This window comes from Klebsiella sp. H-Nf2 (assembly GCF_002806645.1).
GTDB classification, from domain to species: domain Bacteria; phylum Pseudomonadota; class Gammaproteobacteria; order Enterobacterales; family Enterobacteriaceae; genus Klebsiella; species Klebsiella variicola.
On record NZ_PIBL01000001.1, the window covers coordinates 1 to 57671 of the forward strand.

At 53.7% G+C, this 57671-nt stretch carries 58 protein-coding genes and 1 pseudogene (1 of these 59 running past the window's edge); 46 read left to right on the top strand and 13 right to left on the bottom strand.

Annotated elements, in window-relative coordinates; all coding sequences use genetic code 11:
* The 32 genes and pseudogenes from CWM58_RS28990 to CWM58_RS00170 all read left to right on the top strand — a co-directional run.
* On the top strand, positions 1-209 hold a 209-nt coding region (locus CWM58_RS28990; protein WP_206056613.1), incomplete at its 5' end, for a hypothetical protein.
* Complete coding sequence (locus CWM58_RS29095; RefSeq protein ID WP_413773484.1) at positions 109-468, top strand: hypothetical protein; 360 nt, start codon at positions 109-111, stop codon at positions 466-468. The genes CWM58_RS28990 and CWM58_RS29095, both read left to right, overlap by 101 nt.
* A gap of 208 nt (positions 469-676) precedes the next feature.
* Positions 677-1042: a hypothetical protein gene (locus CWM58_RS00015; RefSeq protein WP_086512199.1), complete on the top strand. Its 366-nt coding sequence runs from the start codon at positions 677-679 to the stop codon at positions 1040-1042.
* Positions 1043-1843: 801 nt separating this feature from the next.
* Positions 1844-2068, top strand: coding sequence for a DNA gyrase subunit B (locus tag CWM58_RS00025; RefSeq protein ID WP_225372771.1), 225 nt, complete (start codon positions 1844-1846; stop codon positions 2066-2068).
* Between the two features lie 143 nt (positions 2069-2211).
* Positions 2212-2574, top strand: a complete 363-nt coding sequence (locus CWM58_RS00030) for an HNH endonuclease (RefSeq protein WP_032440987.1) — start codon at positions 2212-2214, stop codon at positions 2572-2574.
* Positions 2526-2849 (top strand): hypothetical protein, encoded by a 324-nt coding sequence (locus tag CWM58_RS00035; protein WP_086512200.1) that lies wholly within the window; start codon positions 2526-2528, stop codon positions 2847-2849. The genes CWM58_RS00030 and CWM58_RS00035 overlap by 49 nt, the downstream gene beginning before the upstream one ends.
* The gene (locus CWM58_RS00040) at positions 2846-3277 is read left to right on the top strand and encodes a hypothetical protein (RefSeq protein ID WP_077269189.1); all 432 of its coding nucleotides are present in this window, start codon (positions 2846-2848) and stop codon (positions 3275-3277) included. The genes CWM58_RS00035 and CWM58_RS00040 overlap by 4 nt, the downstream gene beginning before the upstream one ends.
* Positions 3278-3525: 248 nt before the next feature.
* On the top strand, positions 3526-3960 hold the full coding sequence (locus CWM58_RS00045) for a phage terminase small subunit P27 family (protein WP_012542168.1): 435 nt from the start codon (positions 3526-3528) through the stop codon (positions 3958-3960).
* Complete coding sequence (locus CWM58_RS00050) at positions 3960-5681, top strand: terminase large subunit (protein WP_100679898.1); 1722 nt, start codon at positions 3960-3962, stop codon at positions 5679-5681. The genes CWM58_RS00045 and CWM58_RS00050 overlap by 1 nt, the downstream gene beginning before the upstream one ends.
* Positions 5675-5854: a hypothetical protein gene (locus CWM58_RS00055; protein WP_017898992.1), complete on the top strand. Its 180-nt coding sequence runs from the start codon at positions 5675-5677 to the stop codon at positions 5852-5854. The genes CWM58_RS00050 and CWM58_RS00055 overlap by 7 nt, the downstream gene beginning before the upstream one ends.
* On the top strand, positions 5854-7113 hold the full coding sequence (locus CWM58_RS00060) for a phage portal protein (protein ID WP_023279520.1): 1260 nt from the start codon (positions 5854-5856) through the stop codon (positions 7111-7113). Before CWM58_RS00055 ends, CWM58_RS00060 begins: the two co-directional genes overlap by 1 nt.
* Before the next feature lie 36 nt (positions 7114-7149).
* Positions 7150-8070 carry a S49 family peptidase gene (locus CWM58_RS00065; RefSeq protein ID WP_080895675.1) on the top strand — a complete coding sequence of 307 codons (921 nt, stop codon included), beginning with the start codon at positions 7150-7152 and terminating at the stop codon, positions 8068-8070.
* 77 nt (positions 8071-8147) lie between these two features.
* Positions 8148-9434, top strand: coding sequence for a phage major capsid protein (locus tag CWM58_RS00070; RefSeq protein WP_014228907.1), 1287 nt, complete (start codon positions 8148-8150; stop codon positions 9432-9434).
* A 58-nt stretch (positions 9435-9492) separates the two neighbouring features.
* Complete coding sequence (locus tag CWM58_RS00075; protein WP_100679899.1) at positions 9493-9753, top strand: hypothetical protein; 261 nt, start codon at positions 9493-9495, stop codon at positions 9751-9753.
* The gene (locus CWM58_RS00080; RefSeq protein WP_023339902.1) at positions 9734-10051 is read left to right on the top strand and encodes a head-tail connector protein; all 318 of its coding nucleotides are present in this window, start codon (positions 9734-9736) and stop codon (positions 10049-10051) included. Before CWM58_RS00075 ends, CWM58_RS00080 begins: the two co-directional genes overlap by 20 nt.
* The gene (locus tag CWM58_RS00085; protein WP_100679900.1) at positions 10048-10386 is read left to right on the top strand and encodes a head-tail adaptor protein; all 339 of its coding nucleotides are present in this window, start codon (positions 10048-10050) and stop codon (positions 10384-10386) included. The genes CWM58_RS00080 and CWM58_RS00085 overlap by 4 nt, the downstream gene beginning before the upstream one ends.
* Complete coding sequence (locus CWM58_RS00090; RefSeq protein ID WP_017880258.1) at positions 10367-10756, top strand: hypothetical protein; 390 nt, start codon at positions 10367-10369, stop codon at positions 10754-10756. Before CWM58_RS00085 ends, CWM58_RS00090 begins: the two co-directional genes overlap by 20 nt.
* A 5-nt stretch (positions 10757-10761) precedes the next feature.
* Positions 10762-11154 carry an HK97-gp10 family putative phage morphogenesis protein gene (locus CWM58_RS00095; protein ID WP_014907811.1) on the top strand — a complete coding sequence of 131 codons (393 nt, stop codon included), beginning with the start codon at positions 10762-10764 and terminating at the stop codon, positions 11152-11154.
* Between the two features lie 31 nt (positions 11155-11185).
* Positions 11186-11647 (top strand): hypothetical protein, encoded by a 462-nt coding sequence (locus CWM58_RS00100; RefSeq protein ID WP_023328090.1) that lies wholly within the window; start codon positions 11186-11188, stop codon positions 11645-11647.
* 57 nt (positions 11648-11704) lie between these two features.
* On the top strand, positions 11705-12070 hold the full coding sequence (locus CWM58_RS00105) for a phage tail protein (RefSeq protein WP_014228914.1): 366 nt from the start codon (positions 11705-11707) through the stop codon (positions 12068-12070).
* 232 nt (positions 12071-12302) lie between these two features.
* Positions 12303-15638, top strand: coding sequence for a phage tail tape measure protein (locus CWM58_RS00115; protein WP_100679901.1), 3336 nt, complete (start codon positions 12303-12305; stop codon positions 15636-15638).
* On the top strand, positions 15638-15976 hold the full coding sequence (locus CWM58_RS00120; RefSeq protein ID WP_017898999.1) for a phage tail protein: 339 nt from the start codon (positions 15638-15640) through the stop codon (positions 15974-15976). The genes CWM58_RS00115 and CWM58_RS00120 overlap by 1 nt, the downstream gene beginning before the upstream one ends.
* Complete coding sequence (locus CWM58_RS00125; protein WP_023289191.1) at positions 15973-16728, top strand: phage minor tail protein L; 756 nt, start codon at positions 15973-15975, stop codon at positions 16726-16728. Before CWM58_RS00120 ends, CWM58_RS00125 begins: the two co-directional genes overlap by 4 nt.
* A gap of 1 nt (position 16729) precedes the next feature.
* A complete protein-coding gene (locus CWM58_RS00130; protein WP_032439857.1) occupies positions 16730-17440 on the top strand; it encodes a C40 family peptidase in 711 nt (236 codons plus the stop codon).
* Between the two features lie 41 nt (positions 17441-17481).
* Positions 17482-17904, top strand: coding sequence for a hypothetical protein (locus tag CWM58_RS00135; RefSeq protein WP_033128545.1), 423 nt, complete (start codon positions 17482-17484; stop codon positions 17902-17904).
* A 26-nt stretch (positions 17905-17930) separates the two neighbouring features.
* Positions 17931-18524, top strand: coding sequence for a tail assembly protein (locus tag CWM58_RS00140; protein ID WP_032439859.1), 594 nt, complete (start codon positions 17931-17933; stop codon positions 18522-18524).
* 62 nt (positions 18525-18586) lie between these two features.
* Positions 18587-31174: a DUF1983 domain-containing protein gene (locus CWM58_RS00145; protein WP_100679902.1), complete on the top strand. Its 12588-nt coding sequence runs from the start codon at positions 18587-18589 to the stop codon at positions 31172-31174.
* A gap of 61 nt (positions 31175-31235) precedes the next feature.
* On the top strand, positions 31236-32645 hold the full coding sequence (locus CWM58_RS00150) for a tail fiber domain-containing protein (RefSeq protein WP_044522218.1): 1410 nt from the start codon (positions 31236-31238) through the stop codon (positions 32643-32645).
* Between the two features lie 422 nt (positions 32646-33067).
* Positions 33068-34126 (top strand): diguanylate cyclase, encoded by a 1059-nt coding sequence (locus tag CWM58_RS00155; protein WP_023322373.1) that lies wholly within the window; start codon positions 33068-33070, stop codon positions 34124-34126.
* 355 nt (positions 34127-34481) lie between these two features.
* Positions 34482-35174, top strand: coding sequence for an EAL domain-containing protein (locus tag CWM58_RS00160; RefSeq protein ID WP_100679903.1), 693 nt, complete (start codon positions 34482-34484; stop codon positions 35172-35174).
* 5 nt (positions 35175-35179) lie between these two features.
* On the top strand, positions 35180-35503 hold the full coding sequence (locus CWM58_RS28015; protein WP_123806412.1) for a hypothetical protein: 324 nt from the start codon (positions 35180-35182) through the stop codon (positions 35501-35503).
* Between the two features lie 317 nt (positions 35504-35820).
* A pseudogene (locus CWM58_RS00170) lies at positions 35821-35988 on the top strand (isocitrate/isopropylmalate family dehydrogenase); the annotation flags it as partial.
* A 274-nt stretch (positions 35989-36262) separates the two neighbouring features.
* Here CWM58_RS00170 and CWM58_RS29105 read toward each other — a convergent pair.
* Positions 36263-36484, bottom strand: coding sequence for a YnfU family zinc-binding protein (locus CWM58_RS29105; protein WP_319823385.1), 222 nt, complete (start codon positions 36482-36484; stop codon positions 36263-36265).
* 180 nt (positions 36485-36664) lie between these two features.
* Entirely contained in the window at positions 36665-37453 is a 789-nt protein-coding gene (locus CWM58_RS00180; RefSeq protein ID WP_061155036.1) for an arylamine N-acetyltransferase family protein, read from the bottom strand.
* A gap of 98 nt (positions 37454-37551) precedes the next feature.
* Between CWM58_RS00180 and CWM58_RS00185 the strand changes: the two genes are divergently transcribed.
* Both CWM58_RS00185 and CWM58_RS00190 read left to right on the top strand, forming a co-directional pair.
* Positions 37552-38985, top strand: a complete 1434-nt coding sequence (locus tag CWM58_RS00185) for a PLP-dependent aminotransferase family protein (protein WP_061155035.1) — start codon at positions 37552-37554, stop codon at positions 38983-38985.
* Positions 38986-39407: 422 nt separating this feature from the next.
* Entirely contained in the window at positions 39408-39848 is a 441-nt protein-coding gene (locus CWM58_RS00190; RefSeq protein ID WP_061155034.1) for a GNAT family N-acetyltransferase, read from the top strand.
* Between the two features lie 145 nt (positions 39849-39993).
* On the opposite strand, the gene CWM58_RS00195 is transcribed toward CWM58_RS00190, so the two are convergent.
* The 4 genes from CWM58_RS00195 to CWM58_RS00210 all read right to left on the bottom strand — a co-directional run bounded on the left by CWM58_RS00195 (position 39994) and on the right by CWM58_RS00210 (position 42022).
* Positions 39994-40707 carry an ArsR/SmtB family transcription factor gene (locus CWM58_RS00195; protein ID WP_100679904.1) on the bottom strand — a complete coding sequence of 238 codons (714 nt, stop codon included), beginning with the start codon at positions 40705-40707 and terminating at the stop codon, positions 39994-39996.
* The gene (locus CWM58_RS00200; protein ID WP_100679905.1) at positions 40704-41096 is read right to left on the bottom strand and encodes an amino acid-binding protein; all 393 of its coding nucleotides are present in this window, start codon (positions 41094-41096) and stop codon (positions 40704-40706) included. Before CWM58_RS00200 ends, CWM58_RS00195 begins: the two co-directional genes overlap by 4 nt.
* Positions 41089-41412 (bottom strand): antibiotic biosynthesis monooxygenase family protein, encoded by a 324-nt coding sequence (locus CWM58_RS00205; protein WP_012542151.1) that lies wholly within the window; start codon positions 41410-41412, stop codon positions 41089-41091. Before CWM58_RS00205 ends, CWM58_RS00200 begins: the two co-directional genes overlap by 8 nt.
* A gap of 136 nt (positions 41413-41548) precedes the next feature.
* Positions 41549-42022, bottom strand: coding sequence for an OsmC family protein (locus tag CWM58_RS00210; RefSeq protein WP_100679906.1), 474 nt, complete (start codon positions 42020-42022; stop codon positions 41549-41551).
* 171 nt (positions 42023-42193) lie between these two features.
* On the opposite strand from CWM58_RS00210, the gene CWM58_RS00215 reads away from it, so the two are divergent.
* Both CWM58_RS00215 and CWM58_RS00220 read left to right on the top strand, forming a co-directional pair.
* Positions 42194-42835 (top strand): GntR family transcriptional regulator, encoded by a 642-nt coding sequence (locus CWM58_RS00215; protein ID WP_100679907.1) that lies wholly within the window; start codon positions 42194-42196, stop codon positions 42833-42835.
* 290 nt (positions 42836-43125) lie between these two features.
* Positions 43126-43671: a cysteine hydrolase family protein gene (locus CWM58_RS00220; RefSeq protein ID WP_100679908.1), complete on the top strand. Its 546-nt coding sequence runs from the start codon at positions 43126-43128 to the stop codon at positions 43669-43671.
* A 54-nt stretch (positions 43672-43725) separates the two neighbouring features.
* Here the strand turns inward: CWM58_RS00220 and CWM58_RS00225 are convergent, their stop codons facing one another.
* Both CWM58_RS00225 and CWM58_RS00230 read right to left on the bottom strand, forming a co-directional pair.
* Complete coding sequence (locus tag CWM58_RS00225) at positions 43726-43953, bottom strand: DUF1272 domain-containing protein (RefSeq protein ID WP_012542149.1); 228 nt, start codon at positions 43951-43953, stop codon at positions 43726-43728.
* A gap of 107 nt (positions 43954-44060) precedes the next feature.
* Positions 44061-45254 (bottom strand): zinc-dependent alcohol dehydrogenase, encoded by a 1194-nt coding sequence (locus CWM58_RS00230; protein ID WP_074386279.1) that lies wholly within the window; start codon positions 45252-45254, stop codon positions 44061-44063.
* A gap of 608 nt (positions 45255-45862) precedes the next feature.
* On the opposite strand from CWM58_RS00230, the gene CWM58_RS00235 reads away from it, so the two are divergent.
* From CWM58_RS00235 to cydB, 6 genes are all read left to right on the top strand, one after another.
* Positions 45863-46048: a general stress protein gene (locus CWM58_RS00235; protein ID WP_004150795.1), complete on the top strand. Its 186-nt coding sequence runs from the start codon at positions 45863-45865 to the stop codon at positions 46046-46048.
* Positions 46049-46137: 89 nt separating this feature from the next.
* Positions 46138-46632 (top strand): ferritin-like domain-containing protein, encoded by a 495-nt coding sequence (locus tag CWM58_RS00240; RefSeq protein WP_100679909.1) that lies wholly within the window; start codon positions 46138-46140, stop codon positions 46630-46632.
* Between the two features lie 26 nt (positions 46633-46658).
* Positions 46659-47165 carry a ferritin-like domain-containing protein gene (locus CWM58_RS00245; protein ID WP_061155027.1) on the top strand — a complete coding sequence of 169 codons (507 nt, stop codon included), beginning with the start codon at positions 46659-46661 and terminating at the stop codon, positions 47163-47165.
* Positions 47166-47181: 16 nt separating this feature from the next.
* On the top strand, positions 47182-48069 hold the full coding sequence (locus CWM58_RS00250) for a manganese catalase family protein (protein ID WP_100679910.1): 888 nt from the start codon (positions 47182-47184) through the stop codon (positions 48067-48069).
* A gap of 55 nt (positions 48070-48124) precedes the next feature.
* On the top strand, positions 48125-49531 hold the full coding sequence (locus tag CWM58_RS00255; RefSeq protein ID WP_061155025.1) for a cytochrome ubiquinol oxidase subunit I: 1407 nt from the start codon (positions 48125-48127) through the stop codon (positions 49529-49531).
* Complete coding sequence (gene cydB / locus CWM58_RS00260) at positions 49528-50538, top strand: cytochrome d ubiquinol oxidase subunit II (RefSeq protein WP_100679911.1); 1011 nt, start codon at positions 49528-49530, stop codon at positions 50536-50538. Before CWM58_RS00255 ends, cydB begins: the two co-directional genes overlap by 4 nt.
* Here the strand turns inward: cydB and CWM58_RS00265 are convergent.
* The 3 genes from CWM58_RS00265 to CWM58_RS00275 are packed head-to-tail and all read right to left on the bottom strand — an operon-like array spanning position 50532 to position 53705.
* Complete coding sequence (locus CWM58_RS00265; protein WP_100679912.1) at positions 50532-51452, bottom strand: HlyD family secretion protein; 921 nt, start codon at positions 51450-51452, stop codon at positions 50532-50534. The genes cydB and CWM58_RS00265 overlap by 7 nt on opposite strands.
* Positions 51449-51661 (bottom strand): DUF1656 domain-containing protein, encoded by a 213-nt coding sequence (locus CWM58_RS00270; protein ID WP_100679913.1) that lies wholly within the window; start codon positions 51659-51661, stop codon positions 51449-51451. The genes CWM58_RS00265 and CWM58_RS00270 overlap by 4 nt, the downstream gene beginning before the upstream one ends.
* A complete protein-coding gene (locus tag CWM58_RS00275; RefSeq protein ID WP_100679914.1) occupies positions 51654-53705 on the bottom strand; it encodes an FUSC family protein in 2052 nt (683 codons plus the stop codon). Before CWM58_RS00275 ends, CWM58_RS00270 begins: the two co-directional genes overlap by 8 nt.
* Before the next feature lie 77 nt (positions 53706-53782).
* Here CWM58_RS00275 and CWM58_RS00280 point away from each other — a divergent pair, with 77 nt between their 5' ends.
* Entirely contained in the window at positions 53783-54577 is a 795-nt protein-coding gene (locus tag CWM58_RS00280; protein ID WP_100679915.1) for an AraC family transcriptional regulator, read from the top strand.
* 59 nt (positions 54578-54636) lie between these two features.
* Here CWM58_RS00280 and CWM58_RS00285 read toward each other — a convergent pair whose 3' ends face one another.
* On the bottom strand, positions 54637-54834 hold the full coding sequence (locus CWM58_RS00285) for a hypothetical protein (protein WP_061155019.1): 198 nt from the start codon (positions 54832-54834) through the stop codon (positions 54637-54639).
* Positions 54835-55407: 573 nt separating this feature from the next.
* Between CWM58_RS00285 and CWM58_RS00290 the strand changes: the two genes are divergently transcribed.
* Positions 55408-56040, top strand: coding sequence for a DNA-binding protein (locus tag CWM58_RS00290; protein WP_100679916.1), 633 nt, complete (start codon positions 55408-55410; stop codon positions 56038-56040).
* On the opposite strand, the gene CWM58_RS28020 is transcribed toward CWM58_RS00290, so the two are convergent.
* Positions 56019-56207: a hypothetical protein gene (locus CWM58_RS28020; protein ID WP_133122399.1), complete on the bottom strand. Its 189-nt coding sequence runs from the start codon at positions 56205-56207 to the stop codon at positions 56019-56021. The two genes, CWM58_RS00290 and CWM58_RS28020, sit on opposite strands and share 22 nt — an antisense overlap.
* A 466-nt stretch (positions 56208-56673) precedes the next feature.
* On the opposite strand from CWM58_RS28020, the gene CWM58_RS00295 reads away from it, so the two are divergent.
* Both CWM58_RS00295 and CWM58_RS00300 read left to right on the top strand, forming a co-directional pair.
* Positions 56674-57360 carry an EAL domain-containing protein gene (locus CWM58_RS00295; RefSeq protein ID WP_061155017.1) on the top strand — a complete coding sequence of 229 codons (687 nt, stop codon included), beginning with the start codon at positions 56674-56676 and terminating at the stop codon, positions 57358-57360.
* A 129-nt stretch (positions 57361-57489) separates the two neighbouring features.
* On the top strand, positions 57490-57671 hold the start of the coding sequence (locus CWM58_RS00300) for a Spy/CpxP family protein refolding chaperone (protein ID WP_100679917.1). The gene runs 229 nt beyond the window's last position; 182 of the gene's 411 nt are visible here — the first part of the coding sequence; its start codon is at positions 57490-57492; the stop codon falls past the right edge of the window.

Below are 57671 nucleotides of genomic sequence, written 5' to 3' on the forward strand. Positions count from 1 at the left end.
GCTTCGGCTTCGCGGAGAATACTGATGATCTGTTCGTCGGAAAAACGCTTCTTCATGGGGATGTCCTCATGTGGCTTATGAAGACATTACTAACATCGGGGTGTACTAATCAACGGGGAGCAGGTCATAACCGCTGTTATCATCGCTATAACAATCCTGCTGGCCTCCAACGTGATTTCGTGGCGCTCAGGCTGGAGTTCTCACGCTGATCACATCAAGGCTCAGGCTTCAAAGAAGAGAGAGAAGGCCGAGAATACTATTAAGCCTGTAGAGGAAAAGGCCGCTACTGCTAACGAAGCGGGTAAGGTCATCTACAAAACAATAACCCGTGACGTGGTGAAATATGTTCAGTCTCCGAATCGTATTGTATGTAGGTTTGATGATGATGCTGTGCAGCTGCGTCAGCGCGCCATCGATGCTGCCAACTCCATCCCCGGATTTGATGAGCCCCCCGTGCAAAGCAAGTGACGCCGCGAAGGACAGCGACGAAGATCTGCAGGCTGATATTGAAAGCACTCAGTGCTTGCGGCAACTGAGATTGGATAAGTACCGCTGGCAGGCTTATTATAAAGCGATAGCCCGATAGGTTATTTTCTTGTTGAACTCAGTCCCTGCCTTGCTTATATTCTACCTAAAAATGAGTGGGTGGGTTGTGATTAGAAAATGTTATGTAAGAATGTCTGATCGAGCTTCAGGTGACAAACTGTCATTGGAAGTACTTGTATCAGATGGTGGACTTAAGATTTTCATCTATGATTTTAATAAAGGCGTGGCGACTCTCTCTCATGGTATAAAAGATAAGCAGAGTAAGTATATTTTACAAGGTGAACGGAATGCCGGGCATATCAATCTTGTCAGAAATAACACGATTGATTACACTCTTTTGGTGGTTAATAATTACACCGGTGGGAATGGTGATTCCGATAAATCCTCTCCTGTGCTTTGCGCATTGTGCGAGGGGCAGATACTCATTATCGAATGCAAAAAGACTTTTATAAGAAAACCATTAAGGCTTGATGAGCTCAGGTTTGAATATAACTAATCATGATACGCTCCTTATATGTTAGAAGGACATAACAACTCTTAGGTATCCTGTTTCTAGATATCCTGGAAATGTGCTGCTGGTGGGCTTTGTTCTTGGAGCCTTTTGTCCAGCAGCTTCAGGTTATAAAAAACCCCGTGGAGTAAATCCGACAAATTGACGGGGTGCTGCAGGGGCAGCCAATGTCGGAGTTTAGTCAGATTGCGGGATGTTTTTCTACTGGTTTTGAGTAAAAATGGAAGGTCAGACACTACAGGAAGTGGCTCATCCCTGAGCTCACGGGTAGAACGACGGACTTTGTCATGGCAGAGCAAAGTCATTAGATAGTTTAGACAACACTCCGGATACAACAAGCGTAGCGGGTGTAAATCAGTTAACGGGGCTCAGCGGCTAAGGCATCAAGCATTCACTAAGTGGCTTTGATATTGCTATAGTTCGCCAGAAAGAACAGATTGCATGGTGTCATGCGATACAGCTCATATTTAGAACGTCAGGGTTAAGTTAGCGGTGAATACAACTATTAATAGTGGATTTTTTGGTTATTTGCTTTTGTTATTGACTATGTGGCCAGTTTTTATAACGCTGTGTCTAGCAATGTCTATAGCATTTTACGGAGTCTTAATGAAGAAAACTGCGCTTGCCTGGCTGCTTGCTGCTTTATTTTTTGGCATATTTGGGGGGGTGTATGGGTATTAATTTACTGATATTGAAGTTTTTTTCGAAGTCTGCAAGAATTCATTGCTGCCGTCATCCATCGAATTCATGTATGCTGATTAAGGATTTTTAAAGGAAAAGGAATGGATGATGAATACCCATAAGCTTCTGGATACATACATGTTAGTTGGTGCCGGTCTTTCTCGCGTCAAATATGAGATTTTCTCAGGAGATGAAGGTTCATATGCGTTTATTACGATTTATGCATATGAGCCTCATTTCCATATTAAGGGCTATGACTCCTTAAAGTTAGACGAAACTGTTGATGTCAGATCTCAGATCGAAGGGCATTTCGCAGATACCTACCAGTAGCCAAAACCATATTTCTGAATCTACAGCCCCGCTTATGCGGGGCTTTTTATTGGGGTGAATATGGTATCAAGTTCACCCTGGCATCATCCCTGTAACACAAAACGGTGTTAACGACTGCGTTATCACTAACTTCGGAAAAAGTTATGCCACCACGCGCTAAACGACCTTGCCGGCACAGAGGATGCACGGCAGTAACGAATGATGTCAGTGGGTTCTGTGAGATCCATCGGCAGCAACACGCCGGTGATGGCTGGCGTAACTATCAGCCCGGAAAAACTCGGCAGGAACGTGGTTATGGTCGTCCGTGGGAAATTAAACGGGCCCGTATCATGAAGAGGGATAAATACCTTTGTCAGAACTGCAGGCGAGACGGTATTGCCACGAAAGCCTCAAGTGTCGACCACATTATTCCTAAAGCTCATGGCGGTACGGACGATGACTTTAATCTCGAGTCGTTGTGCTGGAGCTGCCACAGCAAGAAAACAGCAACAGAGAGAACCCGATGAAGAATTTCAAAATTGAATACGTTGATGGCACTTTGACCGTTCTGGAAACGGATGGTCAGTCACGGATGAATGAAGCCGTACATGGGATCCAATTTGAGCATGTTCAGGGCAGCCGTCCCCTGCTTAAACTTACGATTGCACATGATATTGCTCCGGCCCCTGCTTCATCACCTGCTCAGGAACAGGAGCCTTTAGAGGGTGAGCTGGTACAGGAACAACAGACGACGGCTCCCGGTGGTCGCCGCTCACGTCATCGCCGTGGAGGTAAGCAATGATGTATCAACGCTCGGATCTGACGCTCTCCATGTTCTATGCATCCAGCGCTGATGCAGACGGGAACAAAGTGGCTACGTTGACGATGCAGGTCATTGCGGCAGAGGTTGGAGCCGTCCAGACCAGCCAGCTGCGATGTATCACCGATAGCGCAAAGAAAAAAACGTATAGCGTAGGTGAACAATCTGTCAGTAATGGTTCCGATCCGTTGCTGGTCGCGATTGAGAATTACTGGCGTCAGAGTACGGATGTCGTCGTTAAAGGATTGATCGCCGAGGTGACCGACTTCATCGCAGGGAACATCAACTCAGTCAGCACCTGGATCGGTCAATTTGGGATGAAGGTGTTCGAGAACCAGCCATTAGATGAACGGCTTCCAGAAAGCGTACTGCAGGCCGATGGAGGCTCCGCTACAGCGACAGGATCCTGACCACCGGTATAACAACTGGTGTTCATTGAACGTCTGAGATATGCCGGCCCACGCAATGTGAACCGTATTCGCCGCCGGCGCTGCCGGAATGACGACCTCCACCTCGACCGAGGCAGCTGCAGCCAGGGGTAGGGGGGAGCAAATCCCTGACCCCTTTCGCGCTTCGGGACTGCCCGTTGAAGTCTATTTTTACACGCCAGAAATAAGAAACTTTTTTCCGGAAGGTTTCATCTATCAAAGGAACGTTTATGGCCGGAGGAATTCGATCGTCCGGTGGTGGCCGAAAACCCACTTTACCCACCGGGCAAAAAAGCAAATTAACACGTATTGCGCCTCCCGCTGAGTTAATGGGGGAGGCGGCAATAAGAATGTGGAAGACGCAAAGCAAAATACTCATCGACCGAGGGGTGTTTGAGCTGGAGGACGCACCTTTGTTACTGGCTTACTGCAATGCTTTTCATCTGATGCTCGAAGCCGAAAAAATGCTGGCCAGCGGACTGACCTCAGAAAGTGAAATGGGGGGGCTGAAAAAACACCCTGCAGTTAATGTCCGGAATGACTCGGTTTCCCAGCTTGCCCGCCTGGGCTCTCTGTTGGGGTTAGATCCGCTCAGTCGTCTTCGCATGACCAGCGGACAAAAGGATCCGGACGATGACGGGAATGAATTCGATGAGTTTGACTGATGGCAACCTATCCGAACGTCAATGCAGCGAACCAGTATGCGCGGGATATCGTTGGCGGGAAGATTCTGGCGTGTCAGTTAACGATACTTGCCTGTCAGCGACATCTGGACGACCTCGAACGAGCAAAGGATCCCCGCTGGCCCTACCGCTTCGATAAAAACAAAGCAGAACGATTTCTTCGTTTTGCCCAGAAAATGCCTCATACCTCAGGGGAATGGGCCCGGCGTAAACTCCGGATTGAATTTGAAGCCTGGCAGAAGTTCGCTCTTGGCGTACCGTTTGGATGGGTACACAAGAAGACAGGCCTGCGTCGTTTCTCTGAAATCTATATCGAGGTGCCCAGGAAGAACGGGAAATCCGCTATTGCCGCTGCTGTAGGAAATTATATGTTTTGTGCAGATGGCGAGCATGGTGCAGAAGTCTATTGCGGCGCCACGACTGAAAAACAGGCATGGAAGGTATTTTCTCCGGCGCTGCAAATGGTGAAAAAGCTGCCGGCATTGCGGCAAAAATTCTCGATAAAACCTTGGGCAAAAAAAATGACGCGCCCTGACGGTTCGGTTTTTGCGCCTGTGATCGGTGACCCGGGGGATGGTGATTCGCCATCATGCGCCATCATTGATGAATATCACGAACATACTACTGATGCGCTTTACACCACCATGACCACCGGTATGGGGGCTCGTGAACAACCGATGACACTGATCATCACCACTGCCGGCTATGACATTACATCCCCTTGCTATGAAAAGCGTACTCAGGTTGTCGAGATCCTGCGGAGAACCCGTAATGGCGAGGAAAATGAAACCATATTTGGGCTGATTTATGGCCTTGATGACGATGATGACTGGACGACTCCTGAGGCATTAATCAAGGCAAACCCCAACTATGGCATTTCGGTAAAAGCAGATTTTCTCCGGGCTAAACAATTATTGGGTATGTCGACGCCCGGGCAGACAAACAAGATTCTGACCAAGCATTTCAATCGCTGGGTAAGCGCAAAATCAGCTTATTACGACCTGAGAAAATGGATGGATGCAGCCGATAAAAACCTTAAGTTGTCAGATTTTGAAGGGGAAGAATGCTGGCTGGGTATCGATCTGGCCTCGAAAGTTGACCTCAATGCCGTGGTTCCAGTTTTTCGTCGTGAAATAGACGGAATAACACATTTTTACTGTGTTTCTCCTCTGTTTTGGGCACCAGAAGAAACCATTTACTCGCAGGAGACCGCGCTGAAAAGTACCGCAGAACGTTATCAGTCCTTTGTCCGGCAGGGTAAGTTGATCCCGACCGATGGTGGCGAAGTTGATTACAGGCTGATATTTGAAACGATCCTGAAGCTGCGGAATACCGTAAAAATTGCCCAATGCCCCATTGATCCTTATGGCGCGACTTCATTACGTCACATGCTTGAGGAAGAGGGGCTTGAGCCTGTCGAGATAAGACAAAATTTTACCCATATGAGTGATCCTATGAGAGAGATTGAGGCTGCGCTCATCTCGGGGAGATTCCATCATGACGGACACCCTGTCATGAACTGGTGTATTTCCAATATCGTCGGCCAGTACCTTCCCGGAAGTGACGATATTGTGCGTCCCGGGAAAGAAGGGCGGCAGAACAAGATAGATGGTGCGGTTGGTTTAATGATGGGGCTGGGGCGCGCCATGCTTAACAGTTCAGTGATGACATCCGTATACGATGAGGAAGATATAGCATGCTAATTTCAGTTCTGAGTTTTATTGTCGGCCTCACTGGTGCTGGATTGTTATCCGCAGGTGCCTGGCTTATTTCTCCATCAGTGGGATTGATAACAGGAGGAATTATTTGTCTGGGCTGGTCATATATGACAACCCGGGCCTTTTCCTCCGGCGTCAGCAATGGCGGAGGTAAATAATGTTCCTACCCCAGATGTTCAGGGGCCGACAATACTCTGGTAATAGCTTCTGGGAAGCCATGCTGGGCGGGGTTCGTTCAAGCCAGAGCAAAACTGGCATCATAATCACGCCGGAAACCGCTCTTGGACTTTCAGCGGTCCGGGCCTGTGTCACCCTCCTGGCGGAGTCAGTCGCGCAGCTGCCGTGCGAACTCTACCGGCGGGATAAAAATGGCGGGCGCCAGCGTGCGACGGACCACCCGGTTTATGACCTGATTCACTCCCAGCCCAACAGGAAAGACACCTCATTCGAGTATTTCGAGCAGCAGCAGGGGTTGCTGGGGCTTGAGGGAAATTGCTACTCGATCATCGAACGGGACGGAAAAGGCTACCCGAAAGAGCTGATCCCCATTAACCCGAAAAAGGTCATTGTGCTGAAGGGGCCGGACGGTATGCCGTATTACGAACTCCCGGAAGTCGGTGAAATTCTGCCGATGCGCATGATGCACCATGTGAAGGTCTTTTCTCTGGATGGCTATATCGGCAGTTCCCCCATTCAGACGAACGCCGATGTCTTGGGGCTGAATCTGGCCGTTGAGGAGCATGCGGCAGCGACATTTCGGCGCGGGACAACGATGAGCGGGGTGATAGAGCGTCCGAAAGAGGCTGCGACCATTAAAAGCCAGGATGCTATTGATCGCCTGCTGGCGAAATGGACCGAACGCCATTCCGGTATTCACAATATGTTCTCTGTGGCACTGCTGCAGGAGGGCATGAGCTACAAACAACTGTCGCAGGATAACGAAAAGGCGCAGCTGCTACAGTCGCGGCAGTGGGGCGTGGAAGAGGTCTGCCGGCTCTATAAAATCCCGCCACATATGGTGCAGATGCTGGCGAAAGCGACCAACAACAACATCGAGCACCAGGGCCTGCAGTTCGTGATGTATACGCTGCTGGCCTGGCTGAAACGCCATGAGGGTGCGATGCAGCGCGATCTGCTTCTGCCCAGCGAACGCCGCGATTTGTACATCGAGTTCAACGTTTCCGGGCTGCTGCGAGGCGACCAGAAGTCACGCTATGAATCGTATGCGCTGGGCCGCCAGTGGGGATGGCTATCCACTAACGATATCCGGCGTATGGAGAATCTACCGCCAATTGCTGGCGGGGACAAATACCTGACGCCGCTCAATATGGTCGACAGCGCGAAGATCCTTCCTGGCGATAAGTCGCCGACAGCAAAACAGCTGGCCGAAATAGAATCCCTTCTGGCCAGAGCCTGATTATTTCCCGCCGCGCGGGATGACCTGGAAGACAACATGACAACGAAATTAATTAACCTGCCGCACCTGGCAGATATGGTCTTTGGCGTGCCGCATTACGTGACGCGGCAAACAATGGACTCCGTGAAAGCGGTGCTCATCCCCCGCATTCAGGGGATCACCGAAGATGCCGTCATTCAGATGGCGCTGAATCCGGGTAAATCACCTGCAGCTGAGCAGGTTCAGCCCACCGGCGGGGTGGCAGTGATCCCCGTTCACGGCATTCTTGTTCCACGCCGGGGGCAGATTACGGCGATGTGCTCCGAGCTGACCAGCTACGAGCGGATCCGCGGGCAGCTGCAGGCGGCATTAAACGACCCCTCAATCAGCGAAATCGTTCTGGATATTAACTCCGGCGGCGGCGCAGCGGTGGGGTGCAAGGAGCTGGCCGATTACATTTATCAGTCTCGCGACACGAAACCCATCACGGCGATTGTGAACTACAGCGCGTATTCCGCCGCGTATTTCATCGCATCGGCCTGCAGCAAAATCATCGTCAGCCAGACCAGTGGCGTGGGGTCGATTGGTGTGATCATGGAGCACCTCGATACGTCGAAGATGGAAGAAAAAATGGGGCTGACGTTCACCACCATTTACCGGGGAGATAACAAAAATAACGGCACCCAACATGAACCACTGAGTGAAGAGTCGCTGGGTATGTTCCAGGGCATGATCGACGAAATGTACGAGACGTTTACGGGGTCGGTGGCCGAATATCGCGGCCTGAATCAGCAGGCCGTCATTGATACGCAGGCGGGGCTGTATTTTGGCCCTGGCGCTGTGTCCGCCGGCCTGGCGGATGAAGTCTCTGACCCCCAGGCGGCGATCAATGCTATCGCGGCAAAGTATCAGCAAGCCCGTCAAAAAACCTCCATTCAGATGCAGGCAGCCGCGATGGATCTGCAAACCAAAATGTAACCCGGCGCAAACATAAACCGCGTCACCTTAAGCAGCCAGCAGGCTGCTTTTTTTATGTCTAAAAAGAGAGAAATAAAATGCCACATATTGAAGAATTGCGTCGTCAGCGTGCGGGTATCAACGAACAGGTTCAGGCCCTGGCAACCATTGACGCCAGCGGCAGCACGCTGACTGCGGAGCAGCTGACGGAGTTTGCGAACCTGCAGCAGCAGTTCACTGATATCAGCGCCAAAATTGAACGCCTGGAAGCCGCCGAACGTGCTGCGGCGCTGGTCGCAAAACCCGTGAAAGCGACTCAGCAGGCCCCCGGCATTATTGTTAAGCAGGAGCCGAAACAGTACACCGGTGCTGGCATGACCCGACTGGTTATGTCTGTCGCCGCAGGCGCAGGGAATCTGCAGGACGCGGCAAAATTCGCTTCAGAAGAACTGAATGACCAGTCCGTATCGATGGCCATTTCCACCGCAGCGGCGTCCGGGGGTGTGCTTATTCCGCAGAACCTCCACAGTGAGGTGATCGAGCTACTGAGCGACCGAACCATCGTCCGCAAGCTGGGTGCCCGTCCCGTTCCGCTGCCTAACGGTAATATGACGCTACCACGCGTGGCCGGTGGAGCAACGGCAAGCTACACAGGAGAAAACAAAGACGCCAAGACATCAGAAACACGCTTTGATGATGTAAAACTTACGGCGAAAACTCTGATTGCGATGGTGCCTATTTCCAATGCACTGATTGGCCGCGCCGGATTCAACGTCGAGCAGCTGGTCCTGCAGGATATTCTGACCGCCATCTCAGTGCGTGAGGATAAAGCCTTTATGCGCGATGACGGTACCGGCGATACACCGATTGGTATGAAGGCGCGCGCGACGCAGTGGAACCGCCTGCTGCCGTGGGAAGCTGATGCAGCGATCAACCTGAACACGGTTGACGAGTACCTGGACAAGATCATTTTGATGGCGATGGACGGCAACAGCAATATGATCAGCAGCGGCTGGGGCATGTCGAACCGTACCTATATGAAGTTGTTTGGGCTGCGTGACGGCAACGGCAACAAAGTCTATCCGGAAATGGCTCAGGGATTACTTAAAGGATATCCGGTTCAGCGTACCAGCGCGATCCCTGCGAATCTGGGGACCGGGGGTAAGGAGACTGAGATTTACTTTGCTGACTTTAATGATGTGGTTATCGCTGAAGACGGCAATATGAAAGTCGACTTCTCGAAGGAAGCCTCTTACATCGATGCCGATGGCACCCTGGTATCTGCGTTTTCCCGTAACCAGTCGCTAATCCGCGTTGTTACTGAGCATGATATTGGCTTCCGTCATCCGGAAGGCCTGGTGCTGGGTACCGGCGTCCTGTTCTAACCCATCCCTCAGTAAATACGGCCCGCATATGCGGGCTTTTCCCTTTCAGGAGAATGTTATGGCTGCGAAAAATAAAGCAGTGGAGCCGGAAGAAACAGGCACACAGGACAACCATGCGACCGTGGTCGCACAGGCAGAGCGTAAATCCGTTGTGTTCCTTGGGCCGCACCACCGTTATTCCCGTGGAGATATCGCGTGCTTTGAAGGATCGCGCGCCGAAGAACTGGTTAAGCGGCGTATCGCGGTATGGCCGGAGGATGCCGAACGTGCGCTGAAACCGAAGCCGGGAGACATCGATTTTGATACTGACATTGGATGATGTGAAAAACCAGCTACGCCTGGAACTGGATTTCACGGAGCATGACGCCATGCTCACGCAAATGGTGAACGCCGCGCAGCGGAGCATCGAGCGTGATTATTACTGCAAGCTGGTCACCAGTGATGAGGAGCTGCAGGCACTCCCGGAAACCGTCCGCGGATTTATCGCGGATGAAGATATCCGTCTGGCCATTCAGTTTCTGGTCAGCGATGCGTATCTGAATGGCCATACCGGACAGTGGCTGGAAACCGCTGCGGTGAGGCATCTTCTTTTCCCCCTGCAGGAGCATACGCTATGAGCCTGAAACCGGGTGATATGGACTGTCGCATTGCGATTAGCTACGTACAGTCCGGTCGGGGGCCGCTGGGCGAACCGCTACCGGAAAAGCAGGTTGAATCGGGAAAAGCGTGGGCAAAACGGGAGCTGGTATCGGGGCGGAAAGTCCGCACGCTGGATCAGCAGCAGGTGGTGGAAACCTGCCTGTTTACGGTCTATCCGGGTGTGCTGGTTGATATCGACTGGAAAATCACGACGAAAAATCTGGTTTATACCGTCCGTAATATCGACCGCAAAACGGACCGGATCATTATCACGGGGGAGGCTGACGGGCGGCATGATAGAGCTGGCGATTAAGGGTGCGCTGGAGCGCATCACCGGCATGAATGCGTATCCGCTTTTACTGCCGGACACGGTCCAGGAAGGAGCGACCTTTCAGCGTATCTCTGACCCGGAAATGGTCTCGGGAATGTTGCGAACGGGGATCGTATCTGCCCGTATCCAGGTGAATCTGTACCGTCTCGATGATTACACCTCACTGCTGCAGCTGGATAAAAAAATCTGGACGGAACTGAAGTCCGTCGTTCATGGCCAGCTGGAGGGTATTCCGGTTCAGTATGTGGAACGAGGCGGCATCCATCAGGATAAAAACCAGCTGACGAATCGTCGCATTCAGTATCGCCTGACCCGCGATTTCATCATTCACTACGTGGAGGACTCCTCGTGATCCGAATGGAAGTTAAAGGGCTGGATGAGCTGGAGCGGCAGTTAATGGCCCTGGGCGAAAAAGTGGCGACGAAGGTATTGCGGGATGCCGGGCGCGAAGCGCTAAAGGTCGTCGAGGAAGATATGAAGCAGCATGCCGGCTTTGACGAAACGTCTGCCGGGCCGCACATGCGGGACTCAATCAAAATCCGCTCTTCCACCCGCAAGGGTAAAGGGAACGCGGTTGTAACGCTCCGTGTCGGCCCCAGCAAGCAGCACCATATGAAGGCGCTGGCGCAGGAGTTTGGCACGGTTAAACAGGTTGCAGACCCCTTTATCCGACCCGCCCTGGATTACAACCTCCAGACCGTTTTGCGCGTGTTAACCGTGGAAATCCGAAACGGCATTGAAAACAGGTAGCATCCGCTGCCGTATAAAAAGAGAGAGAAACATGGCTGATAAAACTTCGCCTGAATATGCGATGTTGCCGGCGGGCACCATTGTGAAATACGGAGAGCCTGGCGCTGCCACGTCAGCGCTGAAACCGCTGATTAACTGTAAAGCGCTGGGTGCAATGGGGCAGACGGGGGGCTTTGTCGACTGCACCACGTTACTGGATAAGCAGAAACAGTCCATCAGCGATCTGCCTGACGGGCCTGAAAAGTCGCTGGGCTTCATTGATGATCCGGGCAATACCGATTTTGCCGCGCTGCTGAACGCAGCAGAGGCCCGCAAGACCATCCAGTTATACGTCGAATTACCCAACAAGCGAACAGCGACGATGCTCCTGGCGCTGTCCGGGTGGCAGATGAATGAAATCGCCGCTCCGGCGAATGAGGTCATCCAGATCACTGTTCAGGGTAAACAGAACAAGATCGCCTGGGGAACCGTCGCTGTCTCCGGCGGTGCCTGATTAACTTAACCTTTAAACAGCCACCTTCGGGTGGCTTTTTATTTTTAAGGACTACCTGTGAAAGATAAAGATTACCTGTCCACGCTGAAATCCGCGTTGCTTAAATCGGAGCCAACCGTCATTAAAACCGAGTTATTTGGCGCCACCGTATTCATCCGCCGCCTGACCGGGGATTACCTCATCAGCTACGAAGAGAAAATGGCTGAAACCGCAAAAGCTGGCGCAGCGCGCGAGGCATCGGAGCAAGTCATCCAGATCGTCATCGATGCACTGGTTCAGCCGGATGGAACGGCCATTCCGGATGAGTTTAAACCCACGGCAGCCGAACTGCTGAAGGCCCATGAAAACCCCGAACTGCTGGCCGCAGTGGAAAAAGTGAAGCAACACGCAATCGGCAAGCTGGAGGAAGCGGAAAAAAACTGAGTGACTCGCCCTGGCTGGAGCTGATTTTCTGGCTGGCCGACCGCTGGGGCGAGCCTGACCCATCCAAAATTGCCGCATTGCCGGCAAACACGCTGTACCACTGGCGAGCCTACTTCCTGAAACAGGGCATTTTCCGCCGTCCTGGCGATGAAAACGCGCCACCTACCGAAACCACACCTGCGCCATCCCGGGTCGATGATGAATGCGCGGCAGTCATGAGGGCATTAATGTAATGGCAGACGTCGCATCTTTAGCGGTCGGGCTGCACCTGAACGCAGCCAGTTTTAAATCCCAGCTGCTGGGAGCGTATGGCGATGCGGAGAACCAGTCACGACGGTTTAACCGTAATGCCCAGGCGGACGCGAAAAAGACGGAGGACGCCTATAAGAAGGTCGGTCTGTCGATATCCGGGATGGCCAGCCGGCTGGCGGGGCTGGCAGGAGCCGGCCTTTCCATCGGCACGATCGTCACCACGTCCAGACAATATGGACAGGCGTTATCAGACCTGCAGGCCATCACCGGTGCGACTGCAGCTGAAATGAAAGCGCTGGATCTGGCTGCGCAGGAAATGGGACGCACGACAGAGTACAGCGCCAGCCAGGCCGCCGAAGCGCTAAAGCTGATGGCGTCGGCTAAACCGGAGCTTTTAAAAACGTCCGATGGACTGCAGAAGGCTACGAACAGCGCGCTTATCCTGGCGCAGGCCGCCGGCACAACGTTGCCCGATGCGACCAGAACGCTGGCGCTCTCCTTAAACCAGTACGGGGCGAGCGCGCAGGAGGCGGATCGTTATATTAACGTGCTGGCCGCCGGCGCGAAGTACGGGTCGTCGGAGATTGTTGATACGGCGGCTGCCATTAAAAATGGTGGCGTCGCAGCCGCACAGGCCGGCGTTGGTTTTGAGCAGCTGAATGCCGCGATTCAGGTGCTGGCAGAGCGTGAAATTAAAGGCGGTGAAGCCGGCACGGCGCTGCGTAACGTCATCCTGAATCTGGAAAAGGGCACGGACAAGAGCCTCAAGCCGTCCGTGGTTGGTCTCAGCCAGGCGCTGACCAATCTTTCCGGGAAAAATCTCTCCACGGCCCAGGCCGTAAAACTGTTTGGCGTGGAGAACCTGAATGCGGCGTCTATCCTGGTCCAGAACTGTTCAAAGCTTGATGAACTGACCGCTTCCCTGACCGGTACCAAAACGGCGCATGAGCAGGCATCCATCAGGGTTAACAACCTGAACGGCGATTTGCTGGGGCTGAGCAGTGCGTTTGAAGGGATGGTCATTAAGATCGGCCAGAGCAGTAACGGGCCACTCCGCAGCGGGATTCAGGTTGCCACGGAGGCACTGAACAGCCTGGCAGACAATTTCAACACCGTCTCCAGCGTGGCGCTTTACAGCCTGATCCCCGTGTTATCCACGAAACTGACTGCAGGGCTGCGGGAGAATATCGCGGCCTGGCGGGAAAGCCAGGCGGCGGTAAAAGCGCGGGCGCAGGCTGATGCGGATATTGCCCGCAAAACGCTGGATTCGACAGCGGCCATCCTGAAACAGAACGACGCTGAGTTTGGCCACTACCGGCAGATGGAGCGGACGGCTAAACAGTATGGGATGAATATCAGTTACCAGGATGAGTTTACCCGGCTTATCCGGCAGGAAACTGAGCAAACCAATCTGGCCAGCCAGGCGAAACTGAAACTGGCAGCGGCAAACCGGCAGATGTCGATATCGGCCCGCGCGGCTTCCGTTGCGGTGGGGCTGGCAAGAGGCGCATTAAATTTAATCGGTGGTCCGTTCGGCGCCGCGATGCTGGCCGGCTCAGGCATTCTTTACTTTCATGAGAAGGCAAAGGAAGCCCGGCAGTCAGCCATTGATTTAAAAGATGCCGTAGTGGAAACCAGTGAAGCGCTGATGCGCCTCTCGCTTAACCAGTTAAATGTGAAGCAGTTCGACCTGGAGGATCAGTACGAAAACCAGGTCGTGCAGCGTAACCAGCTGATAAAAGAAATTCAGGATGCCGACAGCCGTATCGGCAGCCTGAAAGCGTTTGACCCATTCGGCCAGCTGGAAGGGGTGACAAAAGACCAGACGCGGGCGCGGGCGGATCTCGATAGCGTTAACGAGGGACTCCGCAAAACCGAAGAAAACATTAAGCGTGTCAGTGATGCAAAAACACTGGCTCAGCTGGGTTTATCGGGAAAAATAACCTCCCTTACGGACGATCTGAAAGGAGCGTTAAGCACGCCCCCCAAAGAGACCGGAGATGGAAATCCCTGGGGCGGCGATGGCGGTACTGGCACGGGGAAAGGCAGTAAGTCCCAGGTCGACCAGTTCAAAACGCTACGGCAGCAAATTGAAGAAGCCCATGCATCCAGCCTGGCCAGAATTAACCTGCAGGAAAAGGACAGCAACAGGGAGCTGCAGGAAGCGGCGAAGAAAAATGGCGCCAGTGATGCTGACCTGCAGCGCGCGCTGTTAATGAATGCAGAGAACTACCAGAAACAGCGACTGGATCTGGCCGCGCAGTATTCCCCCGCCCAGGAAACCCTGCGAAAAGAGCAGGAAGCCAGCCGGGACCTGGCTGAGCTTTTCAAAGCCCGCCTTCTTGATGAAAAAGAGTACCAGGCCGCACGAATAACGCTGGCCAGAGATACTGCGAAAGAGCTGCTGCAGGCGCATGCCGATGAAATCGCTGCGCCGGCACTGGATATCGCCGGCGAAGTTGATCCACTGGTCTCGCTGCGCAATCAGCTTGCGCAGCGGCAGGCATTGCTGCAGGCGTACTACCAGGGCAGCGCGATCAACAAAGAACAGTACGAAATGCTGATGCAGAAGGCGACGAAAGAATCCGCCGATGCGCAGTATCAGACGTCACTGGAGTTATACCGATCACAGGGAGAATTCCAGAGCCTGGCCGTCGGGTTATTTGAAACGGCCCATGAGCGCTCAAGCAACTTCCTGACGAGCATGCTGACGCGGACGAGAAGCTTTAAGGAGAACATGGCTGACCTGTTTTCCTCGCTCACGCAGTCGATCATAAAAAACCTCGTTGATATGGCCGCTCAGGCGCTGGTCACCAGTTCCGTCATGCAAACCATTATGGGCGTGGTGGGCGTCGGGACCAGCGTTGTCACGGGCGCTGCGGGCGCAGGCTCGGGGACGGCGATCCAGAATGCCGCCAGTAACTTCCAGTTCAACGCCAAAGGCGGCGTTTACGACTCACCGTCGCTGAGCGCATACAGCAACCAGGTCTACGACTCTCCGCAGTTCTTCGCTTTCGCAAAAGGGGCCGGCGTATTTGGCGAGGCCGGGCCGGAGGCCATCATGCCGCTGACGCGTGCCGGCGATGGTTCGCTGGGTGTACGCGCTGTCGGTGGTGTTCAGAACGCCGGCGCGTCGGAAGGGCCAAAAGTCTATATCACGATTGAAGGCGGAAACACCTCAACGCAGGCGCCGTCTGGTTTTGAGCAGTTTGGCCAGCAGATCGGCTCGTTTGTGGAGAAAAAATACAGGGAGCTGATGGCGCAGGATATGCGCCCTGGCGGGATGGTCTGGAATGCAGTTAAAGGGCAACGTTGATGGCTATTGAGATATTCACCTGGAGTCCGCGGGTTAATCCCCAGCAGACCGTTAACTTTCGTGTCCGGAAGGCGCAGTTCGGTGACGGGTATGCGCAGGTATCCGGCGATGGTATTAACACCCGATCACAGGATTGGGAGCTGAGTTTTGTCGGTACGGAGGACTATATCCGTCCGATTAAGCAGTTCTTCGACCGTCATGCCGGCACCCGCGCGTTTCAGTGGACCCCGCCTCTGGAAGAGGTGGGGCTTTACCGCTGCGAACAATATAAACCGGTGCCGCTGGGCGGCGGAAATTACTCACTTTCAGCCACTTTTATTCAGGCATTTAAACCATGAGCCTTAACGCGAATTATCAGAAGTTAGAGCCAGGCGATGAGGTTCGTCTCCTGGAGATCGATGGCCAGGCGTTTGGCCTGGATGAGGTTTTGTATTTCCACGGCTATAACGTTCCCCATACTGCAGCCGAAATCCTCGCCGCTGGCGGCGACCTGGATAAGCTGCCGGCGAAAAGCATCTGGTGGCAGGGGCGGGAGTATAAAGCCTGGCCATGCGAAATCGAAGGGATCGAGTCCTCCACCACGGGCAGTGACGCGCAGCCAACGCTGCGGGTAGGGAACATCGACGGGAAGATATCCGCGCTTTGTCTTCATTACGACGATCTGGCTCTGGCGCGGGTTGTCATCCACGACACGCAAAAACAGTATCTCGATGCGAAGAACTTTCCGGACGGGAATGCCTCAGCTGATCCGACGCAGGAGAAACGGCGCCTTTTCTTCATTGACGTAAAGCATTATGAAGACGATGAGAAGGTGGAATTTACTCTCTCCAGCCCGTTTGCCCTGCAGGGGATGATGATCCCGACTCGCCAGCTGCATGCGATTTGCACCTGGTGTATCCGCAATCAGTACCGCAGCGGTAACGGGTGCGACTATGCCGGCACCCGGTATTTTGACAGGAACAATCAGCCAGTTGATGACCCGTCGCAGGATGTCTGCAACGGCACGCTCACGGCCTGTAAATTACGTCATGGTGAGAATAGTGAACTGCCGTTTGGCGGGTTCCCCGGCACCTCATTAATCAGGAGCTGATATGCGTCAGAAAACGATTAAGGCCATCCAGGAACATGCGGCCGCAGAATATCCGCGCGAGGCCTGCGGCCTCGTCGCCCAGAGGGGCCGAGCGGAGCGTTATTTCCCCTGCCGGAACCTGGCCACAGAGTCGAAAGATAATTTTGTGCTGGCGCCGGAGGATTATGCGGAGGTTGAGGAATGGGGAACGATCACCGGTATTGTTCACAGCCATCCTGATGCCACCACCCAGCCGAGCGAACTGGATAAAGCGCAATGCGACGCGACCCTTCTCCCCTGGCATATTATCAGCTGGCCAGAAGGCGATCTCCGTACCATCCACCCGCGTGGTGAGTTGCCGCTCCTCGAGCGACCATTCGTGCTGGGCCACTACGATTGCTGGGGCCTGGTGATGAGCTATTTTCGGCAAACCCACGGCATCGAGCTGCACGATTACCGCGTCGATTATCCGTGGTGGGAAAAGGAGTATCCGGACAATTTTTATCAGGACTGCTGGTATGAATGCGGGTTCCGTGAGTTTGATGGTCCACCGCAACCGGGTGATATGGTGATCATGCAGGTGCAGGCGGATAAGTGGAACCACGCCGGGATTCTGCTGGAAGGGAATATGCTGCTGCATCACCTGTATGGCCATCTCAGCAAGCGCGTGCCGTATGGTGGATACTGGTTAGACAGGACGATGAAAATCGTCCGATACCATTCTCTGTGTTAATCTCTTGTGGAATTTTAACTATAAATCCAAGGGACACTGAAATGAAAAAAATAGCTCTAGCATTGGCAATTGTCACAGTAACAGGTTGTTCGACAACAGTTGTACCTCCCAGCCAAGCTATTTCCGCCTCAAAAGAGCATATTTTTAAATATCAAGAAAACGATGGTAATAACGGTAGCCTGACAATCGTTCGTGATTCAGGATTCGTGGGGGCAGGATGCTATGCAACAGTTTATTTGAATGGTGAACGAGTAGCGAAACTGGATCCGAAAGAAAAAGCGACATTTTATTTATCAGAAGGAGAGTGGGCTGTCGGTGCTAATCTTGAAGGAAAAGGACTTTGCAGTTTAAACCGAGAGAGGCAAGAACGATTTTTCAATATTAAAGCTGGAGAGAAAAAAGCAGCAAGAGTCTTTACAGATGCTAATGGCGATTTGGATATAAGGCCAACCACTATTAATTAACTCGTTTCCCACCAACTGGAGCTATTATGCAGGAAATAATGACAAGAATTGAGCTTTCTGGAATTCTTGGCAAAACTTTCGGGAAGGTTCATCATCGGTTGATTTCAACAGTCCAAGAAGCAGGAATAGCGCTGGCTGCCACCATCCCTGGATTTGAACATTTCATGAATAACAGCAAAGAAAAAGGGTTGACCTTTGCTGTTTTCAAAGGAAAGAAAAATATTGGCAAGGATGATTTAGGATTCCCTGTTGGTGGTGAAGTTATCCGAATTGTTCCTGTTTTAATTGGTAGTAAAAAGGCGGGACTGCTTCAAACAATTCTTGGAGCAGTTATTATTGTTGCCTCTGCTGTCGGCTCTTACTTTGTTCCTGGCAACCCCGTGTCAGCATTTGGTTATAAAATGGGGGCTGCGATGATGCTCGGCGGTGTCGTTCAGATGCTTTCCCCACAGCCAGCAGGTCTGGCACGAAAAGAATCTGCTGACAATAAGGCCAGCTATGCTTTTGGCGGTGTAACTAATACCGCCTCACAGGGATACCCAGTCCCTTTGCTTTATGGCAAACGCCGAATTGGCGGCGCCATTATATCTGCCGGTATTTACGTAGAAGACCAGCAATAAGTTTTATTCAGTAAACCATCCAATTCAGGCCACCTTGCGGTGGCTTTTTTTATGGGCGTAATATGGCAAATAACATAATTAAAGGGCGCAAGGGTGGCGACTCAAAACCGCGTACACCGACGGAACAGCCGAATGATTTACAGTCCGCTGCGAAAGCCAAAATTCTGATCGCATTAGGTGAGGGGGAATTTGCAGGTGGTTTAACTGGGAAGAATATTTATCGCGATGGTACCCCGCTTGAAAATGCTGATGGTTCGCAAAACTTCAGTGGCGTGTACTGGGAATTTCGCCCCGGTACGCAGGCTCAGACGTATATTCAGGGTATTCCCGGTACTGAAAATGAAATAAGTGTAGGAACGGAAGTTTCCAGCAAGACAGCCTGGACCCATACCTTTACCAATACCCAGCTATCCGCCGTTCGCGTCCGCCTGAAATGGCCGTCCCTGATGAAACAGGAAGATGACGGCGACGTGGTGGGCAATACCGTCGAGTATGCGATTGACCTGCAGACCGATGGCGGCGCCTGGCAGACGGTACTGGAAACCGCTGTCACGGGTAAAGCCACCTCCGGCTATGAGCGGAGCCATCGTATTGATCTGCCCCAGGCCGGCAGTACCTGGACGCTACGCCTGCGTAAAATCACTCCGGATGCGAACAGTGTCAAAGTCGGCGACGTGATGACGCTGCAGAGCTACACCGAAGTGATTGATGCCAAACTGCGTTATCCCAACACCGCGTTGCTTTATATCGAGTTCGACGCCAGCCAGTTGAATGGCAGCATTCCGCAAATTTCCTGTGAGCCGCGTGGGCGCGTGATTCGTGTGCCGGATAACTACAATCCGGAAACTCGTGAATATACCGGGGTCTGGACCGGCGGGTTTAAATGGGCCTGGACGGATAACCCGGCCTGGATCTATTACGACATTGTTACAGCTGACCGTTTTGGTCTCGGTAATCGTCTGAGCAGCGCCAATATTTCGAAATGGACGTTGTACCAGATTGCACAGTACTGCGATCAGCTGGTTCCTGACGGGCGTGGTGGTGACGGCATGGAGCCGCGCTATACCTGTAACGTCTATGTCCAGGAACGCAACGATGCTTACACCGTGCTGCGAGACTTTGCCGCCATTTTCCGGGGCATGACCTGCTGGAACGGTGAGCAGATTGTTGTGCAGGCTGATATGCCGCGTGATGTCGATTTTACCTATACGCGCGCCAATATTGTCGGCAAACCCCGTTATTCGAGCAGCAGCAGCCAGGTTCGGTACACCAACGCCCTGATTTCCTGGTCTGATCCGGATAATGCTTATGCTGATGCAATGGAGCCGGCGTTTATCCCGGAACTGGTTTCCCGCTACAGTTTTAACCAGCTCGAAATGACGGCGATTGGCTGTACGCGCCAGAGCGAAGCTCACCGTAAGGGGCTGTGGGGCATACTGACCAACAACAAAGACCGGGTCGTTGAGTTTGATGTGGGGCTGGACGGTCGCATTCCTCAACCCGGTTATATCATTGCCCTGGCGGATGAGTTGCTGGCCGGACGGGTCAACGGCGGGCGAATCAGCGCGGTGAATGGCCGGGTGATTACACTGGATCGTGAGGTGGATGCCAAACCTGGCGACCGCCTCCAGCTAAACCTGCCATCCGGGATCTCACAGAGCCGGACTATTCAGGCTGTTAACGGGCGCCGGCAGATTACGGTCACAACGGCGTACAGTGAGACGCCAGAACGGGAATGCGTCTGGGCCATTGAATCCGATGATCTCTTCCTGCAGCAGTACCGGGTTACAGGAGTAAAAGAGAACAGCGATGCCACCCTCACGATCACCGGCGTAGCACATGACCCGGATAAATTCGCCCGCATCGATACCGGCGCTATTATCGACCAGCGCCCGGTTAGCGTATTGCCGGCGGGCAACCAGTCACCTCCTGACGATATTGTCATCACATCCCGCTCGGTCGTGAATCAGGGGATCAGCGTCGAAACGATGCAGGTTACCTGGTCAGCGGTCAGCGGCGCTATTGCCTACGAGGCGCAGTGGCGCCGTAACGACGGGAACTGGATTAATGTGCCGCGCAGCTCGACCACCTCGTTTGAGGTCAGCGGCATTTATGCCGGTCGTTACCTGGTTCGCGTCCGTGCGATCAATGCGGTGGAGATCTCGAGCGGCTGGGCGTATTCCGAAGAGAAAACCCTGACCGGCAAGGTCGGCGAGCCGCTGGCACCGCTGGCGCTGGCAACCCGTTCGCTGGTTCATGGGGTCCAGGTTAGCTGGGAGTTCCCGACCGGCTCCGGGGATACGCTGCGCACAGAACTGCAGTACAGCAAAAATCAGGATGGCAGTGCACCGATGCCGTTATCAGACGTGGCCTATCCGGGGAAAAGCTATCAGCAGATGGGCCTCAGTATGGGCGCCGAATTCTGGTATCGGGCGCGCCTTGTGGATCGTCTTGGCAATGAAAGCCCGTGGACCGGCTGGGTCCAGGGGATGGCCAGCGATAACTTTGATGACTACTACGAAAACCTGACTGACGCGATCAAGGATACGGCTGCCTGGGAGGAAACGCAGCGCATCATTAGCGAAACGCAGGAAGGTATCCGCAATACGCAGCAGGAACTGGAGCAGACCGCTGAAGCTCTGCGTAAGGAAGCTGAAGACCAGGCGAAGCAGGTCAGCCAGGATATTGATGCATCGGCGAAAAACATCACTGCTGATGTCGACGGGAAGATCTCCGCCGCGAATAAAACCATCACGGATGAGATCACCTCGGTCAATGAGGCTCTCGATTCTGGTCTGGCTCAGGCAAACAAAGGCATTCAGGAGGCAAAATCCGCCGTCGCAGATGCGAACAAGCAGATCGCAACTGTGAACAAGTCGCTGACCGACAGCATCACCCAGGTCAGACAGTCAGTCACTGATACGGCTGCGGAAATCAACGCCACCATCGACCTGGAGATTGCCAGGGTCAGCAAAACGCTGGCCGACGGCGATGCCGCATTGAATGCGCAGATAAAGACTGCCGAAAATGGCCTGAAGCAGTCGCTGTCTCAGGTCAACACCACGCTGACCAATGCGGTGAAGCAGGAGACCGCGGATCGTATCGCCGATGTTAACGCGAAGGCGTCACAGGCCGCTGATGAACTGCTGGCGGCAACGCAGGGGATTGAGGCGAGTATCGAGAGCCTGACTCAGGTGATGAAGACCGCCGATGAAAATCTGGCGCGGGAAATGTCCAGCCTCGCTGCCGGCGCTAATATCCAGTTCGATTCGCAGGTTATCTGGCATTTCAACAATCAGACGACCGAGGGCTGGACCGGCAGCGCCGGCGTACCGGGTGTGTCACAGGATGGCTGGTTACGCCCGGCGGACAGCGCCACCGATCCGTACATTACCTCTCCTGGCGGGCTGGCTGTCGATGGTGCGGCGTACCGTTTCATCATGCTGCGCTTTCGTAAAACCGGCAAACCAGTCTGGGCGGGTGAGATCCGCTGGGTGTCTGCCGGCGAAAACTTCAATAACACGAAGCGATACATTGTTGCTGAGCCGGAATATGCCGATGGGGTGGCAACCCTGACGGTGCGTGATATTCCGTGGACAGGGAACATTGATCGTATTCGCCTGGACCTGACGAACCAGCAGGATGCCAGCAACTTTATCGAATTCGACTGGATCGCCGTTGGCCGGCCAGCACCCGGTGCCAGTACGGCGGCTCTGCAGGATGTGCGCAGTACGCTGAGTAACGCGCTGACCGCCGAAGCGCAGGCACGCAGCACGCTGGCGGCGCAGATGCGTGGCTCCTATGATGGGAGCGATCTGGAGAAAGTCACCTCCGGGCTGCTGTACCAGGAAAAAACTGCGCGCGTTACCGCCATCTCGGCGGAAGTTAAGGCCAGAGAGTCCCTGCAGACGCAGTTTAACGACAACAAAGCTGCTGTTTCTGGTGAACTGAGTTCTCTGACGACAGAGCTGAGCGCGCAGGCGAGCCGTATCGGTGGCCTGGAAACCAGCCTCGGGAAAAAAGCCGATGCGGCCGCGCTGACGTCCCTGACGCAGAAAGTTGAGCAACAGGGCACCACGCTGACATCGCAGGGCGCCGCGTTAACATCGCTCACTAACCGCGTTGGTCAGACGGAAACGGGCCTGGCTGGTACGAATGAGGCACTGAGCGGGCTGCAGTCGGTTGTTACCCAGCAGGGCGACAGGATAACCAGCCAGGGTCAGTCCATCACGAAACTGACGAGCGATTTGGGCACGACAAATGCCGCGCTGGCGAAGAAAGCGGAGGCGACTGCGGTCACCGCTTTGACGCAGCAGGTAGAGCAAAACGGGCGGGATATTCGCAGCAATACTGACAGCATCACCAGCCTGTCGAATCAACTGGTCAATGGCCAGCCGAATCGCTGGTCCCGTCGACTCTATCCTGTGCAGCTGGCTAACGCCGGGACAGTCCCGTCATTCAGCGATGTTCGCGCCGTGGCGCCAACGGTCGTGGATGAGGTGGCCGACGCGGCCAAGCTGGACTTTACGTCCGCCGGCAGCTATCTGATCGCGCTGTATTCCTGCCAGGTGAAAGTGGCCGCAGATACCACCATCACACTGGCGCCCGGCGCCAGGGTTTTTGATGATACCGGCGCCATATTTGTGAATGGGGTGCAGGTCGCCTGGGGTAACGCCAGCTGGAATACCGTCAGTTTTGAACTGAAAGCCGGCTGGAACACCGTTGAGTTTCTGGTGACTCAGTGGACCGGCCAGGCGTATATCAACCTGGGCCTGAAGCTGTCAGACCAGGTTGCTGAGATGTACTCCGGTCTCGGGGTTTCCGCGCTGGCAAACGCAGCCAGCGTGATCAGCTCGAATGTCAGCCAGATTGGCAACGATGTGGTCAGCAATTCGCAGAACATCACCCAGCTCCGGAATGCGCTGGCGCAGACGGACGCGAACGTGGCCAGCAAAGCGGATCAGACGGCGATGAACTCGCTAACCGGACGAGTGGAGAAGACGGAATCCGGGCTGACGGCTGCTAACGCCAACATTACCTCGCTGAAATCCGCTGTACGGGCCGGAAACGCATCAGGCGGGGATTTAATTCCCAACCCGACGTTTGACCCGGCGTATGACCAGATGGGGTTCAGCGTGGTAGCCACGACGGCTGAGGAGGTCCCGCTGGGCTGCCCGTATGGTTATGCGGCCCGAATTGCCAGCCGGGATCACCATCCTAACTTTGCCGCGTTCCCGGCCACGCTTAACGATGTGATTGAGATCAGCGCACTGGTTGCCTGCGGCGCCGGCACGGCGAATTTTAATCTGTATGTTGGCACCGCCGTTCGGCCAGATACGAGCACCGGTGCGCCACTCATGGCGGGGGGCGGGAAATCACCCTCCGCGACCTGGCAGAGAACCACCTGGCGCTTCAAGGTCACGCAGGCGATGGTGGACAGGGGTTATATCCGCCCGTTCCTGCAGATCTCGCAGAACAGCCCGTATGGCACCGTATGGTTCGTTACGGACTGGCATATGCGAAATGTGACAGCGGCGCAAAAGGTTCAGGATACTGCGGATGCCACGGCGGCGGCGGTTGACTCCCTGACCACCACCGTGACGCAACAGGGTAATCTGCTGACCTCGACCGGCAACCGGACAACTCAGCTGGAAAACGGGCTGGCAACCACCAATGCCGCAGTGGCCAAAAAGGCTGATGCGACAGCGGTGCAGGATTTGACCAATACCGTCACACAGCTGGGCAACGACCTGACTGCTGCGAACAGCGCCATCACGAAACTGACCGGAAATCTGGCGAATACCGATAAAGCGCTGGCGCAGAAAGCCGATGCGACAGCGCTGGCCACGCTCGACACGAAAGTGACGCAGCAGGGCAAAACGCTGGAGAGCCAGAGCAATTCGCTGACGAACCTGTCGAACAGCCTCTCGCAGGTCGCGGCAGATATCGATGCCAGCGGGCAGATACCGGGTAACCTGGTCGTGAATCCCTCGTTTGAACGTGGGCTGGATGGTTACACCGGGCGGTCAACCGCGACCAGTGTGGTGGAGGTTTCCGTTCCTCATAGCGGGACGCGGGCGCTGAAGGTTGATCCGGGGAATGTGACTCCGGGGCAATACATCCCGTTTGTTCAGGGGCGCACCTATGAAATCGGGGTGTGGGTCAAGGAACCCGGAGCGACGACGGATAATGGCGCGGGGAACAACAAGCTGCGGATCGGCAACTCTGCCGGCCAGCCGGTTTTTGAGCGTCCATACAACAGCGGTACGGTGGGGACAAACTGGACCCTGATTTCCGGTCGCTGGAAAGCGACGGAGACAGCCAGCCTGCCGGTGACGCTGAGTAACTATCTGATTAGCGGCAGCCGCTACTTCGATGATTTTTACGTCACTGACGTTACCGACCGGGTGGACATCGATGCCACCGCCGACGCCGTTACCGGACTGACGAGCCGGGTCAGCACAGCGGAAGGGGCCATCACCTCACAAAGCCAGCAGCTGACGAACCTGCAGAACAGCCTGAACACGACCAACAGCAATGTGTCGAAGAAGGCCGATGCAACGGCACTGACTTCGGTCGATAACCGGGTGACAGAGGCGGAAGGGAAACTGACCACACAGAGCCAGCAGCTGACAAATCTGGCGAATGTGCTGACGGCCACCCGCAACGCCGGCGACAACCTGATCCCAAACTTTGATTTTCTGCAGGGCAGCACTGCCTGGGATATTCAGTATCCAGCCGGTGTGACCTTTGGCGATTTCGGGGACGGGAAAGCGGGGGTCCGGCTGAACCGGACGACCACTACCAGCCCAGGCATTTTCTCCAACAACAACAAGCCGGTGCCGCTGAATGGCCAGCGCAAGTATCGGGTGGTGGTGAAGGCCAAAGGTGTTTCCGGCGCGATGAGTCTGCTGATCCGTCGCCAGAACAAAATCGGCCAGACGGACAGAACGTATGAGGATAAAACGGTCACGCTGACCACTGACTGGCAAACCATCACCTGGGAAACCGGATTGACGGCTGCCGGCGCGGACGGGCAGAACTTCAAACTTTATTCTCATCCGACAAATGGTGAAATCTGGCTCGATTCCGTCCGGGTGTTTGATATCACCGATGAAACCAACATCAAGGCGACCAGCGATGCTGTTTCGTCTCTGACCGGGACGGTGACGAACCAGGGGAACATCCTGACATCACAGGGGCAATCCATCACGGCGCTGAATAACGCGCTGGAAGGGGTCAAAGGCGATGTGGCGAAGAAGGCTGATGCGTCGGCGGTCAGTTCACTGACCAACCGGGTTACCCAGACTGAAAAGGATATCCGTAGCCAGGCCGACAGCCTGACCAGCCTGAATACATCGCTGAAGCAGCAGGCGACACGGGGAGCCAACGTACTGCCGGACGGCAGTTTTGAATCCTATGCCGTCGGCGATGTTCTCAGTAATGCCCGCGCCGTTATCACCAGTGAAGCTGCGCACAGCGGGACCAAAAGCCTGCGTGTTACGCGCAGTACGGAGTACAACCCGAACGCGACGGATAATAACGATACCCATATCTTTTCGGGCATGCAGGTTCGCGATAACGCGGTCTATTACGTGGAGGCGTGGGTTAAGTTGCCGGCTGGCTCGACCGCCGATCCGACCGTTTATATGGTGCTCGGATTTTCCTTCCAGGATTCTGCCAATGGCTGGTCGTGGCCTGGCCTGAACGTGAAAGTCTCCGAGTTGTCGGTGGACAACTGGACAAAAGTCAGTGGCTATCTGACCAACAACCGAACCGCGCTGAAACAGGCAATGGTGAGGATCTCCATCCCGAATACACCAAAAGTTCGCCTGGGTGACGCCTTCCTGATTGATGATCTGATCATCACTGACGTGACCGATGCAAAAGCGGCGCTCGATGCCGCCGATGCGAATGCGCAGGCGCTTTCCAGTCTGTCCGCGTCAGTCACGCAGAACGGGAAGAATATTACGTCTCAGGGCAGCGCGATCACGAAACTGCAGTCGGATGTGACGCAACTTGGTAAGGATATCAGCGGCAAGGCCGATGCCAGCGCGCTGACGAATCTGACGACCCGCGTGACGGCTACCGAAGGCGGTCTGAAATCGCAGGGAGACAGCCTGACCAGCCTGCAAAACAGCCTGAACACGACCAACAGCAATGTGGCGAAGAAGGCTGATGCAACGGCGCTGCAGAGCCTGCAGAACACCGTTGAACAGCATGGCAGGGATCTGACCACGCAAAGCAGCGCGCTGACGAACCTGGAAAACAACTTTTCCTCCCTGGCCGTGGGCGGGACCAACCTTATCCGCAATGCGGACACACTGGAAGGATGGAGCAGCCGCCACGCCACAGAGACCTATCTGGGCGACCGCGTGGCCTACACCCGGCTGGCGAAAGGTGCATCCGGTTATACCCAGCTGGATGAACAGACGCTGGACGTTACCGGGCGTACGGAATTTGTATTCAGCTTCTATGCGAAAGGGGCTTATGACGGGCAGGAGATGGCGAGTTATTTCTATAACCCGTCGAACACCACCACCACGGAAACCAGCCAGGGGGTTAAAGGCGGGGCCGGTGACGGCAAGGCGGTCACGAAACTGACCACCGCATGGGCGCGTTACTGGGTGAAATGGGTTATTCCTGCCACCAGTGGCACCAAACGGCTGATTGCCGCGCGTCTGGAAAGCGCGACGTCTGCCGACAAAGAAGTCTGGCTCTGCCGCCCTCAGCTGGAAACCGGGACCGTGATGACCGACTGGTCACCGAGTCCGGATGATGCGGCCAGCGGTATTACCGCGAACACATCGGCCATTAACAGCCTTACCAGTCGGGTGACGAATGCCGAGGGGCAGCTGACCGCGCAGTCTCAGAGCATCACGAATCTGCAGAACAGCCTGAACACCACCAACAACAACGTGGCACAAAAGGCCAGCGCGCAGTCGGTGAGTGATCTCACCAGCCGGGTCAGCAGTGCGGAAGGCAAAATCACCTCCCAGGGGCAGGCTATCACGAAGCTGCAGGGCGATTTGAGCAGCACTACCGATAAGGTCAACACCAAAGCGGATCAGACGGCGCTTAACGCGCTGACTGGCCGGGTGGAGAAAACCGAGGCAGGCCTCACGGCAGCCAACAGCAACATCGTCAGCCTGACGGCAGCGGTGAACGCCGGGAATGCTGCCGGGGATGATTACATTCCAAACCCGTCATTTGATCCGGCGTATGACCGCATGGGTTATGACGTGGTGGAGACCACCGCCGATGGTGTGCCGGCTGACTGCCCGTTCAGGTATGCCGTCCGGCTGGCCGGGCGAGACCATGTGCCAAAAATTAACAACATCGCCGTGACGCCGGGCGACGTTTTCGAAATGTCTGCTCTGGTAGCGTGTGGTACCGGCAGCGCTGACTTTAACTTCTATATCGGTCGGGCCACCACTGCTACTGGTGGTATTGGGGCGAGAGCGTCCGGGGGAAACACCAAGACCACCACCGCGTGGAAACGAGCCACCTGGCGCTTTACTGTGCCGGCAGACACGAACTTCCTGCGACCGTTCCTGCAGGTTAATCAGAGCAGCCCGTTCGGCACTGTCTGGTACGCTGCCGACTGGCATATGCGTAACGTGACGGCGGCGAACAGTGCGCAGAAAACCGCAGATGCGACCGCAAAAGCGGTGGATTCACTGACCACCACGGTTATCCAGCAGGGCGATACGCTCAGCAGCATCGGCACGCGGACCACCTCGCTGGAGAACAGCCTCCGGTCGACACACGATACGGTGAGTAAAAAGGCTGACACGACAGCGGTGACGCAGCTGCAGGGCACGGTGACGCAGCAGGGGAATGACATCGCGGCAGCTAACAGCGCGCTGACAAAACTCAGCAGCGATCTGGCCACGACGAATGCGAACGTGAACAAAAAAGCGGACGCAAGCGCGATGAACACCCTGCAGAACCAGGTCACGGAGCAGGGCAAAACACTCAGTGCGCAGGGAGATTCTCTGACGCAACTGAGTAACAGCCTGAGCCAGACGGCAGCGGATATTGACGCCAGCGGGAAAATGCCGGGCAACCTGATTGTCAACGGCAGTTTTGAGCGCGGCGCGGCGGGCTTTACCGGCTGGAGCAGTACCGCGACGGTAGCCGATTTACAGGTTCCGCACTCGGGTAACAAGGCGCTGAAAATGTCCGCCGGCCAGTCGAACCTGGTCGGACAGGAAATCAGTATCACGCAGGGCCGTACCTACCGCATGGGGGTATGGGCGAAGCAGGACTCGGGGACCACGATTAAAGATGCGGGTAACACGAAGTTTCGTGTGGCTGACAGCACTGGCCTGCTGGTCGGCTCAAACTACGGACCGTTTAGTTCTGGCTGGCAACTGGTAACGTTTGACTGGAAAGCCACGAAGACCACGACGGCCAGTTTCCAGCTGACGACCTTCCTCAGCGCGGGGGCAATGTATTTCGATGATTTCCATGTCCTCGATGTTACGGATGAAAAGGATATCGCAGCTAATGCCGGGGCCATTTCTCAGATGAATACGCGCGTCACCGCTGCTGAAGGGGCTATCACCACCCAGGCGCAGCAGCTGACGAAACTCAGCGGCGATCTGGCCGTCACGAATGCGGCGGTCAGTAAGAAGGCCGAGCAAAGCGCTGTCACCGGGTTGACCACCCGGATGACGTCTGCCGAGGGTAAACTGGATTCGCAGTCGCAGCAGCTCACCAGTCTGCAGAACAGCTTGACCACGATGAATACTGAGCTGGGTAAAAAGGCTGACACGTCCGCGGTGAGTTCACTGACCGGTCGCGTAAGCCAGGTGGAAAACACCATCACCAGCCAGTCGCAGAGCATCACGTCGCTGACCAGCACCATCAATACCATCCGCACTCAGGGAGCTAATCCGTGGGTTGACGGTACGTTTGAAAGCTACAGCGATGGCCAGGTGCTGGGCGGGAACGGCACAGCCGTTGTGGTGGCGTCTCAGAAATTCACCGGCGGTAAGAGCCTGAAGTTGAGACGGGATGAGAACAACAGCGGCAACAGTGATAAACAGCTTGGCACCTGGCAGTCAGTCCGTGAGGACGCGAAGTTCCGGTTTGAGTTCTGGGCCATGATGCCGGCGGATCAGGCGCCCTCCTCCGGGTGGACAACGCTGGTCGGTATCCAGTCGCAGAATGCTGCCGGGCAAAATGCGTGGCAGGCGGCGGTCACTGTCAGCGAAGCCTCTCTGGGCGCGCGCGATAAGTGGGTGAAATTCACGGGTATCGCCAGTAACAACGGGGCAGGAAGAACACGCGCGGTGGTCTGGATCTCCACCCGTGGCGCCACCGGCAACGGTACCCCTGGCTATTCACTGTATCTCGACGATCTGGTCATCACGGATGTTACCGATGCGAAAGCGGCACAGGATGCCTCTGACGCGACGGCGAGCGCCGTGAGCGGCCTGACGGCGCGCGTAACGGATGCCGAAGGGAAAATCACTGCCCAGGCGCAGCAGCAGACAGCACTGGCCTCGAAAGTGGATAACGCCAACTCCCGCGTCGATAACATGGCGAAGACGCTGAGCGACAGCCAGAGCACACAGGCCAGCCTGAATACCTCGCTTCAGTCGCAGATTGACGCGCAGGCGGCCGCCAACATCAAAAACCAGACGACGCTGGACAACACGATTAAATCGGTGGCCAGTATCACCAGTACCCAGCAGACGCATGCAACGGCACTGGAGGCGCTGGCAGCGCAGCAGACGACCCTGACATCCAGTGTCGGGGATCTCAGCGCTTCCGTTCAAAACACCGCTAAAACCGTGGCGGATGTGAATGGTACGGTGAGTTCGCTGTGGTCGATGAAGGTTGAGACGGTTAACGGGAAGAATGTTGGCGCGGGGATTACGCTGGGCAGCAATGGTGAAACAAGCGACATGATCCTCTACGCCGACCGCTTCTCGCTGTTTAACCGTAACAATGCGACGGCAGTGCCGGTGATGATTGCCGAAGGCAATGAACTGTATATCGATACGGCACGTATCAAAAACAGTTCCCTGACCTCAACCAAAATCGCGGACGGTTCCATCACGAACGCGAAGATCGGCAACGAGATCCGCTCGAATAACTTTGTTGACGGGTCGCAAGGCTGGCGTATCGCCAAGGATGGCTCTTCGCAGTTCAATAACGTGATCGTTCGCGGCAGGGTCGAAGCGAATAGCGGCGTGTTCCGTGGCACTGTCCAGGCGGATGCGTTCATCGGTGACATTGCGGTGGCAAAAGGTTACGACAGCCTGACCTTCCGCCGCAACCAGACGGTACAGCGGAACGGTGCGTATCAGAACAGGGGGTATAGCATGACAGTGGTTCTGGCCTGCACCCTGGTGTGCCAGACCTATGGGACGGGCAGTGGCCTGGGGTATACCTCTGATATTACGTTCAACATTGGTGGGCAGGAGGTAACCCGCCGTATCTTCGTCGATGCCGGTAATATCACAGCTGGCACCACGGCCTTTGAATTGCGGTTTGCCGCGCGCCTGGATGCTGACTACAACAATGTCGGCTTCTTTATCAAGGCTACAGGTCGAAATGCCGCGATTGATTACACCTGCACAGTCGAGAACATCACCGCAACCGCCTTCCGAACGGACAGCAGTTCATTTAGCTAACAAAGGCCCCGCTAGGGGCCTTTTCTTTTTCCAGGGAAAACCATCCAGGAGGAATTTTATTATGGCGATGTATGAAGTCGGCACCGTCACGGGTGCAGCGTCGCAGGCACGGGTGACAGGTGCGACAACAAAATGGTCACAGGAGGCGCTGGGGATACTGCCCGGGTCGATTCTGGTGGTCTACCGCAGCGGTAGTGCTGACCTGTATGCGATCAAATCTGTGGATAGCGACACGCAACTGACGCTGACCCGGAATATCACCACCGCATTTTCCGGTGCCTGTTACGGCATTATTACCGCTGAAACCGCCAGCACCTCGTCGTTTGCTAACCAGCTGGCCAGCGCATTTGCATTCTGGCGTAGTGTGGTGGAGGGCTGGTCGATGGCCCTGACCGGCAGCGGCAATATCACCCTGACTGACCCGATCACCGGAAAGCAGGTGACCGTACCGGCGATAGCCGGGATGGCGAAGGCATCGGATCTTAACGCACTGGCAAAACTCACTGGAGGAAACGACCTCGACGGCTCGCAGGTTATAACCAGCGATAATGCCGGTTTTATTCTTGGCAGGAACAACGATATTGGACTGGTCAAAAAATCAGGCACCTACGGGAAGCTGATGGTGGGCAGCGGAACGCGCTTCAGCGTGGTGAAAGGAAATAAGGCGACCATCAGCCCTGAAGATACCCAGACGGAGATTATGGGGGTCGATAGCGCCGGCAATCTGGCTGTTCCGGGCAACATCAGCGCGGGGAAATATTTTGCGCAGGCCATTGAGCTATCGATGAGTACGCCATACATCGACTTTCATTTCAACGATAGTACCGCCGATTACACAACACGGCTTATCGAGAACGTAGCAGGTGAGCTGACTCTCGAAGGGGCCTTTATGTGTAAAAAGCATCTATACGCCTGGGGAGCACTCATGGCGAGAAGCGTTGCCCCGAGCAATCCAGCGAATGGACAACTGATCACCGGCGCACCGTTCCAGTCGATGATTCAAGGGCGTGGCGGCTTTGGCGATGCCCGTGGTGCGGTAGCAAACTATTATGTTGAAGAGTCTGTGGGTTCGGAGCACAGGGCGGTTGTCTATCTCGATGGTTATGGCCGAACTGATGCATGGATCTTCCGTGCTGGCGGCACCATTTCCACTGGCAAAGGGGACGTCCTGACCACCGGCTCAGACGTGCGGCTTAAAGAGGATTTTACGGAATCTCGGGAAGGTGCCTCCAGGCGCATTAACGCGCTGGGGGTATGCGAGTTCAACATGAAGGGTGAAACGCGCCGGAGGCGTGGATTTATCGCCCAGCAGGCTGAAAAAGCTGACGATCTGTATACTTTCCTCGGCATCGAGCAGGAGATTGATGGCGAAAAATTCAGAGTGATGAATGTGGATTACACGGCAATCATCGCCGATTTGGTGACCGTGGTACAGGATTTGCTTAGGCGAGTTGACGCCCTAGAAAGTTGAGGAGCATAAAAAATCCCCCGGAGGCACTTGCCGGGGGCAACTGAAACGACATTAATTGCTGTGTACATCACAGAATAATTTGAAGTAAACGATAAGTAAGTTCAAGTAAACTTCTACTGGTCAGATGTTGTGTCGTTTTTTAATAACCTACCAAAATTAATAATGCAATAGTGCTAAATCCTGTTGGGTTTTCATGTTTAAGGATTTAAAACTAAAGTATTACTTTCCATCAGATAGAAATCATAAAGATAGATTCAGGGTAATGGATGCTAAATATTATTATTGACACGTTTATAATTAATTGAGGTGCAATCTTGTAATTTTTACACCCATGTTATAAATTTGTAATGCAGGGCGGTTTTATCTTGTTATTTAGTGGGTTGTAGTGATATCGGTTCTTAGCGATTTTTAATAGGCTTTCTATGTTAACAAATTTCCCGGATGAAAAATACATTTCTGATAGAAATTCATCGTTTATTAAACGAGTATATTTTTTACGTCAGATAGGTGTCGTTCTTTGCTTTCTCCCTATATACTCTGTCCTCCAGGAGCAGTCACATCAAAAAATAACAATAGCCTTGTTAATTCTTAATGCACTCATCTGGCCATCGGTTGCTTATCTGGCAAGCATGATGTCGAAGGATATGCTGGGTACTGAAAAAAAGAATATGATACTTGATTCATTCTGGGCTGGTATCTGGATAGCCGTAATGCAAGTTAGTCCAATTCCATCATTATTCATAATTTCAGTTCAAATAGCTGATCGCTATGCTGCTGGTGGATGGAAAATTTTAAAACCAGCATTAACGTGTATGATGATTAGTTTCCTGACAGTTTGGTTAGCAAATGATTTCAGATATACGATTGAATTCAGTACCCGAACGGTATTGCTTTCTTTACCCTTGGCAACCTGCTATCCCATTGTATTGAGTGTAGTTTCAAGACATTTATCTATAAAGTTGAGGAAAAGAAGGGAGTTACTGGAAAAGCAGGCCCTGATGGATCCTGGTCTAGATCTTCCAAATCGCCGTTTTTTTGAGCAGAAAATGGAAAGTGCTTTTCGTGCGACGCGTAAAAAAAGAATTCATTCATATCTTATGCTCATTGATGTTGATAATTTTAAAAAAATTAATGATACCTATGGTCATGAAGTAGGCGATGCGGTGTTATCTCGTATATCAACAATATTACGAGAGTGCGCTGGTGTGAAGGACGTGCCAGCAAGAATTGGTGGCGATGAGTTGGCTATTATTGTTAACAACAGTAATAACAAGCTTGTTATAGCTATGGTTCATTTAATTCAAAAAAATATTAAAGATCTTTCATTGCCTTCCCACAAAGATATGTACTGTACTGTCAGTATCGGTATTTCTTGTGCAGAAAATAAAGAATCAATCATCGAGTGGATCAAAGAGGCTGATGAAATGCTATATGAAGTTAAACGTAACGGAAAGAATGGATATTGCATGCCAAATAATTGAAGAAGATATGATTTCTTTTCTCATGATTTTATACATATATATGTTTAAGCACGTTTATTATCCACAATTATAACAAGGATAAATCTCTTCGAAACCATAAGCGCCTTTCAACTTACATTGGACATCTGCCACCCAAGTCATTCGCGTAATGCAACTATCTGATCCAAATAGCTTTAATATTGAAATCATGTTTCTTTTTTAACCTTCCTTTTCATTTGATTTGAATGATCGATCGATACTCAAAGTATGATAGTTTTTGTCTATCATTAGATCGTTATCGATCATTTTAAACTATTTCTCTTTCATATTTAATTATGACACGATTAGGATTATTCTTAGTTCCGGTGTTTTTTTAATGATAAAGAACAGTGTGGAAATAGAATCCTGTAGATTTGTTTTAGAACCATCTTACAAAAAAGATGGTTCTGTACATTCTTGGGAAATTCTCACGAAAAATGTTAAAAAAAAGAATGCTAATGGTTATCTTGCTAATGAAAGTGCTTTTTGTTTCAGCACACTAAGTGACAAAGAAAAAATCGATTTGTTTAATAAACAGATATTGATAATTGAAGAAATTGATGCTTCTAAATTGAAGTTAAAGCCAGTTTCGTTGAATGTTGACAGTCTAATTAGCGATTATATCTTGAATGATAAATATATTAGCGATTACTTAAAAAAACAAAAAAACATTGCCTTTGAGATTAACGAAGAGTTTCATGAATTTAATACTAAATGCTGTATGATTGACTTAAAGTGTCTTTCGAAATTGTGTCCAGTATGGCTGGATGATTTTGGGAGGGGTTTAACAAGTATTACAATTATTCAGATGTTTAATTTTGAATGTATAAAAATCGATAAAGATTATTTCTGGGAAATACAGTATGAGAGTAAATTATTTAAGATATTAAATGAAGTAAAATCATACTGCAATTTCGTAATTGTTGAGGGAGTTGAGACAATAGAACAAAAAAATAAAGTACATTCTGTTGTTGATTGCGCTTGCCAGGGAAGGTTGTGGATGAGCGATTACTATTATGTCGAGATTTAAAATAAATGATAACAAAAGATAAAAAATGTCCATTTTGTGGTGCATATTTAATTGCTGAGGACCACTGCCAAAGTTGCCATGCATTTCAGATTAAAGGATATGTATCAAGAGACGCTCGCACAAGAATTAATTTGGTATCTATCGGCACGTCTTTACTGGTTGCGCTCTTTGGAATCTTAGTTGTGTTTCTGGTATCTTTCGGTATCGGTGCATATATTGCTATAATTGCGTTTTCTCTTGTTTTTTATTTTATTATGAAAAAGATTCTGTATTTAAAAGAAGAGAAAAAAGGGAAGATGGTTTGGAAAAGAGCAATAATCACATGGTAGATAATTATTAAAATAATATTATAGTGATGGTGCTTTCAATGAAAGCCTCGAATTTCGAGGCTTTTTTATAGTATTTTTATAATGCTTTCAAAGCATGAATTAGAACATCCGAAATATTTAACCCGACTCACAGGGAGTGAGTATTATTGGCTAATAATTCACCCTCCAGATGAGCTGAAAAACTCAAAGCCAGTTATCAAAACTGAAAATATACTAATGAATTTCAATAGGTTAGGGCTTAGGCTAAAAACATTAACCACATATCAAAAACACCTATTTTTCTTTTTAAATCAATAAGTAATGATGTTGTTAGTTAACTACTGCTGCGTCACATGCAGTGGTTCGAAGCCGCAGACCTGATCGTCAAAGGCATGGAAGGCGCTATCGCCGCCAAGACCGTGACCTATGACTTCGAACGTCTGATGGAAGGCGCTAAGCTGCTGAAATGTTCAGAGTTTGGCGACGCGATCATCGCGAACATGTAATCTGGCCCCCAGATTATGTCAGAACGGGAACCTGGTGGTTCCCGTTTTTGTTATTAGTTTTTGAACGGCTATCAAAACGCCCTCCCGAAAAACCTCATAAACCACTTTTGTTCACCCCATCCTCGATGATCATGGTATCTATCCGTTTGCTGTTGAGTTTTATGAGGGCGGGTAAGAGAGGAGGTGAGGCCCCTCACGTAAAGCATCAGGACATTCATGCTGGCGAGGTATGAAGTGCAGTTGATGCTTTACCTGAGTTTATGACAATGTATGCCTAAGCGAAGGGGGGCTTGTCTTGAGTGAAAATCTTACTACAGTGGGGACACATCAGCGCAGAACCTTTTTGGACTCGGGTGTGACTATGTTCTGATTGGTTGGTGCAGTTAGGGCAGGTACATTTGATGAGATAGTTGCGATTGTTTTTTGAATTATTGCGTTGTTGCATATGATTTTTCCGATAATAAATGGACCGTAACCATACACTATCAACAGACATATAGCCCGTACTGAATTTCACAACTACCTCATCAATGAAGGGTCTATTTGCAACAGTACTTCAACCGAATTAAAACAACATCCAAACCATAGGGTGTTGAATGAGTCGTCTGCGATAGGTATGCCAGCCAGCCCTCTGTATATTTCATTAGGATAAACAAAGGGAAGGCGGCGCTCAGGATTACACTGCCTTCCCGATGTATTGCGGTACAGACAGAGCAAATCGTTTTTTCAGTACGCGGGCAATATCGCCTTCCGTTAGTTGCTGCTTCTCTACGCCCTCTGCGGTGATTATTTTCAACACATTACCTAGCAAAATCAGGCGCCCCTCGGAGCTGTGCTGCACGATAAGTAGCTTCTGCACAAAGATGGCATCAGGATGGGTGGAGTTGAGGTAATTGGCTGGGACGAAATCAATCCACTCCTGGGGTGATAGATCAAAACTGTATTGATTGGCCCATTCACCCTCCACCTTCGCTTGTAGCAGGTACTCGCTATTAACGTCACGGATAAGTCGGAAGGTGTCGAAATCCTGTTCAATATCGGTATCTAGCATGTCTAAGGCGATCGGTGCGCGAATACCATAGCTGCCGAACCCTAGATCGCAAAGCCACAGGCGGTCATCGACTTCAGCAATTAATGCCATATGCGTTTTTGGTCGGCGTGCTGGGTAGAACATCGGACGAGCTGCAACGAAACGGTAGGAAATACCTAAAGCGCCTAACGCCATTGCAAAGAGCCCATTGACCTCATAGCAGTATCCACCACGACCTTGTTGTAGCAGCTTGTCTGCAATGTCTTCTGGTACCAGGGAGACGATTTTGCCAGCTTGTACATCCAGATTCTCGAAGGGCACTGAAAAGAGTTGATGACGCATGAGCGCGTGCAGCGTGGCGGTATCGGCAGCTGCATGCCCAGTGTAGTTTATACGACGGAAATAAGTTGAAAGGTCGAAGTTGTCGCTATGCATAATGCCACCTTGATTAATCGGGTTCGGCATTACTATAGAAGGGTCGCATTATTGCCTGTATAGTCAGATCTATCGAAAATCAGACTGTACAGTTCGCAATGTCCGTCCCACGTATGTTGTCCCCGCATTACCGCCGGATTGCTGACATGCTGCGCTTTACGCTTTCATCAGGTGTATTGCGCGTCGGCGACAGGATGATCTCCGCGCGTAAACTGGCCGAACGCGAGCAAGTTAGCCTCCCAACGGCACTGGAAGCACTACGTTGCCTTGAGGCCGAAGGCCTGATTGTTGCGCGTCCGCGTTCCGGCTACTTCGTTTGCCAGATATACACACCTCAGAACATACAGTCTTCCCATCATTTACCTGGCCCCGTCCCCGTGACAATGTCAGCAGTAGCCCGTTCACTATTCAGTAGCGCAGAAGCCCGCCTGGTACCACTTGGCGCAGCGTTACCCGATCCCATATGGCTGCCAACAGAAACGTTACAGCGGACACTGCAGACAGCAAGCCGCCGCCTGGAAGCACATGGGCAGAGCTACAGCCTCCCCCCGGGAAGGGCAGACCTGCGTAGAAATATAGCTGTACGCGCTGCACAGTGGGGTGCCTGTTTTGGTCCGGATGATCTCGTCATCACGGCGGGAGCGACGCAGGCACTGCGTCTGGCTCTGAGGGCTGTATGTCAGCCTGGCGATGTAGTGGCAATTGAGCAACCCGTATACTTCGGTACGCTCCTGTTGCTGGAGGACTTAGGCCTCAAGGCATTGCAAATACCCACGGATCCCGCTGAAGGTTTGTTGCTGGCACCTCTGGGTGAAGCTATCCAGCGCCATCGTCCTGCAGCCGTGTTAGCCTCGCCCACGGTGCAAAACCCACTCGGCGCCAGTATGCCCGTCACGCGCAAGCAGGAACTTGTGGCTCTGATTGAACGTGCAGGCATCCCTTTAATTGAGGACGATGTGTATGGTGATCTTGCTGGTGAGGGGCAGCGTCCTCCGGCCTGCAAGGCGTTCGACCAGAGTGGGTGTGTGATTTATTGCAGTTCATTATCAAAAACCCTTGCCCCGGGCTGGAGAATCGGTTGGGTTGCGGCAGGCCGCTACCACACACAGGTTTTGCAGGCTCGCATGTCCGGGGATTGGGCAGGCGCACCGCTGCTTGAAGCAGCCGCGAGTGATATACTGGCAAGTGGTGACTACGAGCGTCATCTGCGACGCTTGAAGCTCAGGGTCTCGGAGGGGGTACAAGCTGTTATCGCTCGGGTCAAAGCTAGCTTCCCTCCGGGCACTCGTGTTGCCATGCCGACAGCCGGTTTCTTGTTGTGGATAGAACTTCCGCATCCGCTGAATGCATTGGAGGTACATCGTCGCGCGCTGGCGCTGGGTATTGGTGTCAGTCCTGGCCTCCTGTTTTCCCCGGGGGCGGAATTTCAGAACTTCCTGCGGTTAAATTGTGCAAATGAACCCTCGCCCAGGTTGCTAAACGCAGTGGAACAGATCGGTACGCTTTGCCATGAACTGGCTGGTCAGGGCTAATGACTCATAAAATAATCCCTTTACTATCCCTGATACGGCAGAGGATAAAAGTGGGCTTGTCTTCTCTATGAGATTAATTAAGCATGATGTTAGTCACGTCCTTTTTTGGCTGTGAGTTCAATGGGCCACTTTAAGCGAAATACTCTCTAATACTGCCGTAAAAATAAAAAAAACACGCAAAAGTGGTATCTTTTACATTGTAAATTGATCTTAAAATCTTATTTTTAAACTAAATCAAAGAGTTCAAGTGCCCCATAAATATTATGTTTGGCTACGCATGGCTTAATGCGAGATAGTTTATTTTCTTTAATGAATTTATGATGCCTGTAAATCCAACAGTCAAATCTTTCGTCCCCTAAAGGGACAGACAATCGGGATTATTTGTAATACAATTAATCACGTAATTGTTATGAGGTTTTTGTATGAAAATTTATCAAGCCCAACCACATGATGTGGATACCCTCCTTCCTCTGTATCTCGGTTATCGTCGTTTCTACGAGGTCGAAGAAAACGCATCGCAAGCCAGAGATTTTATTCTCAAGCGCCTGCAGCTTAATGAATCCGTGATTTTTTACGCCGAGGTTGATGGAAAAGCGGTAGGCTTTACGCAACTCTATCCTTTGTTTTGCTCTCTCGAGATGAAGCGTATCTGGTTACTTTATGATCTGTTTGTTGATGAATCCGCTCGCAAGCTCGGTGTCGCACAGACGTTAATCTCCCGGGCGGAGCAACTGGCGAAGGAGAGCGATTCGGCATTTATTATGCTTAGTACCGCGACAGATAATACCCGAGCACAAGCGCTGTATGAGCGTAATGGCTTTGAACGGGATACTCAATTTTACGTCTATAACAAGCTGCTGTAATTTGCCTGCGCTATAACGCGAGCCGATGGGCTCGCGTTTTTTGCACGCGTTAAGTGATATTTCATGATTGATTTTGCAGGCATGATGGCAGAGCAAACGCCAGGGATATTATTCGTTTTCTGCTAAGGAGCGAGAATGGCTTTGGCTATCCGCTCACTTTCAGATTAAACAGCCGGGACAACGCCGCTTTGCCGCTATCCGTCACTCGCACTTCCCGATATCCCGGCGTGCGGGTTATCCATCCTTTCTGCTCAAACAGTGCCATCAGCGCCGATCCGGCATCGCCTCCCAGATGAAAACGTCTTTCGCTCCAGTCAAGACAGGGGCAGCAAGGCTTACGCCGTGGGCGGGCATTAAGCTCTGCGCCAAGGCGTTCAAGCTGCATTTTACCGGCTGGCGTCAGGGCCAGGCCATCGGTCGCCAGCCATTTTTCCCGCAGCATAAACTCATAAATGGTCACCGCCAGTTCACCAGCCAGATGGTCGTAGCAGGTTCGGGCGTAACGAAGATTAACCGGCGTGCTGGGGAGAAGCGTCTTATGCGCCTGCATAGAGACGCCCATCAGGTTTTCCAGCAGCGCGGCGATATGCGCGCCCGCCAGGCGGTAATAGCGGTGACGCCCCTGCGCGAGACACACCACCAGCCCGTTGCTGAGCAGTCGGGCAAGATGCCCGCTGGTGGTGGAGGCAGACACCTCGGCGACTGTGCTAAGCTCCGTGGCCGTCCATGCGCGCCCGTCCATCAGCGCGCACAGAATACTGACCCTTGACGGGTCAGAGAGGGCTGAGGCTACCATCGCCATAGAGGTTTCCAGCGCCTCCTCTGGCTCACTGTCTTGCTGCGTTTTCAGGCGATTCATTCAGAGAGTATGGCCCATTTTTTGGTCATTTCCGCTGCCCGGGTGTCATCATCGGTAATGAGAATGAGCCGGTTACGGTGGTCGCTGTACTGTACCAGAATATTAATGCCATTGCGGGCAAGGGTGTCTGCGATGTCGCCGAGTTCCCCTGGTCGTTCCTGAGGTAACTTTCTGATCAGAGGATGGCATACGCTGCTGACGACAAAGCCGGCCTCGATCAGTACCCTGCGGGCTTTCTCACCGTCTTCCACCAGAAAATGCGCATGTCCGGCCTCAGGCGTAGTGAATACGCCGCCGCCTTCGAGGCCCACGCCGTTGTTACCCAGCGCCATACCCATTGCGCCTAGTGAGCCCGGCGTGTTGCTGAGAATTACGTGAATGTCATACATCTGGCTGCGCTCCCCGATCCGATGCGTAATCCCGGAACACGCGGGCGACGCGTATTCTGTAGTAAGAAAAAATGGATGCTTTACCTTCGCGCTGGGCAGCCAGATGCCGCTCATTTTGCTGCCAGTTGGCCACCGATGCTTCATCTTCCCACCAGGATAGCGAGAGGATTTTGCCGGGCGTACTCAGGCTCTGAAAGCGCTCAATGGCAATAAACCCCGGCGTGTCTGAAAGCAAAGGCGTCAGCCCGGCCGCAAGCTGTAAATATCTTTCCTGTGCTTCTGGTAAGGCGTCGGCTTCAAAAAGTACCGCAATCATCAGTCTGCTCCGTGGTGAATGTCCCCGCAGTCTACTGACGGCCCGAGCAGGATGCTTCGGTCTGTAGCGAAGTATGCCTGAGGGGGATACCCTCAGCCACCGCGCCTGCGCGCCGAATTACCGTCCCAGAAACGCGTTACTCTGCGTTAAAGATAATAAATTCAGGCTGGTAACTGACCGGGAAATTGACCGATCGGGCGATAAAACAGACGTGATGGATCTGCTGATGAATGGCCGTGGCGGCGTCGAGATCGGTACCTGGTAATACGGTGATTTTCGGCCTGAGGGTAGCAGAAATAAAGCGACCCGCGCCCCCTTTTAACACTTCACCCGTTGCCACCGGCGAGTCCTGATATTCCATGACCGTAATGCCGGCATCGGAGGCCAGATGTAAGTACCACAGCATGTGACAGGCTGAGAGAGAAGAGAGCAGGAGATCTTCCGGGTTCATTTTGCCGGGATCGCCGCCCAGCAATGGGTCATTTGAACAATGAATGGGTTCTTTTCCCTTTACCGCGATATCCCAGGTCCGGGCATAAGCCTTGTAACCCGAAGTACCCGTGCCCTGATTGCCGGTCCATGTGATATGGCTGGTATAAGCATGTTCCATAGATTTGCCTTTTCTCTGTGGAGGGGGGGGTATGCGCTTTTCATCGCTGAGGCATCTTCCCGTTTTATTGCGTTGCCTGAACGAAGCTGCCGTTGGAATCGCAAGGTTGTCATGACGCTGATGTCAATGGCATAATGGTATACCATTTATGCGTGATGTAAAGAGAGCCAAATGAACACCGCTTCCCGTTCGACCGCCGATATTCTTGCCGGTGAGCTAAAAATCTTAATCAACAAGGGTTCATTGCGAGATGGCGACCGTCTTGTTGAGAGGGATCTGGCCAGCCAGTTTGCGGTCAGCCGTATCCCAATGAGAGAAGCGATACAGCAGCTTGAGCGCGAAGGTCTGGTTGAGATTTACAGAAATCGTGGCGCGGTGGTGAAAACGCTGACGGCCGCAGATGTCGATGAAATTTATCAGCTGCGGGCACTCCTGGAAGGTGAAGCCATTTTTTATAGCCTACAGAATATGGACCCGGAAACGCTTGCCCGGGCGGAGCTGGTGCATCAGTTGCTGAGCAGCGCCTCTGAACCCGAGCAGCAAGGGAGATATAACCGGGAGTTTCATGAACTGCTGTATGGGAAGTGTAATAATCAGCGCCTGCTGAAGATGATCGGTGAATTGCGCGAGCAGATTGAAAGATATGAGCTTTTTCAGAACAGACTGCTGTCGGATACGCTGAAATTCCAGGATGAGCATCAGCAGATCCTGATGGCCTGCCAGCAAAATAATCCACAGGAGGCGCGGGCGTATACCGTGAAACATATTCTCTCAGCAGGTGAAATCCTTCGCGCCTATATTGTAAGCCGTTAATGGTTGCGTAATGCGGCTGCGTTGTTCGCGCATAAATTGCCATCCGTATCTGCTCAGTGCTATAAGAAAAGAGCCGTTTTAATGGTGCGTATGTTTTATATGTAAGGAACAAGTGAAGGTCAGATAATGATTACGTCAGTTCAGCCAACGACCACCGTCACCACCACTACCGTAACCTGCGGTGGTGTGGGCGTATCTGTGACCGGCTCCTGACAAACAGATCCTCACTCCCCGCCAATGTGGACGGGGAGAGACCTCTCCGTTCGTGACACACTGAATGGAGACCCATCATGATTTCATCTGAGAATGCACTTTTAATTATCGATATGCAGCAGGGGCTTTTCCATGGCCCGGTATCTCCGTATCAGGCCGATGCGCTTCTGGCGAACGTTTGCCTGGTGATTGAAAAAGCGAGACAGGCTGAGGTGCCCGTCTTCTTTGCCCGCCATACCGGACCTGACGACTCTCCGTTCTCAGCACAAAGTCCATTAACTCAACTGCTGCCTGAGATGGGTGTTAACGGCGAGCGGGATATCGTCTTTATTAAAAAGTACCCTTCCTGTTTCCAGCAAACTGACCTTGCGCATCGGCTCGCCCAGGCCGGCGTAAAACAGCTGGTTATTGCCGGGATGAAAACCGAATTCTGCGTGGACACGACCTGCCGTGCGGCATCGGCGCTGGGATGGCGGACGGTGTTGATCTCGGATGCGCACTCAACCATGGATAACGAACGGTTGTCAGCGCCTGACATTATCGGCCATCACAATATCACGCTTGCCGGGCCATTTGTGACGCTATCGACTGCCGCAGAGTGGCACTTTTCTGCAGAGAAATAAGGGTGAAGAAAGGGAGCCCAATGGCTCCCGTTTGCCACGCCAATTTATCCGGTTTTACTGTGCATGGCGGCGCAGGGTGGAGGCGGGGTGCCGCCGCAGCGCCTCTTCCGGACGCACAGGGCGCCGCACCAGTTCGCCGCCACAGTTTGGGCAACGACCGTGCAGCCGCGCCGTCATGCAGTCCCGGCAAAAAGTACACTCGAACGAGCAGATAAACGCCTCGGGTGAGTCTGGCGGCAGATCTTTATCACAGCATTCGCAATTCGGGCGTAACTCGAGCATTAACTTCTCCTGTGGTTAACGGCTGTATCAGCGACGGCGGGTCAACGCATGCTGTTTTTATATCACGGCCCGAACTGGCTGCCGAGAAGGGCGGATTAACTTCTGCCTCAAAGCGTTGCCTTCCCGGGCCGCATCCCCGGCACAAGGATGACTTTGCGGCATGCCTCTTCGCGTTTCTCAAAGATCTGATAGCCGCGCGCGGCCTCCTCCAGCGGCATATGGTGAGTGACGATCTCCTCCGGGGTGAGCAGCCCTTGCTCAATTAGCGCCAGCAGGTCCGGCAGCCAGGCATGGACGTGGGTTTGCCCCATCCTGAAGGTCAGCCCCTTATCAAAGGCATCACCAAACATAAACCCATGAATGAAACCGGCGTAAACCCCGGGCACGCTGACGATACCGCCGCGGCGCACGGCGGCGATGCACTGGCGCAGGGCTTTTCCGCTGCTGCCCTCGATTTTCAGGTTGCTGAGGACGGTTTCCGTGAGGCTGCCTTTCGCCTCGAAGCCCACGGCGTCAATCACCGCGTCGACGCCGCGATGTCCCGGCGTGTTATCGATAATCCACTGCGCCGGGTCGTCATGGGTGTCGAAGTTTATCGGGATCGCGCCATAGCGCTGCTGCGCGAAATCGAGTCGGTAATCGTTATGATCGATGATAAATATCTGCTCTGCGCCATTGAGCCTGGCGCAGGAGGCGCACAGCAGGCCTACCGGGCCGGCGCCAAAAATAGCCACGCTGCTGCCGGGTTTGATCTCGGCGTTTTTTACTGCCTGCCAGGCGGTGGGCAGAATATCTGACAGAAACAGCACCTTTTCATCGGGTAAGGTGTCAGGCACTTTAAATGGTCCGGTATTGGCTTTGGGGACCCGTACATATTCTGCCTGGCCGCCCGGGATGCCGCCGTACAAATCGCTATAGCCAAACAGGGCCGCCGGTGGCGAAATGCCTTTTCGGTTGAGCGTCGCCCCCTGGCCGCTATTGGTGCTTTCGCAGGCGGCATACTGCTGCAGACGACAAAAGAAGCAGTCTCCGCAGGCGATCACAAACGGGATAACCACCCGGTCGCCTTTGCGGACCGCGGTGACCTCGGAACCCGCTTCCACCACTTCCCCCATAAATTCATGGCCGAAAATATCGCCGTGGTGCGTGCCGGGGATCTTTCCGCGGTAAAGATGGAGATCGGAACCGCAAATCGCCGTCGCGGTGACGCGCAGTATAATATCGTCCGGCGCTTCAAGGGCCGGGTCGGGCATGGTGTCGACGCTGACATGATGGGGACCATGATAAGTGAGTGCTTTCATAGCGTAGTCTCCTGGAGAAAACGGCTGACCGCATCAGGCGCAAAGGCATATTGACCTGACGCGATGGCCACCGATAAACCACCGTAAAAATAAAGCGTAGAGTACAAATAATGGAAGCGTGTGATATTTAAGTTGCTGAATGGATTTTACGCTTCGCTTATTTCACGTTTGGTTTGTTGGGTTATTTGCATATTCGGATGAAGAAGGCTAGCCTTAATCAGGCATGATATTTGCTCCATTTTTTATTTGATAGCCGCTCCCCCAGCGGCTTTTTTATTGGTCATCTTTAGAAAACTTCTGAATTTCATGCTGACGAAGCCTCGCCGCGCCGCTTCGTTATATACCTCAACAGGGGTACTTCGTCTGTATAGATAATATGAGGACTGCAGGTATTATTTCCCTGAACACAGTAAGTTAGCGGTAATGTGCCGTCTGGTTATTTTTAATGTGTTTTGTAGAATTATTCCGAATTACTGCTGAAAGATGTTGGGAAAACGGAATAATAATTTGACTCACCAGCATTACCCGCTAGATTTAAATATCGAACGACGAGTGATACGGAATGTTTTCGTATCGTACTGACATAACCAATATACATGAGGTGAAATATGGCAGAGCATCGTGGTGGTTCCGGTAATTTTGCTGAAGACCGTGAAAAAGCTTCTGAAGCAGGTCGTAAAGGTGGTCAGCACAGCGGCGGGAACTTTAAAAATGATCCGCAGCGTGCGTCCGAAGCGGGTAAAAAAGGCGGACAAAACAGCCACGGCGGTGGCCGCAAGTCCGATAATTCCTGATTATCCTTTTCCTTGCACCCTGAAGTGAAAGTATCTCCTGCGAGTCTGTACAGACTCGCAGTTATTTTCTGACTCCAGAAGGTATTTCTATGAATATGAAAAGCATTGAAGATGTATTTATTCACCTGCTCTCAGATACCTACAGCGCAGAGAAACAATTAACCCGCGGGCTGGCTAAACTGGCCAGAGCGGCGTCCAGTGAAAAACTCAGCGCGGCGTTCAATGCTCATCTCGAAGAAACCCAGGGCCAGATTGAACGTATTGACCAGATTATTGAGCAGGAATCCGGCCTGAAAATCAAACGCATGAAATGCGTGGCCATGGAAGGATTAATCGAAGAGGCCAATGAAGTTGTTGAGAGCACGGAAAAAAATGAGGTACGAGATGCTGCGCTAATTGCCGCTGCGCAAAAGGTCGAGCATTACGAAATAGCCAGTTACGGTACCCTGGTCACCCTGGCAGAACAGCTGGGCTATAAAAAAACGGTCAAATTGCTAGCCGAAACGCTGGAAGAAGAAAAGCAAACCGATGTTAAATTAACCGATTTGGCGGTAGGTAATATTAATAAAAAAGCGGAAAAATAAACGCTCCCTGACACGAGGAAATGACGATGAATCACGTTGAACATTATCATGACTGGCTACGCGATGCGCATGCCATGGAAAAGCAGGCAGAATCCATGCTGGAATCGATGGCTGGCCGTATCGATAATTATCCGGATCTCCGTGCCAGAATTGAACAGCATATTAATGAGACCAAACGGCAAATTACCGTGCTGGAAGAGATCCTCGACCGCAACGATATTTCGCGCTCGGTGATAAAAGACTCGATGAGTAAAATGGCGGCCCTTGGTCAGTCCATTGGCGGGATCTTTCCTTCCGATGAAATCGTCAAAGGCTCGATCAGCGGGTACGTCTTCGAGCAATTTGAGATCGCCTGCTACACCTCTCTGCTGGCGGCGGCTGAAAAAGCGGGCGATACCGCCGCCATCCCGGCTATCGAAGCCATTCTGGCAGAAGAGCAGGCCATGGCTGACTGGCTGATCAAACATATTCCTCAGACCACGGAACAGTTTCTCCTGCGTTCAGATGCTGACGGCGTAGAAGCGAAAAAATAACCCAGGAGGCAGGCCTATGTTTCGTCATGTGAAACAACTGCAGTATACCGTGCGCGTTGCTGAACCCAATCCGGGGCTCGCGAATTTACTGCTCGAACAGTTTGGCGGTCCTCAGGGCGAGCTGGCCGCCGCGTGTCGTTATTTCACCCAGGGATTAAGCGATGACGATCCCGGCCGCAAAGATATGCTGATGGATATCGCGACAGAAGAGCTGAGCCATCTGGAGATCATTGGCACCCTGGTCGGCATGCTGAATAAAGGGGCCAAAGGAGCCCTGGCGGAGGGTACCGAGAGCGAGGCGGAACTCTATCGTTCGCTCACCGCCAATGGCAATGACAGCCATATTACCTCGCTGCTGTACGGCGGCGGTCCCCCGCTGACCAACTCGGCGGGCGTGCCGTGGACGGCGGCCTACATTGATACTATCGGTGAACCCACCGCCGACCTGCGGTCGAATGTCGCCGCGGAGGCGAGGGCGAAGATCGTCTATGAACGCCTGATCAACGTTACCGACGATCCTGGCGTGAAAGACGCGCTGGCGTTCCTGATGACCCGCGAAGCGGCGCATCAGCTCTCTTTTGAGAAGGCGCTGCAGTCGATTCGCAACAACTATCCGCCGGGCAAACTGCCGCCCATTAGCGAGTACGCTAACACCTACTACAATATGTCTGAAGGTGGAGAAGTACGCGGCAGCTGGAACAGTGACAAACACTTCGATTATGTCAAGGAGCCGCAGCCGGCCGTGGATGGCGGAGATGGCAGCGCTTCTGTCGGCCTGACGCCAGAGCAGGAAGCGCTGTGCAAAGCGATGCTGAAGCGAACGCAGTCTGACCCGCAGGGTGATCCTTTGACCGGCGCCGAACTCGGTGCCGGTAAGCAAAACACGTCATCATCGGCTAAGTGATGTTCGCATGAGCCCCGGCTGCCGCTGGGGCGATTCACAATGATGGGTGCGGATTATGTTTGAATTTGACGCGTTTCATCTGGCCCGACTGCAATTTGCCTTTACCGTTTCCTTCCATATCCTCTTTCCGGCTATCACTATCGGCCTCGCCAGCTACCTGGTGGTGCTTGAGGGGATGTGGCTGCGAACCCGGGATAATGTCTGGCGTTCACTCTACAATTTCTGGCTGAAAATTTTCGCCGTCAATTTTGGGATGGGCGTGGTCTCCGGATTAGTCATGTCCTATCAGTTCGGCACCAACTGGAGCGGATTTTCCCAGTTTGCCGGCAGCATTACCGGCCCGCTGCTGCTGTACGAAGTGCTGACCGCCTTTTTCCTCGAAGCGGGATTCCTCGGGGTGATGCTGTTTGGCTGGAATAAAGTGCCGCCGGCGCTGCATTTTTTTACTACCTGCATGGTGGCGCTTGGCACCCTGGTCTCCACTTTCTGGATCCTCGCCTCCAACAGCTGGATGCAGACACCGCAGGGTTTTACCATCGAAAATGGCCATCTCATTCCGCAAGACTGGCTGGCGATTATCTTTAACCCCTCGTTCCCGTATCGTTTGTTTCATATGGCGATAGCCGCGTTTCTCAGCAGCGCCATGTTCGTCGGGGCCTCTGCCGCGTGGCATCTTCTGCGCGGCAACGACTCGCCGGCCATCCGCAAAATGCTGTCGATGGCGATGTGGATGGCGCTGCTGGTGGCGCCAATCCAGGCGGTGGTGGGGGATATGCATGGTCTTAACACCCTTGAGCATCAGCCAGCGAAGATCGCCGCCATTGAGGGGCACTGGGAAAACCGACCCGGCGAGGCCACGCCGCTGCTGCTGTTTGGTCTGCCGGATATGGAACAGGAGCGCACCCGCTATGGTCTGGAAATCCCCGCTCTCGGCAGCCTGATCCTCACCCACAGTCTGCATAAACAGGTGCCGGCCCTGAAAGACTTCCCGAAAGAGGACCGACCCTATTCGCCCGCCGTTTTCTGGTCGTTTCGCATCATGGTTGGGATGGGAATGTTGATGATCGCCTTGGGGATCTGCAGCGCCTGGCTGCGCTATCGGCGGCGGCTGTATCACTCGCGTCCCTTTCAGTGGTTTGCGCTCTGCATGGGGCCTGCCGGCCTTATTGCCCTGGTCGCCGGGTGGGTGACCACCGAGATGGGCCGCCAGCCGTGGGTGATCTACGGCTTGCTGCGCACCCGGGATGCGGTGTCGTTGCACAGCACGCTGCAGATGGCCATCAGCCTGCTGGTGTTTATCGTGGTCTACTGCGCGGTATTTGGGGTGGGGTATTACTACATTTTCCGGCTGATTAAAAAAGGGCCGCAACCGGTGACGGAGCTGACCTCGCAAACCGCCGGCACCCCGGCGCGGCCGCTCTCGGCGGCAGAGCCGGTGCGGGATGAGGAGAACGCATCATGAGCATCGATATCTCGGTGATTTGGTTTGTCATCATCGTCTTCGCCACGCTGATGTATATCGTGATGGATGGTTTCGATTTAGGTATTGGGATGCTGTTCAGCGTGGTGCATGATGGCGAAGAGCGCGACGTGATGGTCAACAGCGTGGCGCCCGTCTGGGATGGAAATGAAACCTGGCTGGTACTCGGCGGGGCAGGGCTGTTCGGCGCCTTTCCGCTGGCCTATGCGGTGATCACCGATGCGCTGGTCATCCCGCTGACGGCGATGCTCATCGGCCTGATTTTTCGCGGCGTGGCGTTTGAATTTCGTTTTAAAGCGGTTCCCTCGCATCGCACCTTCTGGGACTCTGCCTTCGCCGGCGGCTCGCTGCTGGCGACCTTCAGCCAGGGGATTGTCGTCGGCGCGTTTATCAACGGCTTTGCGGTGGCTGACCGCCGCTTCGCCGGTTCGACGCTGGACTGGCTTACCCCCTTTAACCTGTTCTGCGGTCTGGGGCTGGTGGTGGCCTATCTGCTGCTCGGCACCACGTGGCTGATCATGAAAAGCGAAGGCGCGCTGCAGCAGCGGATGCGCGCGCTGACCCGCAAGGTGCTGCTGGCGCTGATGGTGGTGATCGCGGTGGTCAGCGTCTGGACGCCGTTGGGCTGGCGCTACGTGGCGGAGCGCTGGTTCACGCTGCCCAATTTCTTCTGGTTCGTGCCGGTACCGATTCTGGTATTGGCGCTGAGCCTGTGGATCTGGCGCCTGAGCGCGCGCCCCGCCAGCCACGCTCGTCCCTTTATCCTGACGCTGGGCCTGATTTTCCTCGGCTTCAGCGGGTTGGGGATCAGCGTCTGGCCGAACATTATCCCGCCGCATATCTCCCTTTGGGATGCCGCCGCGCCGCCCTCCAGCCAGGTATTTATGCTGCCGGGGGCGCTGCTCATTATCCCGGTGATCCTGATGTATACCGCCTGGAGCTATTACGTCTTTCGCGGCAAAGTCTCCGGCAGCGAAGGCTATCACTGAGCCTGATTCGCGCCGGCAGGTGAGGATTTGCCGGCGCGTCGCGCCAATCGCGCGGGAATGACCGAGATAGTCGCGGACAAACCGGCGACCCGTTCCACCCCCTCGGGCAGGGTATCGATATGGATGCGCACTGGCACACGCTGCGCCAGCCGCACCCAGCTGAAGGTCGGCTCGACCTGCGGCAGGCCCAGAGCGCCGGTCTCATCATTGGTATCGCCGATCCCGTGTCCGATACTCTCCACATGGCCGGTAATGACCGGATCATACCCCATCAGCGTGATGTGTGCGGTATCGCCAACGTGGATGTGGCGCAGGCGGGTCTCTTCAAAATACCCCACCACCCAGAAACTCTGGCCATCGATAATGGCCACTTTCGTCACCCCGGCGGTGGCATAGTCGCCCGGGCGTAGCCGCAGATGGGTGACGTACCCGGCCACCGGCGTCCGCACGGTGGCATGCGCTAAATTCAGTTGCGCCAGCGCCAGTGCCGCCAGCGCGCCCTGGTAGTTAGCGGCCGCGACGCTGGCCGCGCTGGTGGTCTGTTTTAGATCTTCGCTGGAGATGACGCCCTGGATCTGCGCCCGTCGTCTGGCGGCATCCTGGCGCATCGCCATCTCCTGGCGTCGGGCTTCCACCTCCGCCTGGGCGCTACTGACCGCCAGCTTCAGCCAGCGCGGATCGATGGAATAGAGCACATCTCCCCGATTAACCCACTGGTTGTCTTTCACCGCCACGCTGGCCACCGGCCCCGAGACATCGGGGGCGATCTGCACCACGTCGGCCCGCATCCGGCCATCGCGGGTCCAGGGCGTTTGCGCCTCCTGTTTCCAGAGAATGAAAGCCAGTAGCGCGGCGGCGGCAACGGCGCCTAAGGTCAGGGCGTAGCGGCCCAGAAGAGTGAGATAGACTGTCATACGGCAAACCCCAGCGTGTTAACCTCCTGCAGGAGCAGGAAAAAGAGTGCGATATAGAGGGAAAGCCCCCACATCGGGCGGCAGGGCAAGCGGCCCAGTCCCCGGGTGGAGAAAATAAGCGGTTGCAACAGCAGCGTCGCGAGCAGGGCGATAAGGCCGACAACCAGCAGGCCGGGCAAAAATACCCCGCCCATCGCGAGATCACGCATGGCTTTGGCTCTCCTCAGGCCGGTGTAAGGCGCAATACAGGGAAATGAGCGCTTCCGCGCGCTCATATGAGGCGGCATCAGCCGGTAAACCGTGGGCCAACAGCGCGTCAACAGGCTGCGCGAGGGCCTCTATGTCCGGCTCCTGTTTAAGGGCGTCAAGCAGCGTCTGCACAGCGGTAGCCGCTTCTCGAACCACCGGCTGATAGCTACGGCGCAGGTGGATCACCGCCAGGCCGGTACGAATATCGTGCAGCATCTTGTCCAGCAGTTGACCTGCGGCCGGCCCGCTCTGCGGTAGCCGCGGCAGCAGTAAAGCGGTCCGGTCGATCATCAGATTGGTCCAGCGGTGGGCATTGTGCGCCAGTCGGCCCCGCGCGGCGCGGCGGATATCGCGACGGCACAGCGTCAGCAGACGATGGACAGCGGCATCGGCCTGCACGGTTTGCAGCAGGCGCATACCAAACGCGGCATAGCCGATGGCGACAAACAGCGCGATAGAGGTATTCATCGCCGTCGCGAAATCCCCCTGGTAGCTGGGGCCCAGTTCGCACAATATCGGCAGCGTCAGGGTGATGCCCATCGCCATAAAGGTGGTGGGCGGTCGCGCCTGCAGCGAACCGGCCAGCAGATAGACCGGGGCGAGCATCGCCGCCAGCAGGGCAAATTCGCTCACCTGCGGCAGCAGGGCGAAGCTATACAGCAGGCTGAACAGCACGCCCCACACGCAGCCGATCAGATATTTCACCAGATGCGCCGCCGGTGCATCGAAGCTGGCGAACAGGCTACAGCAGACCCCGAGGATCGAGACCGCGGTGCCGCCATCGGGCCAGGCAGAGCCTATCCAGATCAGGCAGCCGCTGAGGATGATGACGAAGGCGCCGAAGGCGGTCCGCAGGGCGCTGAGCGGATCGCGATGGAAAACATAGCCCTTTGCCGAGCGGGCGTCAGGGGGAAGGGCTGGCGAGCGCCGGTGATAAATCGCCTTCGCCAGCCGTTCGCTCTGCTGCAGGAGACGGATGGCTTCCGCCAGGTGGCGCACCAGGCTAACGCGCAGCGCCTCGTTCAGCGTCTGCGCAGGGGTGTACCGGTTGATGAGCGGCTCGCAGCGGGAGAGTAGTTCGTCGGCGGAGAGCGCCGTTCTGTCGGCTTCCGGGCCTCTCAGCCAGGTCTCTGCTTCCGCCAGCAGCATCTGCAGGTCAGCTGGCCGCTTTCCGGCTCTCTGTAAACGGTCGTGCAATTCGCCATTGACAATCAACAGTCGTGCCAGCCGGTCGTGGATCGCTTTTCTGGCCTGGCGGTGGGGAACCGAGAGGTCGTCATCCCAGGGAAGATGGTGGTTGATGCCCTGCAAAAACTGCAGGCTCAGTGCCAGCCGCAGCGTTTCCGCCGCCACCGGCTTACCGGCCAGCGTATCGGCGATCCGCTGCCGGGCGGTTGCCAGCGTCTGTGCCAGCGTGCTGTTAAACCGCCCGGCGATGCGCACCGGCAGCACGAAGCGGTGAATCAATCCGGCGCACAAGATACCGATGGCGATCTCTTCCACCCGAGTGACCGCGAGGTCAAAGATCGTCCCGGGGGCGGAGACGGCGGGAAAGCCAATCAGGCTCGCGGTGTAACCTGCCAGCAAAAAAGCGTATCCGCGCGGCGTGCGCTCAAGCAGCGACAGACACAGGCAACCCGCGATCCACAGGGCCAGCATGGCGCTACACAGGATCGGCTGGTTAACGAAGGTGGGCACGATGAAGACGGTGGCCGCCGCGCCGACGAGGGTCCCGACCAGGCGATAGACGCTGCGGCTTAGCGATGCGCCCACCGAGGTCTGCGACACAATATAGACAGTGATGATGGCCCAGGAAGGCCTTTGCAGACCGATGGATAGCGCGAGATAGTACGCCAGCATCGCCGCAGCGAAACTCTTTGCGGAAAAGAGTACCGCCTGGGCATCACTGCGCAGGACGGCTGAAGTCGATTGCGGCATGAAAGGGCGCGCGACGGCGCCTGCGGCACGCAGCCAGGAGGCCTGGCGAAAGAGGTTGATGTTCATGCTGCGGATTATTGCTGGCTTGCGCTTGCGGCGAAATACTCTATTCTGTCAAAAAATACCTGAATCTGGCCAATCGTATGCCATCACCTTTTGCCAATACGCTGTACGATCCGGACGCCGCGTCCTGTCCGGCCGTCGCCTGTCATCTTGATTTTGTCGAGTATGAAGCGGAAGTGCCGGTGCATACCCATCGCAAAGGGCAGTTGATTATTGTGCTGTATGGTGCGGTGAGCTGTCGGGCGGAAAATAACCTGTGGATTGTGCCGCCTCGCTGCGCGGTATGGATCCCGGGCGGTATTCCGCACAGTGTGTCCGCCACCTGGAACGCGCGCCTTAATTATCTGTTTATTGAACCCGGCGCTGCCGCGCTGCCTGGCAGCTGCTGCACCCTGGCGCTCTCTCCCCTGATCCACGAGCTGGTGGAGCGACTCACTCGTGAGGGGGCGGATTATGTGGCGGATAGCCATGCCGGGAGACTCACCCGGGTGACCCTTGACGAACTGGCGACCATGCCGGCGCAGCGCCTGAATCTGCCCGTCTCTGCACATCCCAAAATTCGTGCGATGGCCGACCGGCTGGTCAGCCATCCTGACGATCGCAGCACCCTGTCGGTGTGGGCGAAGCGTCTGGCGCTGAGTGAGCGCTCTCTGGCACGGGTGATGCTGCGGGAGACCGGCCTCACCTTCGGGCGCTGGCGCCAGCAGCTGCATTTGATTATTGCCCTGCAGGAGCTGGCCAGCGGCGTTTCGGTACAAAACGTGGCGACTAAGCTGGGGTATGAATCGGTAAATGCCTTTATTACCATGTTCAAAAAAACGATGGGGACGACACCAGCGCACTATTTTGCCGAACGTCAGACCGCGGCTCGTTAAGAAAACCTTGTCGGGCCGCGACGGCTGGCGTGACGCCCAACAAGGTGGCAGGGGGGCGTTTACCCTTTCGGCGACTTGATTTTAATAATAAATCGCTCGTTAACCCGGGTGATCTTCGCGCCAATATCGCCAAACTCGGTGGCGATTTTAAAAAAATCGTCCGCGTCGACATCAAAATCGAGTTCGATTTTCGGGTGTTGTCCTGTCGCCAGTAATTCATAGAAATGGTCAAGACTGCGGGCTTTTTCGCTGGGCATCTTATTTCTCCATGGTAAACCAATCAGCAGGGCGTTTATTGTTTAAAGCGTTTTCCGGATTATTCAGCAGGATGACAGAGGCGCCTGATATAAGATGATGCAATGTCATTAAGGATACGGTGGGGCGATATTATTCCATGTTGTTAAACCTGTGGCCGCGCGTTTCTCCTGGATGCCATGAGGCGCGGGGCAACCCTGCGGCGCGGGTTGATGATAGACATTTTATGATGACAAATTGATGACAGTGAAATGAACGTACAATAGCGCCGGGGTTTCTTTTCACTAAATAATGTTATTCGGTGGCTGTTAAGGCAGAACTTAACTACTTTATGGTGATAGGGCGTCATTTGGCTATGGCTAACAGTGAGGGAGCAACGATGCAATTACTTGATTTATTCGCAGGTTTATTGTGGTTAAGCAGCGTTATTTTCCTGCTGTATGTCCTTGATGTGGTCATCACCCGTTATCTGTATCGTAAATAACCGGGAAGGGGATACGCGAGGGCGCTCGGCATAGGGTACTGCGCCAGAGGATGTTATTATGACGCCGGACTGATTCAGAAAGGAATGCGCGGTGGCCGGGAGAATTGATTACGATATTGAAAAATACCAGTTTACCGAAGCCGGTGAGTCGCCACGGCTCAGAGCGCAGTGGCGTGAGGTCTTTCTGGAGTGTCGTCAGCTGCAGGCCGGGGCTGAGGAGCGTCTGCGCATTGCGCTATTGAACGTCGACTATGTCACCAGCTTCGAACTGCCTTTTCGCCTGCAGCTGGTGCGCGCGCCACAGCTGATCGCGGATGTGCGCGAGGCGCTGCAGCTCAACCGTAAAGCCGCCGTTTTCAACGGCAAACGCTACGGTTGTGTCTACAGTCTGAAGCAGGATTTACAGGCGATTCCGGAGACCTTCCAGTACCACCTGTCAAACCGTATCCGTCGCGTCGATCCGCAGGGACCGACGGCGGCCCCGTACCAGCAGATTGCCCGCGAGATAAAGCCGGCCCGGGAGCGACTTCGCCATGCGCTACTTGCCGGCTTGCCGGTTACCGCGCTTGATGCGCTATTCTGGTTCGGCAGTCAGCGGGTGGCGGCGGACATTGCGCAATTGCGTCGGTCCGGCATGGGAATTGTCACCGAAGAGGTGGAAGTCAGCGACAATCTGTTCAACACCCTCCGGCGGGTACCGGTTTATCGTCTGACCAGCGAATGATGCGGTGAGCCTTCGCCAAGCCGTTGCTTTTGCAGGCAGCTCACCATTGCCCCGTCAAACCAAACGCACTGCATTCTGCCGGTGTGCTGCGGCGCAGGTCCCAGCCACGCGCTGGCGATGAGCATTAATAGCATCAGCCCCAGCGGAATCACGTTTATTTTTTTCACTGCCTGTCATCCACTTCACTCTTCCTCGTTGCAGGGTAGCGGTAAAGTATGACGTTTTGTCGACGGGATCACATTTTTTTATTGAGGATTCATGACATGCCAGGCGAAGAGTCGCCGCAGAGATCGGCGTTATTCATATTCGGCATAATGATATGACTAAAATTGGCGGCTTGTATTTTTCATTTTTATTACACCGCTCTTTTTTACCTGGCGGGACAACGCGTGAAGTGACCATGCTTTACGCAGATTGCTCTGGTAACTGGCTGGTTTGAAACGATATTTTAATTGACATTTAAGAGAGTGTTACAGCAGTGGCTAATTTATATTAATTCAATTTACCGATCAATAAATTATATCTTGATAGCTTTTAACTATCGAATGATTATTATCGATCACTTTAAACTATTTTTGTTGGCGGAAAATATATGACATGCTTTAACCCTTTCTTATTTTTGGTATTTTTTAAATGGTTGAAGAAAACGTGAAAAATACCTCTTATCGCTTCGTTCTGGAGCCCGCTATTAGTGACGATGGCGGCTACCACTCGTGGGAATTGCTCACTAAAGATATTATAGCACCTGCACAAAATACCACCTCTGCGTCGACGTTTTCTTTCTCCACGCTCACCGAACGCGACAAGCTTGCTCTATTTATTCGGCAAATCGAGTTACTTTCCGTATTTGATTTTGCCCGGGTCGATAATAAGCCGATATCGCTGAACATTGATGATTTATTAAGCCACTTTATTCTGACGGATCGCTATCTCTGTGATTTCCTGCGCTCCTGTAAACACATTGCTCTGGAAATAAATGAGAACTTTCACGAGTTTATCGCCGGACGTGAGCTGACGGCGCTGAGCACGCTGGCGGCGCTTTGCCCGGTCTGGCTGGATGATTTTGGCCGCGGACGGACGTCCTTCCCGCTGCTCGAGCGCTTCCGCTTCGATTGTGTCAAAGTGGATAAAGATTACTTCTGGGATAAAGAAAACGACCCCGCTTTTCCCGGGCTGTTGCAGTCTATTCATACCCTGACCAGCCATGTGATCGTTGAGGGTATTGAAACCGAAAAGCAAAAACAGTTAATCAGCGCCGCCGGGGATATCATTGGACAGGGCCGTTACTGGAAGGATGAATATATCTTTCTGTGCTGCTGACCCGGGATCTGATTTCTGTTTCTTACCATCCTTTTTTTATCCAGTTTTAAATTAACCCTTTGTTACAGATAGTCTTTATTAGCGCAGTGATAATCGCCTCTCATTTTCTTTTCTGAAGGATCATTCACTGTGAATACTCGCTTGCGTAACACCCTGCTCGCCATTGCGCTGACCACCTGCTTTACGGCAGCCAGCCAGGCGTCGACCTCCGCCGACGTACCGTCTGTCTCGCAGGATCCGGTCGTCCAGCACCTGAAGCTGAGTGAAGAGCAGGTCGCCAAAATCCAGACGCTGCGTCAGGGATTCGAAAA

Excerpts from the sequence above, each read along its gene's own strand:
- CWM58_RS00015 (WP_086512199.1), top strand. The coding sequence starts at position 677 with ATGTCTGATCGAGCTTCAGGTGACAAACTGTCATTGGAAGTACTTGTA.
- CWM58_RS00025 (WP_225372771.1), top strand. The coding sequence starts at position 1,844 with ATGATGAATACCCATAAGCTTCTGGATACATACATGTTAGTTGGTGCC.
- CWM58_RS00030 (WP_032440987.1), top strand. The coding sequence starts at position 2,212 with ATGCCACCACGCGCTAAACGACCTTGCCGGCACAGAGGATGCACGGCA.
- CWM58_RS00040 (WP_077269189.1), top strand. The coding sequence starts at position 2,846 with ATGATGTATCAACGCTCGGATCTGACGCTCTCCATGTTCTATGCATCC.
- CWM58_RS00045 (WP_012542168.1), top strand. The coding sequence starts at position 3,526 with ATGGCCGGAGGAATTCGATCGTCCGGTGGTGGCCGAAAACCCACTTTA.
- CWM58_RS00050 (WP_100679898.1), top strand. The coding sequence starts at position 3,960 with ATGGCAACCTATCCGAACGTCAATGCAGCGAACCAGTATGCGCGGGAT.
- CWM58_RS00055 (WP_017898992.1), top strand. The coding sequence starts at position 5,675 with ATGCTAATTTCAGTTCTGAGTTTTATTGTCGGCCTCACTGGTGCTGGA.
- CWM58_RS00060 (WP_023279520.1), top strand. The coding sequence starts at position 5,854 with ATGTTCCTACCCCAGATGTTCAGGGGCCGACAATACTCTGGTAATAGC.
- CWM58_RS00065 (WP_080895675.1), top strand. The coding sequence starts at position 7,150 with ATGACAACGAAATTAATTAACCTGCCGCACCTGGCAGATATGGTCTTT.
- CWM58_RS00070 (WP_014228907.1), top strand. The coding sequence starts at position 8,148 with ATGCCACATATTGAAGAATTGCGTCGTCAGCGTGCGGGTATCAACGAA.
- CWM58_RS00075 (WP_100679899.1), top strand. The coding sequence starts at position 9,493 with ATGGCTGCGAAAAATAAAGCAGTGGAGCCGGAAGAAACAGGCACACAG.
- CWM58_RS00085 (WP_100679900.1), top strand. The coding sequence starts at position 10,048 with ATGAGCCTGAAACCGGGTGATATGGACTGTCGCATTGCGATTAGCTAC.
- CWM58_RS00090 (WP_017880258.1), top strand. The coding sequence starts at position 10,367 with ATGATAGAGCTGGCGATTAAGGGTGCGCTGGAGCGCATCACCGGCATG.
- CWM58_RS00095 (WP_014907811.1), top strand. The coding sequence starts at position 10,762 with ATGGAAGTTAAAGGGCTGGATGAGCTGGAGCGGCAGTTAATGGCCCTG.
- CWM58_RS00100 (WP_023328090.1), top strand. The coding sequence starts at position 11,186 with ATGGCTGATAAAACTTCGCCTGAATATGCGATGTTGCCGGCGGGCACC.
- CWM58_RS00115 (WP_100679901.1), top strand. The coding sequence starts at position 12,303 with ATGGCAGACGTCGCATCTTTAGCGGTCGGGCTGCACCTGAACGCAGCC.
- CWM58_RS00120 (WP_017898999.1), top strand. The coding sequence starts at position 15,638 with ATGGCTATTGAGATATTCACCTGGAGTCCGCGGGTTAATCCCCAGCAG.
- CWM58_RS00125 (WP_023289191.1), top strand. The coding sequence starts at position 15,973 with ATGAGCCTTAACGCGAATTATCAGAAGTTAGAGCCAGGCGATGAGGTT.
- CWM58_RS00130 (WP_032439857.1), top strand. The coding sequence starts at position 16,730 with ATGCGTCAGAAAACGATTAAGGCCATCCAGGAACATGCGGCCGCAGAA.
- CWM58_RS00135 (WP_033128545.1), top strand. The coding sequence starts at position 17,482 with ATGAAAAAAATAGCTCTAGCATTGGCAATTGTCACAGTAACAGGTTGT.
- CWM58_RS00140 (WP_032439859.1), top strand. The coding sequence starts at position 17,931 with ATGCAGGAAATAATGACAAGAATTGAGCTTTCTGGAATTCTTGGCAAA.
- CWM58_RS00145 (WP_100679902.1), top strand. The coding sequence starts at position 18,587 with ATGGCAAATAACATAATTAAAGGGCGCAAGGGTGGCGACTCAAAACCG.
- CWM58_RS00150 (WP_044522218.1), top strand. The coding sequence starts at position 31,236 with ATGGCGATGTATGAAGTCGGCACCGTCACGGGTGCAGCGTCGCAGGCA.
- CWM58_RS00155 (WP_023322373.1), top strand. The coding sequence starts at position 33,068 with ATGTTAACAAATTTCCCGGATGAAAAATACATTTCTGATAGAAATTCA.
- CWM58_RS00160 (WP_100679903.1), top strand. The coding sequence starts at position 34,482 with ATGATAAAGAACAGTGTGGAAATAGAATCCTGTAGATTTGTTTTAGAA.
- CWM58_RS28015 (WP_123806412.1), top strand. The coding sequence starts at position 35,180 with ATGATAACAAAAGATAAAAAATGTCCATTTTGTGGTGCATATTTAATT.
- CWM58_RS29105 (WP_319823385.1), bottom strand. The coding sequence starts at position 36,484 with ATGTCTGTTGATAGTGTATGGTTACGGTCCATTTATTATCGGAAAAAT.
- CWM58_RS00180 (WP_061155036.1), bottom strand. The coding sequence starts at position 37,453 with ATGCATAGCGACAACTTCGACCTTTCAACTTATTTCCGTCGTATAAAC.
- CWM58_RS00185 (WP_061155035.1), top strand. The coding sequence starts at position 37,552 with ATGTCCGTCCCACGTATGTTGTCCCCGCATTACCGCCGGATTGCTGAC.
- CWM58_RS00190 (WP_061155034.1), top strand. The coding sequence starts at position 39,408 with ATGAAAATTTATCAAGCCCAACCACATGATGTGGATACCCTCCTTCCT.
- CWM58_RS00195 (WP_100679904.1), bottom strand. The coding sequence starts at position 40,707 with ATGAATCGCCTGAAAACGCAGCAAGACAGTGAGCCAGAGGAGGCGCTG.
- CWM58_RS00200 (WP_100679905.1), bottom strand. The coding sequence starts at position 41,096 with ATGTATGACATTCACGTAATTCTCAGCAACACGCCGGGCTCACTAGGC.
- CWM58_RS00205 (WP_012542151.1), bottom strand. The coding sequence starts at position 41,412 with ATGATTGCGGTACTTTTTGAAGCCGACGCCTTACCAGAAGCACAGGAA.
- CWM58_RS00210 (WP_100679906.1), bottom strand. The coding sequence starts at position 42,022 with ATGGAACATGCTTATACCAGCCATATCACATGGACCGGCAATCAGGGC.
- CWM58_RS00215 (WP_100679907.1), top strand. The coding sequence starts at position 42,194 with ATGAACACCGCTTCCCGTTCGACCGCCGATATTCTTGCCGGTGAGCTA.
- CWM58_RS00220 (WP_100679908.1), top strand. The coding sequence starts at position 43,126 with ATGATTTCATCTGAGAATGCACTTTTAATTATCGATATGCAGCAGGGG.
- CWM58_RS00225 (WP_012542149.1), bottom strand. The coding sequence starts at position 43,953 with ATGCTCGAGTTACGCCCGAATTGCGAATGCTGTGATAAAGATCTGCCG.
- CWM58_RS00230 (WP_074386279.1), bottom strand. The coding sequence starts at position 45,254 with ATGAAAGCACTCACTTATCATGGTCCCCATCATGTCAGCGTCGACACC.
- CWM58_RS00235 (WP_004150795.1), top strand. The coding sequence starts at position 45,863 with ATGGCAGAGCATCGTGGTGGTTCCGGTAATTTTGCTGAAGACCGTGAA.
- CWM58_RS00240 (WP_100679909.1), top strand. The coding sequence starts at position 46,138 with ATGAATATGAAAAGCATTGAAGATGTATTTATTCACCTGCTCTCAGAT.
- CWM58_RS00245 (WP_061155027.1), top strand. The coding sequence starts at position 46,659 with ATGAATCACGTTGAACATTATCATGACTGGCTACGCGATGCGCATGCC.
- CWM58_RS00250 (WP_100679910.1), top strand. The coding sequence starts at position 47,182 with ATGTTTCGTCATGTGAAACAACTGCAGTATACCGTGCGCGTTGCTGAA.
- CWM58_RS00255 (WP_061155025.1), top strand. The coding sequence starts at position 48,125 with ATGTTTGAATTTGACGCGTTTCATCTGGCCCGACTGCAATTTGCCTTT.
- cydB (WP_100679911.1), top strand. The coding sequence starts at position 49,528 with ATGAGCATCGATATCTCGGTGATTTGGTTTGTCATCATCGTCTTCGCC.
- CWM58_RS00265 (WP_100679912.1), bottom strand. The coding sequence starts at position 51,452 with ATGACAGTCTATCTCACTCTTCTGGGCCGCTACGCCCTGACCTTAGGC.
- CWM58_RS00270 (WP_100679913.1), bottom strand. The coding sequence starts at position 51,661 with ATGCGTGATCTCGCGATGGGCGGGGTATTTTTGCCCGGCCTGCTGGTT.
- CWM58_RS00275 (WP_100679914.1), bottom strand. The coding sequence starts at position 53,705 with ATGAACATCAACCTCTTTCGCCAGGCCTCCTGGCTGCGTGCCGCAGGC.
- CWM58_RS00280 (WP_100679915.1), top strand. The coding sequence starts at position 53,783 with ATGCCATCACCTTTTGCCAATACGCTGTACGATCCGGACGCCGCGTCC.
- CWM58_RS00285 (WP_061155019.1), bottom strand. The coding sequence starts at position 54,834 with ATGCCCAGCGAAAAAGCCCGCAGTCTTGACCATTTCTATGAATTACTG.
- CWM58_RS00295 (WP_061155017.1), top strand. The coding sequence starts at position 56,674 with ATGGTTGAAGAAAACGTGAAAAATACCTCTTATCGCTTCGTTCTGGAG.